Annotated in this window: 42 protein-coding genes, 1 tRNA gene, 1 pseudogene and 2 riboswitches; of the genes and pseudogenes, 22 read left to right on the forward strand and 22 right to left on the reverse strand. The window is 67.6% G+C overall.

The window, feature by feature from the left end; translation table 11 throughout:
• Nucleotides 1-104: 104 nt before the first annotated feature.
• A complete protein-coding gene (locus tag NR101_RS11080; RefSeq protein WP_256775956.1) occupies nucleotides 105-722 on the reverse strand; it encodes a trimeric intracellular cation channel family protein in 618 nt (205 codons plus the stop codon).
• 90 nt (nucleotides 723-812) lie between these two features.
• A riboswitch (glycine riboswitch) is annotated at nucleotides 813-904 on the reverse strand.
• An 8-nt stretch (nucleotides 905-912) separates the two neighbouring features.
• Nucleotides 913-1,006: riboswitch (glycine riboswitch) on the reverse strand.
• 44 nt (nucleotides 1,007-1,050) lie between these two features.
• Here NR101_RS11080 and NR101_RS11085 point away from each other — a divergent pair.
• The 3 genes from NR101_RS11085 to NR101_RS11095 all read left to right on the forward strand — a co-directional run bounded on the left by NR101_RS11085 (nucleotide 1,051) and on the right by NR101_RS11095 (nucleotide 2,271).
• Entirely contained in the window at nucleotides 1,051-1,320 is a 270-nt protein-coding gene (locus tag NR101_RS11085; protein ID WP_256775955.1) for a GIY-YIG nuclease family protein, read from the forward strand.
• Between the two features lie 100 nt (nucleotides 1,321-1,420).
• Nucleotides 1,421-1,765 (forward strand): ribonuclease E inhibitor RraB, encoded by a 345-nt coding sequence (locus NR101_RS11090; protein ID WP_256775954.1) that lies wholly within the window; start codon nucleotides 1,421-1,423, stop codon nucleotides 1,763-1,765.
• Nucleotides 1,766-1,833: 68 nt separating this feature from the next.
• Nucleotides 1,834-2,271, forward strand: coding sequence for a nuclear transport factor 2 family protein (locus NR101_RS11095; protein WP_256775953.1), 438 nt, complete (start codon nucleotides 1,834-1,836; stop codon nucleotides 2,269-2,271).
• 56 nt (nucleotides 2,272-2,327) lie between these two features.
• Here the strand turns inward: NR101_RS11095 and NR101_RS11100 are convergent, their stop codons facing one another.
• Nucleotides 2,328-3,647, reverse strand: coding sequence for an NAD(P)/FAD-dependent oxidoreductase (locus NR101_RS11100; RefSeq protein ID WP_256775952.1), 1,320 nt, complete (start codon nucleotides 3,645-3,647; stop codon nucleotides 2,328-2,330).
• A gap of 160 nt (nucleotides 3,648-3,807) precedes the next feature.
• On the opposite strand from NR101_RS11100, the pseudogene NR101_RS11105 reads away from it, so the two are divergent.
• A pseudogene (locus NR101_RS11105) lies at nucleotides 3,808-4,570 on the forward strand (NYN domain-containing protein).
• 72 nt (nucleotides 4,571-4,642) lie between these two features.
• Here NR101_RS11105 and NR101_RS11110 read toward each other — a convergent pair.
• Nucleotides 4,643-4,831, reverse strand: a complete 189-nt coding sequence (locus NR101_RS11110) for a hypothetical protein (protein WP_256775951.1) — start codon at nucleotides 4,829-4,831, stop codon at nucleotides 4,643-4,645.
• Between the two features lie 99 nt (nucleotides 4,832-4,930).
• On the opposite strand from NR101_RS11110, the gene NR101_RS11115 reads away from it, so the two are divergent.
• On the forward strand, nucleotides 4,931-5,551 hold the full coding sequence (locus NR101_RS11115) for a glutathione S-transferase (protein ID WP_256775950.1): 621 nt from the start codon (nucleotides 4,931-4,933) through the stop codon (nucleotides 5,549-5,551).
• Between the two features lie 45 nt (nucleotides 5,552-5,596).
• Here the strand turns inward: NR101_RS11115 and NR101_RS11120 are convergent, their stop codons facing one another.
• A complete protein-coding gene (locus NR101_RS11120) occupies nucleotides 5,597-7,771 on the reverse strand; it encodes a primosomal protein N' (RefSeq protein WP_256775996.1) in 2,175 nt (724 codons plus the stop codon).
• Nucleotides 7,772-8,266: 495 nt separating this feature from the next.
• On the opposite strand from NR101_RS11120, the gene NR101_RS11125 reads away from it, so the two are divergent.
• The 4 genes from NR101_RS11125 to sppA all read left to right on the forward strand — a co-directional run bounded on the left by NR101_RS11125 (nucleotide 8,267) and on the right by sppA (nucleotide 13,366).
• Nucleotides 8,267-9,265 (forward strand): hypothetical protein, encoded by a 999-nt coding sequence (locus tag NR101_RS11125; RefSeq protein WP_256775949.1) that lies wholly within the window; start codon nucleotides 8,267-8,269, stop codon nucleotides 9,263-9,265.
• Entirely contained in the window at nucleotides 9,258-9,833 is a 576-nt protein-coding gene (locus NR101_RS11130) for a DUF3106 domain-containing protein (RefSeq protein WP_256775948.1), read from the forward strand. Before NR101_RS11125 ends, NR101_RS11130 begins: the two co-directional genes overlap by 8 nt.
• A gap of 158 nt (nucleotides 9,834-9,991) precedes the next feature.
• Complete coding sequence (locus NR101_RS11135; RefSeq protein ID WP_256775947.1) at nucleotides 9,992-11,362, forward strand: MATE family efflux transporter; 1,371 nt, start codon at nucleotides 9,992-9,994, stop codon at nucleotides 11,360-11,362.
• A 99-nt stretch (nucleotides 11,363-11,461) separates the two neighbouring features.
• Nucleotides 11,462-13,366 carry a signal peptide peptidase SppA gene (gene sppA / locus NR101_RS11140; RefSeq protein WP_256775946.1) on the forward strand — a complete coding sequence of 635 codons (1,905 nt, stop codon included), beginning with the start codon at nucleotides 11,462-11,464 and terminating at the stop codon, nucleotides 13,364-13,366.
• 170 nt (nucleotides 13,367-13,536) lie between these two features.
• Here the strand turns inward: sppA and NR101_RS11145 are convergent, their stop codons facing one another.
• Nucleotides 13,537-13,767, reverse strand: a complete 231-nt coding sequence (locus NR101_RS11145; protein ID WP_256775945.1) for a hypothetical protein — start codon at nucleotides 13,765-13,767, stop codon at nucleotides 13,537-13,539.
• 171 nt (nucleotides 13,768-13,938) lie between these two features.
• Here NR101_RS11145 and NR101_RS11150 point away from each other — a divergent pair, with 171 nt between their 5' ends.
• Nucleotides 13,939-14,715, forward strand: a complete 777-nt coding sequence (locus NR101_RS11150; protein WP_256775944.1) for an SDR family oxidoreductase — start codon at nucleotides 13,939-13,941, stop codon at nucleotides 14,713-14,715.
• Between the two features lie 18 nt (nucleotides 14,716-14,733).
• Here NR101_RS11150 and NR101_RS11155 read toward each other — a convergent pair whose 3' ends face one another.
• From NR101_RS11155 to NR101_RS11195, 9 genes are all read right to left on the reverse strand, one after another.
• A complete protein-coding gene (locus NR101_RS11155; RefSeq protein ID WP_256775943.1) occupies nucleotides 14,734-15,522 on the reverse strand; it encodes a hypothetical protein in 789 nt (262 codons plus the stop codon).
• 60 nt (nucleotides 15,523-15,582) lie between these two features.
• Nucleotides 15,583-16,386, reverse strand: coding sequence for a DUF4124 domain-containing protein (locus tag NR101_RS11160; protein ID WP_256775942.1), 804 nt, complete (start codon nucleotides 16,384-16,386; stop codon nucleotides 15,583-15,585).
• A gap of 44 nt (nucleotides 16,387-16,430) precedes the next feature.
• A complete protein-coding gene (locus tag NR101_RS11165) occupies nucleotides 16,431-16,991 on the reverse strand; it encodes a Sua5/YciO/YrdC/YwlC family protein (protein WP_256775941.1) in 561 nt (186 codons plus the stop codon).
• A gap of 59 nt (nucleotides 16,992-17,050) precedes the next feature.
• Nucleotides 17,051-19,555, reverse strand: a complete 2,505-nt coding sequence (locus tag NR101_RS11170) for a DNA topoisomerase I (protein WP_256775940.1) — start codon at nucleotides 19,553-19,555, stop codon at nucleotides 17,051-17,053.
• A 190-nt stretch (nucleotides 19,556-19,745) separates the two neighbouring features.
• Entirely contained in the window at nucleotides 19,746-20,654 is a 909-nt protein-coding gene (locus tag NR101_RS11175) for an RDD family protein (protein WP_256775939.1), read from the reverse strand.
• Between the two features lie 43 nt (nucleotides 20,655-20,697).
• The gene (locus tag NR101_RS11180; RefSeq protein ID WP_256775938.1) at nucleotides 20,698-21,492 is read right to left on the reverse strand and encodes a GYF domain-containing protein; all 795 of its coding nucleotides are present in this window, start codon (nucleotides 21,490-21,492) and stop codon (nucleotides 20,698-20,700) included.
• Nucleotides 21,493-21,529: 37 nt separating this feature from the next.
• Nucleotides 21,530-22,003 carry a DUF494 family protein gene (locus NR101_RS11185; RefSeq protein WP_256775937.1) on the reverse strand — a complete coding sequence of 158 codons (474 nt, stop codon included), beginning with the start codon at nucleotides 22,001-22,003 and terminating at the stop codon, nucleotides 21,530-21,532.
• A 42-nt stretch (nucleotides 22,004-22,045) separates the two neighbouring features.
• Complete coding sequence (gene dprA, locus NR101_RS11190; protein ID WP_256775936.1) at nucleotides 22,046-23,185, reverse strand: DNA-processing protein DprA; 1,140 nt, start codon at nucleotides 23,183-23,185, stop codon at nucleotides 22,046-22,048.
• Nucleotides 23,186-23,258: 73 nt separating this feature from the next.
• Nucleotides 23,259-24,389, reverse strand: a complete 1,131-nt coding sequence (locus NR101_RS11195; RefSeq protein WP_256775935.1) for a LysM peptidoglycan-binding domain-containing protein — start codon at nucleotides 24,387-24,389, stop codon at nucleotides 23,259-23,261.
• Nucleotides 24,390-24,515: 126 nt separating this feature from the next.
• On the opposite strand from NR101_RS11195, the gene def reads away from it, so the two are divergent.
• The 5 genes from def (at nucleotide 24,516) to NR101_RS11220 (ending at nucleotide 30,553) form a co-directional block, all read left to right on the forward strand.
• Nucleotides 24,516-25,028 carry a peptide deformylase gene (gene def, locus NR101_RS11200; RefSeq protein WP_256775934.1) on the forward strand — a complete coding sequence of 171 codons (513 nt, stop codon included), beginning with the start codon at nucleotides 24,516-24,518 and terminating at the stop codon, nucleotides 25,026-25,028.
• A gap of 99 nt (nucleotides 25,029-25,127) precedes the next feature.
• Nucleotides 25,128-26,051 (forward strand): methionyl-tRNA formyltransferase, encoded by a 924-nt coding sequence (gene fmt, locus NR101_RS11205; RefSeq protein WP_256775933.1) that lies wholly within the window; start codon nucleotides 25,128-25,130, stop codon nucleotides 26,049-26,051.
• A 1-nt stretch (nucleotide 26,052) separates the two neighbouring features.
• Nucleotides 26,053-27,390: a 16S rRNA (cytosine(967)-C(5))-methyltransferase RsmB gene (gene rsmB, locus NR101_RS11210; RefSeq protein WP_256775932.1), complete on the forward strand. Its 1,338-nt coding sequence runs from the start codon at nucleotides 26,053-26,055 to the stop codon at nucleotides 27,388-27,390.
• Nucleotides 27,391-27,415: 25 nt separating this feature from the next.
• On the forward strand, nucleotides 27,416-29,140 hold the full coding sequence (locus NR101_RS11215) for a glycosyltransferase family 39 protein (protein WP_256775931.1): 1,725 nt from the start codon (nucleotides 27,416-27,418) through the stop codon (nucleotides 29,138-29,140).
• A gap of 186 nt (nucleotides 29,141-29,326) precedes the next feature.
• Nucleotides 29,327-30,553 (forward strand): O-antigen ligase, encoded by a 1,227-nt coding sequence (locus NR101_RS11220; protein WP_256775995.1) that lies wholly within the window; start codon nucleotides 29,327-29,329, stop codon nucleotides 30,551-30,553.
• Here NR101_RS11220 and NR101_RS11225 read toward each other — a convergent pair.
• Nucleotides 30,538-31,356 (reverse strand): glycosyltransferase family 2 protein, encoded by an 819-nt coding sequence (locus NR101_RS11225; protein ID WP_256775930.1) that lies wholly within the window; start codon nucleotides 31,354-31,356, stop codon nucleotides 30,538-30,540. The genes NR101_RS11220 and NR101_RS11225 overlap by 16 nt on opposite strands.
• Between NR101_RS11225 and NR101_RS11230 the strand changes: the two genes are divergently transcribed.
• On the forward strand, nucleotides 31,355-32,413 hold the full coding sequence (locus tag NR101_RS11230; protein WP_256775994.1) for a CDP-glycerol glycerophosphotransferase family protein: 1,059 nt from the start codon (nucleotides 31,355-31,357) through the stop codon (nucleotides 32,411-32,413). The genes NR101_RS11225 and NR101_RS11230 overlap by 2 nt on opposite strands.
• Before the next feature lie 192 nt (nucleotides 32,414-32,605).
• On the opposite strand, the gene NR101_RS11235 is transcribed toward NR101_RS11230, so the two are convergent.
• The 4 genes from NR101_RS11235 to NR101_RS11250 form a co-directional block, all read right to left on the reverse strand.
• Nucleotides 32,606-34,147 carry a PH domain-containing protein gene (locus NR101_RS11235; RefSeq protein ID WP_256775929.1) on the reverse strand — a complete coding sequence of 514 codons (1,542 nt, stop codon included), beginning with the start codon at nucleotides 34,145-34,147 and terminating at the stop codon, nucleotides 32,606-32,608.
• The gene (locus NR101_RS11240) at nucleotides 34,144-34,632 is read right to left on the reverse strand and encodes a PH domain-containing protein (protein WP_256775993.1); all 489 of its coding nucleotides are present in this window, start codon (nucleotides 34,630-34,632) and stop codon (nucleotides 34,144-34,146) included. Before NR101_RS11240 ends, NR101_RS11235 begins: the two co-directional genes overlap by 4 nt.
• A 140-nt stretch (nucleotides 34,633-34,772) precedes the next feature.
• On the reverse strand, nucleotides 34,773-35,909 hold the full coding sequence (gene ribA / locus NR101_RS11245) for a GTP cyclohydrolase II RibA (protein WP_256775928.1): 1,137 nt from the start codon (nucleotides 35,907-35,909) through the stop codon (nucleotides 34,773-34,775).
• 69 nt (nucleotides 35,910-35,978) lie between these two features.
• Nucleotides 35,979-36,896: a lauroyl acyltransferase gene (locus tag NR101_RS11250; RefSeq protein WP_256775927.1), complete on the reverse strand. Its 918-nt coding sequence runs from the start codon at nucleotides 36,894-36,896 to the stop codon at nucleotides 35,979-35,981.
• 85 nt (nucleotides 36,897-36,981) lie between these two features.
• Between NR101_RS11250 and dtd the strand changes: the two genes are divergently transcribed.
• From dtd to NR101_RS11270, 4 genes are all read left to right on the forward strand, one after another.
• On the forward strand, nucleotides 36,982-37,422 hold the full coding sequence (dtd, locus tag NR101_RS11255; RefSeq protein ID WP_256775926.1) for a D-aminoacyl-tRNA deacylase: 441 nt from the start codon (nucleotides 36,982-36,984) through the stop codon (nucleotides 37,420-37,422).
• An 89-nt stretch (nucleotides 37,423-37,511) separates the two neighbouring features.
• Nucleotides 37,512-39,359, forward strand: a complete 1,848-nt coding sequence (gene rpoD / locus NR101_RS11260) for an RNA polymerase sigma factor RpoD (protein ID WP_256775925.1) — start codon at nucleotides 37,512-37,514, stop codon at nucleotides 39,357-39,359.
• Nucleotides 39,360-39,592: 233 nt separating this feature from the next.
• On the forward strand, nucleotides 39,593-40,993 hold the full coding sequence (gene yjjJ / locus NR101_RS11265) for a type II toxin-antitoxin system HipA family toxin YjjJ (RefSeq protein ID WP_256775924.1): 1,401 nt from the start codon (nucleotides 39,593-39,595) through the stop codon (nucleotides 40,991-40,993).
• 58 nt (nucleotides 40,994-41,051) lie between these two features.
• Nucleotides 41,052-41,127 (forward strand) — tRNA-Ile (locus NR101_RS11270).
• 64 nt (nucleotides 41,128-41,191) lie between these two features.
• Here NR101_RS11270 and NR101_RS11275 read toward each other — a convergent pair.
• The gene (locus tag NR101_RS11275; protein ID WP_256775923.1) at nucleotides 41,192-41,485 is read right to left on the reverse strand and encodes an SOS response-associated peptidase family protein; all 294 of its coding nucleotides are present in this window, start codon (nucleotides 41,483-41,485) and stop codon (nucleotides 41,192-41,194) included.
• A 110-nt stretch (nucleotides 41,486-41,595) separates the two neighbouring features.
• Here NR101_RS11275 and NR101_RS11280 point away from each other — a divergent pair, with 110 nt between their 5' ends.
• A complete protein-coding gene (locus NR101_RS11280) occupies nucleotides 41,596-42,057 on the forward strand; it encodes a VOC family protein (RefSeq protein ID WP_134832125.1) in 462 nt (153 codons plus the stop codon).
• A gap of 65 nt (nucleotides 42,058-42,122) precedes the next feature.
• Here NR101_RS11280 and NR101_RS11285 read toward each other — a convergent pair whose 3' ends face one another.
• Complete coding sequence (locus NR101_RS11285; RefSeq protein WP_256775922.1) at nucleotides 42,123-42,254, reverse strand: hypothetical protein; 132 nt, start codon at nucleotides 42,252-42,254, stop codon at nucleotides 42,123-42,125.
• Between the two features lie 395 nt (nucleotides 42,255-42,649).
• Between NR101_RS11285 and NR101_RS11290 the strand changes: the two genes are divergently transcribed.
• Entirely contained in the window at nucleotides 42,650-43,414 is a 765-nt protein-coding gene (locus NR101_RS11290; RefSeq protein WP_256775921.1) for a hypothetical protein, read from the forward strand.
• A gap of 479 nt (nucleotides 43,415-43,893) precedes the next feature.
• Here the strand turns inward: NR101_RS11290 and NR101_RS11295 are convergent.
• On the reverse strand, nucleotides 43,894-44,240 hold a 347-nt coding region (locus NR101_RS11295), incomplete at its 5' end, for an autotransporter outer membrane beta-barrel domain-containing protein (protein ID WP_256775920.1).

Genomic DNA, 44,240 nt, shown 5'->3' on the forward strand with positions numbered 1-44,240 from the left:
CGGCCGGCCGCTACAGGTGCATTGAACGTTGCCGTACCGACAGTTGGTCGGTACAAGGTCGCCCGGCCAACGGCCGGGCGCTACAGATGCATTGAACGTTCCGTTCAATGCATCTCGTCGCGGTAGACGAACTTGGGCATTTCCCAGTTGAAGTGGATCGCCAGCAGGCGCAGCAGGAAGCCACCGCCCAGGCACCACAGCGTGGCCGCATTGAGCGACACGCCCAGTTCCAGCAGGCCCAGGTAGGCCGCGCCGGTGAACAGCGTGATCACCGCATACAGTTCCTTCTGGAAGATCAGCGGCACCTCGTTGCACAGCACATCGCGCAGCACGCCGCCAAAGGCGCCGGTCAGCATCCCGGAGATCAGCACGATCGGTGCGGCGTGGCCGGCCTCGCGCGCCACCGCGCAGCCGATCAGGGTGAAACAGATCAGCCCGAGTCCGTCCAGCACCAGGAAGGTGCGGCGGAAGTGGTGCATCCAGCGCGCCACCCAGGTGGCGATCAAGGCCGCGCAGATGGTGAAGCCCAGGTACTCCGGGTGTTTCACCCAGCCCAGTGGGTAGTGGCCCAGCACGATGTCGCGCAGCGAGCCGCCGCCGAGCGCGGTGACGCAGGCGATGATCACCACGCCGAACAGATCCATGCGCCGCCGCCCGGCCGACAGTGCGCCGGTCATGGCTTCGGCGGAAATGGCGATGAGGTAGATCAGCGAGAGCAGCATGGCGGGAACTCCGGGCAACGGCAGGCGGGGACGGAACCACGCACGCCACGCGCCAGCGCAGGGCACTGTCGTGGGATGGGATTCCGTTGCCGCTCCCGCTGTCCTTTTGCCTGAGAGTTCAGTGGCCAAGGCCACGTGCCCCTTCGGCGGGTCATTGAAGACCTCTCTCCAGATCGGCGTGTCGGATGCATGGTTGGTGGCTGTGCAGCCACCGGCCTGAGCGATTATGGGAGCCTGCGCCTTCGGCGGGCGCCAGCGCGGCGCCTCTCTCCTGCATCCGGGCCGGATTCTAGCAGCCAGCGACCCCGCGCCGGTGGATAATCCCGGTATGCCCGCTGAACCCGCCCCCTGGTACGTCTACCTGCTGGAATGCCGCAACGGCAGCTACTACGCCGGCATCAGCAACGACGTGGCGGCCCGCTTCCAGGCCCATGTGGACGGCAAGGGGGCCAAATACACCCGCGCCAATCCGCCGGTGAAGCTGCTGGCGATGCGCGCCTACCCGGACCGCGCCACCGCCTCCAAGGCCGAATGGCAGCTCAAGCGCCAGCCGCGGGCGCGCAAGCTGGCGTGGCTGCACGCGGTGGAATCGGCGTAGCGCCGGATGCTGCGGGCCGCGCGTCGCTTGTTCGCGTGTTCGCCGCCGACATACCATCGTGCATCTGCCGGTGATCGGCCTGCTGAACCCCTGGAGTGCCATGTCCCGCGACCTGATCCTGTACCCGGAAGACGAAAACGGCGATGTGCTGTGGAACATGCTGCAGGACGGTGATGACCTGTCGATTCCCCGCGAGGTGGATTTCGCGCTGATCTTCCCCACCGAAGACGTGGCCATTGCCTTTGCCGTGCACCTGCTCAAGAACGAACAGAAGGTGTCCTTCGCCCGCTACGAAGGCAACGACGAGTTCCCCTGGCAGATCCTGGTGCACCCGCTGATGGTGCCGACCCACCACAACATCGCCGGCTTCGAAGGCCTGCTGGGTACCGAAGCCATTCCCTACAGCGGACGGCTGGATGGGTGGGGGTGCGTTTCGCAGGGCTGACGCCCTTCAGCACATCACGTACTGCACGCGACCCCGCCCTTCATTCGCACCCCTGCCGGAGAGCACCGATGTCCGCCCTGTTCCTGATCCTTGCCGCCGCCGCAACCGCCCCGCCTGCCGCAATCGTTCCGGATCCGGCCACGCTGGCGGCCATCGAGGCGACGTGTTTCGATTACGTGGACGGCCAGCTCGAAGCCGATCCACAGCGCGTCGCACGTTCGCTGCACCCGGACCTAGCCAAGCGCGCCATCCTGGGGGATACCCCGGACGAGCGGCTCGGGCTGCGGCGGATGTCCAAGGAAGAGCTGGTCGGGCTGACCCGGCAGGGCGCTCTGAAAACGCCGAAGGAGCAGTGGAACCGCAGCTGCCGGGTGCTGGACGTGACCGGCAACGCCGCCTCGGTGCGGCTGGAAACGCCATGGTTCGTGGACTATTTCCACATGGGCCGTTTCGGCGCGCGTTGGGTCATCGTCAATGCGCTGTGGTACAGCAAGCCGAAGCAATGAGCCCGTCCAGTGTCACCGAACAACCTCGCACATTCCGGGCAAGCGTTACATCCTGATCATCGCGATGACGTCTCATCCGGATCGGGCGCAGACGGGATGGCCTTCCTCCGCCGATCCTCACGGTCATCCCCGAAAATGATCCGCGCGCTGCGCTGGTAGCTCCAGTACGCCACCGCCCAGTTAAGCAGCACCACGATGCGGTTGCGGAAGCCGATCAGGAAGAACACGTGCGCGGCCAGCCAGAACCACCAGGCCAGCACGCCGGACAACTGCAGCCTGCCCAGGTGCACGATCGCGGCCATGCGCCCGATCGTGGCCAGGTTGCCGAAGTCCTGGTACTTGAACGGCCCGGGCGCGGGCTTGTTCTCCAACCGTGCGCGGATGATCGCCGCCACATGCTTGCCCATCTGCTTGGCCGCAGGCGCCACGCCGGGCACCGGCCGGCCGTCGGCCTGGCTGAGCGCGGCCAGGTCGCCGGCGACGAAGATCTCCGGATGGCCGTCCAGGGTGAGGTCGGGCTGGACCGGCACGCGGCCGGCGCGGTCCAGCGGGACGTCCAACGTGCGCGCCAGCGGCGAGGCGGCTACGCCGGCGGCCCACACCACGGTGCGCGCGGGGACGAACTGATCGCCGAGCTGGAAGCCATCGCTGTTGATGTCGCTGACCGGCGTACCGGTGAGTACTTCCACGCCCAGTTTTTCCAGCTGGCGGCGGGCCTTGAGCGAGAGCACCTCGGGGAAGGTCGACAGCACGCGCGGACCGGCTTCCACCAGCCGCACCTTGGCGCTGGCCGGATCGATGTGGCGGAATTCATTGCGCAGCGTGTGCCGGGCGATCTCGGCCAGGGTGCCGGCCAGCTCGACGCCGGTCGGGCCACCGCCCACTACCGCGAAGCTGAGCCAAGCCGCCTTGCGCGCCGGATCGGGCTCGGCCTCGGCGCGCTCGAAGGCGAGCAGCAGCTTGCGGCGCAGTGCAATCGCATCGTCCAGGGTCTTCAGGCCGGGCGCATCGGCGGCCCATTCGTCGTGGCCGAAGTAGGCGTGCGTGGCACCAGTGCACAGCATGAGAGTGTCGTAGCCGAGGTGGCTGCCGTCGGCCAGGATGATCTGGCGGGAGTCCTTGTCGATCGCGGTGACTTCGCCCAGGCGCACTTCCACATTGCGCTGGTCGCCGAGGATGTGGCGCAGCGGCGCGGCGATGTCCGGCGCGGACAGCCCGGCGGTGGCAACCTGGTACAGCAGCGGCTGGAACAGATGGTGGTTGCGGCGGTCCACCAGGGTGATGCGGATGCGCGCGCCGGCCAAGGCGCGCGTGGCCCAGAGGCCGGCGAAACCACCACCGATGATGACAAGGTGGGGCAGGGGATCGCGGGTCATGCAGGGACTCCTTGGGGGCCGGCCGTCCGGCCCATGGGGGACATGGTCGACGCGTTCTATCGTCGCACGTGAAGCGGAACATTCACGTGGATGACAGATACTGGGTTCAGGGGCCGTCGCGCTTGCCGGCGGCCATGTCCTGAGTGCCGTGGAGGCTGAGATGACCGAGCCGGAAAAGCGCATCGCGTTGCTGATCGATGCCGACAACGCGCCCTCGTCGAAGATCGACGTGGTGCTGGCCGAAGTGGCGCGGCTACGGCGTGGCCAACGTGCGCCGCGCCTACGGCAACTGGAAGAGTCCGTCGCTGAAAGGCTGGGAATCGGTGCTGCATGCCTACGCGATCCGGCCGATCCAGCAGTTCGCCTACAGCCGCGGCAAGAACGCCTCGGACATGGCCATGGTGATCGATGCGATGGACATGCTGTACGCCCGCAACCTGGATGGGTTTGCGATCGTATCCAGCGATGCGGACTTCACCCCGTTGGTGATGCGCCTGCTCACCGACGGGGTCAAGGTGTACGGCTTCGGGGAAAAGAAAACCTCCGAACCGTTCGTCAATGCCTGCTCCAAGTTCACTTACTTGGAAGCGCTCGGGCAAGACCTGGCTGCCGACGTGGAGGTGGAGCATGGCAACGAGGAAGCGCGCCCGCGCAAGAGTGGCCCGGAGCTGCGCAGCGACACGCGCCTGGTGCAGATGCTGCGCAGTGCGGTGGCCTCGGCCGAGGCCGACGATGGCTGGTCGCACCTGGGACCGGTCGGCAGCCAGATCGGCAACCAGGCCTCGTTCGATTCGCGCAATTACGGCTATGGCAAGCTGAGCGAGCTGCTGGCCGCCACCGGGCTGTTCGAGATGAAGAAGGACGGCAAATCCACCTACGTGCGCGCGCTGCCGAAGAAGAGTGCGGCCAAGCCGGCCAAGTAACGCCTGCATCGGGTTGCGTGCACGGCAGGCATCCGGTTGGACGGGTGAGGCAACACCGGGGGCAGAATCGAACTACAGCGTCTTCGCGTCGGATCTCTGGTAGCCGTCGATGACCCCACGGCTGAAGTCCTGCAGCGTCCCGAAGGACATCAGCACCAGGGCCGCGACCAGCATCAGGTCGCGATGGTTGCGGCGGTAGCCCACCACCAGCAGCAGCACACCGACGCACAACAGGCCGACTTCGAGGATCTGGGTGAACATTCCATTTCATCCTTGAGGTGACGGCCACGCCGCCGATCGGCGTATCGTAGCGGCACCGCGCGGCCCGGTGCCACGCCTCTTGCGACTGGGACATCCAACATGCTGAAGATCTGGGGCCGCCACAATTCAAGCAACGTGCGCAAGGTGCTGTGGTGCGCGGAGGAAATCGGGGCGCCGTACGAGTCGATCCAGGTCGGCGGCGCGTTCGGCGGCACCCAGTCGCCCGAATACCGCGCGATGAATCCCAACGGGCTGGTGCCGGTGATCGAAGACCATGGCCTGCCGCTGTGGGAATCCAACACCATCGTGCGCTACCTGTCGGCGCGGTACGCGCTGGGCACGCTGTACCCCGAAGACGTGGTCGCCCGCGCGCAGTCGGAAAAGTGGATGGACTGGACCACGTCCACCTTCGCCGGGGTGTTCCGCGATCTGTTCTGGGGCACGCTGCGCACCGCCCCGGCCGACCGCGATGAAGCACGCATCGCCGCCGCGCTGGTGCGCTCGGGCGAACTGCTGGCGATGGCCGATGACGCGCTGTCGCGACAGCCATGGCTCTCCGGCGACGACTTCGCGATGGGGGATATCCCGCTCGGCGCCTTCATCTACGCCTGGTTCGAAATGCCGATCCAGCGCCCACACCTGCCGCACCTGGCCGCGTGGTACGAACGCCTCAAACAGCGGCCGGCGTATCAGCGCGGCGTAATGACTGCGTTGACCTGAAGCACTGGATGGCGCGCGCGATGGGTCTGTACCGAGGCGACCGCCTCAATACAGATCCGTCGGATCCACATCCAGCGACCAGCGCACCTTCCGCGCCTGCGGCAACCCATGGATCTGCGGCGTGATCAGATCCAGCACCCCATGCAACGGGCGCCGGGCCGGCGCCGACAGCAGCAGCTGCGTACGCTGGTATCCGGCCCGGCGCGGCATTGGCGCGGGCATCGGACCGTAGCGCTCCACTGCCGCGTCTTCGGGAATCAATCCGCGCACCGCACTCAACATCGCGTTGGCATGCTCCACCTGCTGGGCCTCGGCACGCAGCAGCGCCAGGTGCGCAAATGGCGGGAAACCCGCCGCTTCGCGCTGCTGCAGCTCGGCCTCGGCGAAGGCGTGGTAGCCGCCATTGACCAGCGTCTCCAGTAGTGGATGGCCAGGGTGATGGGTCTGCAGCCAGACCTCGCCGGGGTCGGTGGCGCGACCGGCGCGGCCGGCCACCTGGATCAACTGCTGGGCGAGTTTTTCGCTGGCGCGGAAATCGGCCGAGAACAGCCCCTCATCGATCCCCACCACCACCACCAGGGTCAGCTTGGGCAGGTCGTGGCCCTTGGCCAGGATCTGCGTGCCCACCAGGATGCCGGCGCGGTCGCCGAGCGTGGCCAGCTGGGTTTCCAGCGCATCGCGACGCGAGGTCGTGCCGCGGTCGATACGGATCACCGGGTAGTCGGCGAAGGCCTGCACCAGGTGTTCTTCCAGCCGCTCGGTGCCGATGCCCTGCGGCTGCAGCGCCAGGCTGCCGCAGTCCGGGCAGGCCAGCGGCGCGGACTGGCGCGCACCGCAATGGTGGCACTGCAGGCGGCGCCCGCCGGCGTGCACCGTCATCGGTGCATCGCAGCGCTGGCACGGCGCGGTCCAGCCACAGTCGTGGCACAGCAGCACCGGCGCATAGCCGCGCCGGTTCTTGAACACCAGCACCTGGTGGCCGGCCTGCAGGTGGTCGGCGATGCCCTGCAGCACCTCCGGCGACAGGCCATCGCGCAACGGTCGCTTGCGTACATCCAGCACGCGCACGCGCGGCGGTCGCGCCTCGCCGGCGCGCTGTTTCAGGCGCAGGTGCGTGTAGCGTCCGGCCTGCGCGTTGTGCAGCGATTCCAGCGAGGGCGTCGCGCTGCCCAGCACCACCGGCACGTCCAGCGCCTTGGCCCGTACCAGCGCGAAATCACGCGCGTGGTAGCGGATGCCATCCTGCTGCTTGTAGCTGCCATCGTGTTCTTCGTCGACCACGATCAGGCCGGCGTTGGGCAACGGGGTGAACACCGCCGAGCGCGTGCCGACGATCACCTGCGCCTCGCCGCGTGCCGCCGCCGCCCACACCCGTGCGCGCTCGTTGTCGTTCAGGCCCGAATGCAGCACGTGCACCGGGATGCCCAGACGTTTGCGGAAGCGCGACAGGGTCTGCGGGGTCAGGCCGATTTCCGGCACCAGCACCAGCGCCTGGCGACCCCGTGCCAGGCAGTCCACGATCGCCTGCAGGTACACCTCGGTCTTGCCGCTGCCGGTCACCCCGTCCAGCAGGTAGGCCCCGAAGCCGGTGGCGGCGGTGATCGCGGCGATCGCCTCGGCCTGCTCGGGATTCGGCGGCGGTCCGGCACTGGCCTGCGCCACCGCGCGTTGATGGTCCAGCGCGATCCGCTCCACCAGGTTGCGCTTGGCCAGGGCGCGGGCAGCGCTGCGCCAATCGTCCATGCGCGCGTCCAGCACGTCCTCGTCGACCACCCCGTCGGCCAGCAAGGCGCCCAACCGCTGCGGCCGGGTGCCGGCGCGCAGGCGGTCCCGCTGCGCGTGGCCCGCTTCGGTCAGCTGCCAACCCCAGCGATGGGTGTCGGGCAGCGCATCGCCGCGCCGCAACGGCGCCGGCAACGCGGTGCTGACCACTTCGCCCAACGGCGCATGGGTGTAGCGGGCCAGCCACTGCAGCGAGCTCCACAGCTCCTCGCGCAACAGCGGTGCGTCATCGATCCATTCCAGCGCGGCGCGCAGGCTGCCGCCATCGGCGACCGTGCCGATCGCCGCGACCACCCCAACCAGTTCGCGAGACCCGAACGGCACCCGTATCCGGCGGCCGATCATCCCCGCATGCGGCGGCTCGCCCGGCGGCGGGGCGTAGTCGAACCACTGCGGCAGGGGCAGCGGCACCGCAACCTGGAGGGTCGGCGCATTCAGCAGGGGGGTAGGGCCGCCAGTAAGCGACAGGGGCAGGGCCGGATCGGAGCTGGGCATCGCAGCAGTGTAGCGGTCCATCTCATGCCCGGCAGCGACCTGCGACACGCTCCTCCCGCTGACTCGCCCAACCTAAATAGTGGCTAAATATCTGTCCTGTCGAGAGATTCAGGCTTATCCACATCTTCTGTGGATAAGTCTGTGCGCCACTGGCGAACTGCGGGCCCGGGGTCAGGGAGTTCCGACGTCTTCCTCAACTTGGTCAAAAAATAGCCACACAACAATAGTCAATTAAAACAATAAGATATCTGTGAAACAAAGCTGAAACATGCCCACACCCCCCTTCACGCCCTATCGGGCGGCGGATTTCATTGATGCTGTGCACAACCTGCGCCCGTACCTGCGTCGATCCGGCCTCTGCGTCTTCACACGTGGCCTACATTGGCACGCCCGATCGGCGACGCAATCGCTATCATTTCCGCACTTGATGGAGTTGCTATGACGGCTGCGACGGCCCCCGTTTCCTCTACCGCAGCCGGCGCGCTGTCGGCGTTCCTGCGTGGCGTTGAACGCCGCGCGCTGGTGGTGGCCGAGCTGCAATGCGGCGACCCGACCGTGGCCGAACAGGCGCTGGTGGCGGTGATGCGGGCCTTCGCCGGTATCGCCAGCGACGTGCCGATGGCGCAGTGGCCGGACCGTTTCTGGATCCTGCTGGCCCATCGCACCCCGATCCGGGTGCCCGCCGCCGGCGGCCAGTGGCCGCCGGAACTGGCCCACCTGCCTGCGCTGGCCCCGGCGGCGCGGCTGGCGCTGCTGCTGCGCATCGGCGGCAGCCTGGACGAGGCCGCCGCTGCGCAGATCCTCGATCTGCCCGTGGCCGACTATCAGCAGGCCCTGGCCGAGGCGTGCCCGCGCGATGCCCAGGGCCATCCCGATGCGTCTGCCTGGCGCGCGCTGGCCGAGCAGGTGCAGCTGCGCCTGCGCGACCTGCCGCTGTCGCGGCTGCAGCGGCTGCAGCAACCCGTCGCCGCGCCTGCGCCGAGCCAGGACACCGCCTCCTGGCGCACCCCGAACAAGGCCGACGCCCGGCCGACGCGTGCGCCGAAGCGCCGGGGGGCACGCCGACTGCCATGGAAGGGGTTGTTGATCGTGGCGGTCACCGCCGGGGTCCTGCTTGGCGGCGCAGCCTGGTGGAAGCACGCGCGCCACGGCGCCGATCCGGTCGCCAGCACGCCGGAAGGCGCCGTGGGCGACACCGGCCCGGTGACGGTGGAGGAACTGCCCGCCGAGGATCTGCCGGTGACCGCCCCGGTCGACCCGGCACACACCGCCAGCGACGCGGCGATGCTGGCCGATCCGGCGCTGGCGGTAGCGCGGGACGCCGACCTGTATGCCTGGTTTGCCGCAGGCGGGCCGGTGCCGGTCGACGAATCGCAACCGCAACCCAGCCGCCCGGAACCGGCGACGGCCGGCCTGGAGACCAGCACCGATGAGTAAGACGCTCCTGAGCCTGGTCGTGGGCCTGTCGCTGGCAGGCAGCGCAGCGGCGGCGCCGGAATCGGTGGCTTTGCCGCTGCCGGTGCCCTCCAGCGCCACCCCGGTACCGACGACCCGCCCGGCGATTCCGGCCACGCCGGCCGCGCTGGATCCGGCGCAGCTGCGCGACCTGCGCAGCCGCTACGCGGCATGGCAGGCCTTGCCCGAACCCGAGCGCGCGCGCGTGCGCGAGGCCGCGCGCCGCATCGCCGCGTTGCCACCGGCCCAGCAACAGGCCCTGCGCGAGCGTTTCGCCCAGCAGGACCAGCGCTTCCGCGATGGCTGGCTGCTCGGCCCGCAGCTGGGCCAGCTGTTCCCCAAGCTGCAGGGTCTGTTCGGCTACCTGCCGGCCGAGCAGCGTGAGCCGGCGCTGGCGATCCTGCGCCAGCTCAGTACCGACCAGCTTGCCCAGCTCACCCTGGTGGCCCAGCGCACCCCACCGCAGGAACGCGAACAGGTGCGGGCCCAGTTCCTGGCGCTGGCCCCGGGCGCGCGCGATGCGTGGTTGAAGCAGAACGTTGGGCATTGATCGGGCACGGGGCGTCACGCAGTGCGTGGCGCCCTCTGTCGCAAACCGCACGTTTACCGGCCATCGTGGGTTTTGATCGCCTGCGGGCGTAAGATGCCCGGCTGCAACCCGGTGCCTGTGCCCTCCGCGCGCGACCGTAGTTGTCGTCTGTGATTCCCATGTCCATCGCAACTCCCACGCCGCGCCTCTCCCACGAAGTGCGCGCCACCGGCCTGCTCGCGCTGCCGCTGGTCCTGGGCCACGTTTCCACCGGCCTGATTTCCTTCGTCGACAACGTCATCGCCGGCCACCACGGCACACAGACGCTGGCTGCGGTCACCATCGGCACCGCGCTGCTGTGGCTGCCGATGCTGATCCCGATCGGTACGCTGATCTCGCTCACCGCCTCGGTGTCGCAGTTGCACGGCGCCGGGCGCGAGCGCGAGATCGGCCCGTTGTTCCGCCAGGCGCTGTGGTTGGCGCTGGGCCTGGGCCTGATCATGTTCACCTTCCTCACCGTGGTGCCACCGCTGCTGCCGGCGTTCGGCATCGCGCCGGACATCGTGCCCGGGGCGACGGCGTTCCTGCATGCGGTGCGCTGGGGCGGACCGGCGCTCACCCTGTACTTCTGCATGCGCTACCTCAGCGAAGGCATGCACTGGACGCTGCCGACCATGATCCTGGGCTTCGGCGGCCTGCTGGTGCTGGCGCCGCTGGGCTATGTGCTGTGTTACGGCAAGCTGGGCTTCCCGGAGATGGGCGCTGAAGGCCTGGGCGTCGCCTCGGCCACGATGATGTGGATCCAGGCGCTGTGTTTTGCCGGTTACCTGTTCAAGACCAAGCGCTTTGCGCACCTGCAGCTGTTCTCGCATTTCGAGGCGCCGCGCTGGGCCGCGATCTGGGACCTGCTGCGCACCGGCCTGCCGATCGGCATCACCGTGCTGATGGAAGGCGGGCTGTTCATCGTCACCGCGCTGCTGATCGGTCGCCTGGGCGCCACCGAAGCGGCCTCGCACCAGATCGCGATCAACGTCGCCCAGCTGTGCTTCATGATCCCGATGGGCGTGGCCGAGGCCACCACCGTGCGCGTCGGCCACGCGGTTGGCAGCGGCAACGGGCTGGGCGTGCGCCGCGCGGCCATCGCCGGGCTGGTGATCATCCTGGGCACGCAGACGCTGTCGGCGCTGGTGCTGTTGTTCGGGCACGACGCCATTGTCGGGGTCTACACCGCCGACATGGGCGTGGCCGCGCTGGCCTCCACACTGCTGCTGTATGCGGCTGCGTTTCAGTTCCCCGACGGCATCCAGGTGCTCTCGGCCGGCGCGCTGCGCGGTCTCAAGGACACCCGCGTGCCGATGTTCATCGCCATGTTCTCGTACTGGGGCCTGGGCATGCCGCTGGGCGCCGGGCTCGGCCTGGGGCTGGGCATGGGGCCGCAGGGCATGTGGCTGGGCCTGATCCTGGGCCTGACCGCCGCGGCCATCCTGATGGCATGGCGGCTGCACGTCAGCAGCCGGCGTGTCGGCAGCCCCATCACCACGGCGGCGTGACGTGCGCCGCCTGACGACCCCCTTACTTGTGTCCGATGCCGGGCTGCCCGGCAACGGCTATGCTGGCACTACGGCAAGAAGCCAACTGGAGTTTTCCCCATGAACCAACCCGCGCGTCGCAATCCCGTCGCCAGCTTCTTCATCGGGCTGTGGGATGTGATGAACTTTACCCGCAGGCTGATCCTCAACCTGGTCTTCTTCGGCCTGCTGTTGCTGGTGCTGATCCTGTTCGTCGTTGCGATGGGCAAGAGCGCCACCGCGGGCAAGTCGCTGCAGGACCGCACCACCCTGGTGATCGCGCCGGAAGGCAAGCTGGTCGAGCAGTACAGTGCCGATCCGGTCAGCCGCGCGCTGGCCAAGGCCGTGGGCGACAACGGCGCCGACGAGGTGCAGCTGCGCGACCTCATCCGCGCGATCGAAGCCGCCCGCGACGACAAGAAGATCGAACGCGTGGTGTTGCAGCTGGACAAGCTGCAGCCCAGCGGTTTCGCCTCGATGCGCGAAGTGGTCGCCGCGCTGCAGGACCTGCGTGCCTCGGGCAAGCAGGTGGTGGCCTTCAGCGAGAACATGAGCCAGTCGCAGTACCTGCTGGCCGCGCAGGCCAACGAGGTCTATCTGGACCCGATGGGCGGCGTGGTGCTGGAAGGCCTCGGCCGTTACCGCCAGTACTTCCGCACCGGCCTGCAGGACAAGCTGGGCGTGGACGTGCATCTGTTCAAGGTGGGCGAGTACAAGTCCGCCGCCGAGCCGTACGTGCTCGATGCGGCCTCGGCGCAGGCCAAGGAAGCGGATCTGTTCTGGATGACCGATGTGTGGCAGCGCTACCTGGGCGACATCGCCAAGGCACGCAAGCTCGACGCCGCGCAGCTGGCCGCCGGCATCGACACCATGCCCGAGGGCATCGCCGCCGCCGGTGGCGACCTGGCCAAGTTCGCCCTGCAGCAGAAGCTGGTCGATGGCCTGAAGACCCGTGAGGAAGTCGAAGACCTGCTGGCCGATCGTGGCGTGGCCGATGAAGACGCCGATGGCGGCTTCCGCAGCGTCAACCTGGACAGCTACCTGTCGGTGCTCGATACCCGTCGTTCGCCGGTGGACTCACGTCCGCAGGTGGCGGTGATCGTGGCGGCCGGTGAAATCGCCGGTGGCGACCTGCCGGCCGGTCGCGTCGGTGGCGTGTCGACCTCGGCGCTGCTGCGCGAAGCGCGCGACGACAAGGACGTGAAGGCCGTGGTGCTGCGCGTGGATTCGCCGGGCGGTGAAGTGTTCGCCTCCGAGCAGATCCGTCGCGAAGTGGTCGCGCTGAAGGCCGCCGGCAAGCCGGTGGTGGTGTCGATGGGGGATCTGGCAGCGTCCGGTGGTTACTGGATCAGCATGAACGCCGACCGCATCTACGCCGATCCGTCGACCATCACCGGGTCGATCGGCATCTTCGGCATGATCCCGAACGTGGCCCGTTCGCTGGACAAGATCGGCGTGCACACCGATGGCGTGGGCACCACCCGCTTCGCCGGTGCGTTCGACATGACCCGTCCGATGGATCCGGCCGTGGGCCAGGTGATCCAGTCGGTGATCAACAAGGGCTACGCCGATTTCACCGGCAAGGTCGCCGACGCCCGCAACAAGCCTGTCGAGGCGGTCGATGAAGTCGCCCGCGGTCGCGTGTGGAGCGGTGCGCAGGCCAAGGAACGTGGCCTGGTCGACGAATTCGGCGGGCTCAAGGCGGCGGTTGCCGACGCCGCCAAGCGCGCCAAGCTGGGCGGCGTGGACAAGGTCCGCGTGCGCTACATCGAGAAGGGCGCCACGCCGTTCGCGCAGTTCATGAGCGGCTTCGCCGGCAGCCATGCCGGTGCGTGGATGCTGGGCGAGTCGGGCATGGCGCGGCTGATGCTGGCCCGTTCGATGCCGGAGCTGGATACCCAGCTGCGCTTCGTCGAAGACGCCGCCCGCGATCCGCGCGGCAGCGCCCCGGTGAAGGCGTTGGCGTATTGCTTCTGCGGGTTCTGACCGGTTGCAACGCGAGATGAAAAAGCCCGGCGAATGCCGGGCTTTTTCTTGGCTCCGACCGCGGTAGAGCCACCCCATGGGGGGCTGCTCTACGATCCGGCGCTGCGCAGCCACCCATGGGGTGGCTCTACCGCGTGCCGCCACCCCATGGGGTGGCGTTGCCGCATTGGTCAGGGTGTTTTGGCTGCGTCGTTTCCTGCGTCATCGGCGGCACGGGTGTCCGGCGCCTTTTCCAGCATGTCGCGCGCGGCCTTGGCCTTGTCGAGTGGCTGCTGCATCGCATCGCGCAGCGCGGTGGCCTGCGGCGCCGGTGGTGTGTCCGGGGCCGGCGCCGGCACGGGTCGGTTGCAGCCGGCTGCGGCCAGCAGCGCAATCAACGGCAGGAGAGTACGGATGTTCATGGCATGCGCCTCGCGATGGGCCGGGGAGGGCAGTGTCGCACCGTCGCGCAGGGCAGGTGTGATGGCGGGTGCGCCGACGCTGCGCGAGTGCTGCGCTATCCTTGCGCAGGACGCGTTGCACGGTGCAACGCGCCAGCAGCAGGGGGCAGTGCCCCGACGCAGGAGACGCATGTGAGCGCGCAACGTTGGCGACTGGACGGACAGACCGCATTGATCACCGGCGCCAGTGCCGGCATCGGCCTGGCCATTGCGCGGGAACTGCTGGGCTTCGGTGCCGACGTGTTGATCGTCGGCCGCGATGCGGACGCGCTCGAAATGGCACGCGATGAACTGGTCGATACCTTTCCCGATCGCGAGATCCATGGCCTGGCCGCCGACGTCTCCGATGACGAAGACCGCCGCGAGATCCTGGACTGGGTCGAAGACCACAGCGATGGCCTGCACCTGCTGATCAACAACGCCGGCGGCAACATCACCAAGCCGGCCACCGAATACACCGAAGACGAATGGCGCGGGATCTTCGAGACCAACCTGTTCTCGGCGTTCGAACTGTCGCGGTACGCACACCCGTTGCTGGCCCGGCATGCGGCCTCGGCGATCGTCAATGTCGGCAGCGTGTCCGGGCTCACCCACGTGCGCAGCGGCGCGGTGTACGGCATGACCAAGGCGGCGATGCACCAGATGACCCGCAACCTGGCGGTGGAATGGGCCGAAGATGGCATCCGGGTCAACGCGGTGGCGCCGTGGTACATCCGCACCCGGCGCACCTCCGGTCCGCTGTCGGACCCGGATTACTACGAAGAAGTAATCGACCGCACCCCGATGCGCCGCATCGGCGAGCCCGAGGAAGTGGCTGCGGCGGTCGGGTTCCTGTGCCTGCCGGCGTCGAGCTATGTCACCGGTGAGTGCATCGCGGTGGACGGCGGTTTCCTGCGTTACGGGTTCTGAGGCCGAGCAACGGTTGGGCTACGGCACGGCGCAATCGCTGTCGGCCAGGATCGCCTGCAACCGCTCGCGCTCGGCGATGGCCCTGGCCTTGTTCTCCGGGGCGGCGAAACGCTCGCTGCCACGTGCATCGCGGAAGCGCTGCTGCCAGCTGCTGCACCGCTGCGCGTCGGCGACGGCTTCGCACTGATCGCGGATCACTTCGCACCCGGCCGCATTGACGGGCGTGTTGCCGCCCAGGCCGGTGACGGTCATCAGCACGCAGTGCGGCGGTGCCGGCTCGCGCTCGTGCAGGTAACGGTTGCCGTCGCTGCCCTGGCACTGGTAGATCTCCGGCAGCGGCGCCTTGGCCACCGCTGCGGCGTCCTTCGCGGCCGCCGCCTCCTGCTGCGCCTGGCGGCGGACCACGTCACTGTCCAGGATGGCGTTGCCTTCGGCTTCCACCGAGGTCTGCACATCGCCCTGCAGGATCGGCAGCGGGGCGTGCTGGAGCATGTCGGCCGTGGCGGTTGCATCGACCACAGGCGCGATGGCCGCTGGCGCGGCAGTGCCGGCAGTCTCGGCGGTCCCCGGCGGTTGGCGCGACGCGGGCGCCACGAAGCGCTCGATGCGCTGCGAGCTGCCCGCCGGGCAGGGCTTGTTCTGCACGGTCAGCGCGCCGTCGGCGTCGGTGCAGCGGAACAGCACCACGTCATCGGCGAGCGCGGCGGCAGACGCAGACAGCAGGGCGGCCAGCAGCAGCGCGCGGGTTGGCAGCGCGGGGCGAGTCGAGCGCGACGCGCACAGGGTGGGAGCGGAAGCTACATGCATCGGCGTGGGTTCGTGCGTGTCGTCGACAGCGCCAAATGCGCCTGCACATTGAAACACGCGTTAGCGGCAGTCGCGGTCCAACCGCGCATCAACGCTGCGTTGCTCGCGACTGAGCGCATCGCGCTCACCCTGCAACGCGCTGTTGTACTGGCGCACCAGCTCCCAGCGGCGGTCCTTGAGGCGCGAACAGACGTCCTGCTGCGGCAATGGCGTGCACTGATCGCGCACCAGCACGTTGCCGGTCGGGATCACCGTGTCGGTGTAGGTGCCCGGGTAGCCCTGGCGTTCCCCTTCCCACTGCGTACTGCCGCCGCCAATGCGGATGCTGCCCCCGCCGTGGCGGCCGCCGCCGGAGACGGTCAGCGCACCGCCGCTGGACTGCACCGACCCCGCGCCCATCGGCGCGATCGGCGGCAATGGCTGCGGTCGCGGCGGTGGTCGGCCGCCGCCGGGAGGGCGGTAACCGGGTCCATAAGGGGCGTACACGCTGGTCCACACCGGCACCCAGCGCGGATTGCCCTCGCCGCTGTCGCTGGTGTAACGGCTGCCGTCATCGCGCACGCATTCGTACAGGGGCTGCGGCGGTTGCACGTGCACATAGCGCACTTCGCGCTGGGGGGCCGCGGGCGTGGGCGCTTGGTCCGGATCGCGGTCGCTGCGCACCACGCGCGGGGCGGGATCACGCGGGCGCTGCATGTCGCGCACTTCCTGGCGGCCATCGCGGCAGGGCGCATCCTGCAGCGCCACCGCGCCGTTGCTACCCACGCAGCGGTACACGCGAACGTTGGCGGCATCCTGCGCCGCCAGCGGCAGGCTGCCGGCGCATAGCAGCAGGGACAGGCTCAGGGCGGTCAGTCGGTGCATGGCCACAGTGTGCGGCTTTGCCGGCACGCACGCAAAACCCGGGCTCAGCTGCGCAGGATGTCGCCGCTGAGCGCGTCGCGGATCGGGGTCGGCTGGGCCAGCCCGCCGGTGTCGCCGTCGATCAGTCCATCCAGCAGGGGCAGCAACGCCGGGTCCAGCTCGGCGCGGGTGCGTGCCGGTGGGCGACCGGCCAGGTTGGCGCTGGTGGACACCAGCGGGCCGCCCCAGGCGCGGCACAGCGCGGCTACCCGCGGATGGGCGCTGATCCGCACCGCAATCCCGCTGTGCTCCCCGGTGATCCAGCGCGGCGCGCGCGGGCCCGCCGGCAGGATCCAGGTGTGCGCGCCGGGCCAACTGGCCAGCACGGCGGCCTGGCGCGATGCGGGCAGCGCCTGCAGACGCACCCAGCCCTCAAGCTGGGCCAGCTCGGCCGCCACCAGGATCATGCCTTTCTCGACGGGACGCTGTTTGATCCGCAGCAGCTTCATCACCGCCGGCTCGTTGCCGGGGTCGCAGCCCAGGCCCCAGACTGCTTCGGTGGGATAGGCGATCACCCCACCGGCGCGCAGCGCAGGCAGGGCGGTATCCAGGGTGAGTACGTTCATGCCGGGATTATCCCCCCGCTACGGCGCAGGGGGATAGACGCAGCGCGGCGAAAGCCGGCTCAGGAAGCGGCTTTCTTGACTGCTTTTTTCACCGCTTTCTTGGCGACCTTCTTTGCCGGGGCCTCCTTGGCTGCCTTCTTTACCGCGGTTTTCTTGGTGGCCGTCTTCTTGACCGCCGCCTTCTTCACCGTCTCGCCCGCCGCCTTCTTGGCCGGGGCCTTCTTGGCGGCGACCTTCTTGGTCGCCTTCTTGCCGAAGCCCTTGCGCACCGGCTTGCCGGTTTCTTCCATCAGCTGCTGCACGTCGGCCAGGGTCAGCGACGCCGGCTCGCGATCCTTGGGGATCTTGCCGTTCATCTTGCCGTCGCTGATGTACGGACCGAACCGACCGTTCAGCACCTGGATCTCGCTGCCCTCGAATTCCTTGATGATCCGGTTGCGCGCGATCTCTTCCTTTTCTTCGATCAGGAAGACCGCCCGGGCCAGGTCGATGGTGTAGGGGTCATCTTCCTTCTTCAGCGAGGCGTAGGTGCTGCCACGCTTGGCGAACGGGCCGAAGCGGCCGATGCCGACGCTGACATCCTCATCCTTGTCCTGGCCCAGCGCGCGCGGCATCAGGAACAGCTCCAGCGCGTCTTCCAGGGCAATGGTGTGCATCGACTGGCCCGGGCGCAACGAGGCGAACTTGGGCTTGTCCTCGGCGTCCTCGGCGGTGCTGCCGATGGCCGCGTACGGCCCGAAGCGGCCCAGCCGGACGCTGACCGGCTTGCCGGTCTTGGGGTCGGTGCCGAGCTCGCGCGCGCCACTGGCCTCGGCACGGTCGACCGATTCGTTCTTTTCCACCACCAGCTTGTTGAACGGGTCCCAGAAGCGGGCCATCAACGGAATCCAGTCTTCCTCGCCACGCGAGACGGCATCGAGTTCGTCTTCGAGCTTGGCGGTGAAGTCGTAGTCCACGTACTGGGTGAAGTGGCTGGACAGGAACTTGGACACCGCTCGGCCGACGTCGGACGGGCGGAAGCTGCGGCCTTCCATTTCCACGTACTTGCGGAACAGCAGCGTCTGGATGATCGAGGCATACGTCGACGGACGGCCGATCCCATATTCTTCCAGCGCCTTGACCAGCGCCGCTTCGGTGAAGCGCGGCGGCGGCTGGGTGAAGTGCTGGTCGGCCACGATGCGATCGAGCGGCACGCGGTCGCCGGGCTTCATCGCCGGCAGCTTGCGGCCTTCGTCGTCGTCCTCGGCGCTCTTGGTGTCCTTGCCTTCTTCGTACACGGCCAGGAAGCCGGGCACCACCACGGTGGTGCCGCTGGCGCGGAACACGTGCTCGCTGCCGGCCGACAGATCCACGCTGACGGTGTTGAGCGTGGCCGGGATCATCTGGCAGGCCACCGCACGCTTCCAGATCAGCTCGTAAAGCTTGCGCTCGTCGTCGGTGAGGAAGCGGGCGACCTGTGCCGGGGTGCGCAACGCCGAGGTCGGACGCACGGCTTCATGCGCTTCCTGGGCGTTCTTGGATTTGGTCTGGTAGGTGTTGGGCTGGTCGGGCAGCGAGGCGATGCCGTAATCGCGGGCGATCACGTCGCGGATCTCGGCCAGCGCGTCCTGGGACAGGTTGACCGAGTCGGTACGCATGTACGAGATCAGGCCGACCGTGCCTTCTTCTTCGCCGATGGCCACGCCTTCGTACAGCTTCTGCGCCACCTGCATGGTCTTGCGGGTAGTGAAGCCGAGCTTGCGCGAGGCTTCCTGCTGCAGCGTGGAAGTGGTGAACGGCGGGGCCGGGCGGCGCTTGCGCTCCTTGCTGGCCACGTCGGTGACGTGCAGGGCGCCCTGCGCCGCCTGCTGGATGCGCAGGCGTGCCGCTTCGGCGGTGTCGCCGTCGGTCACGGTGAACTGTTCGAACTTCTGCCCGTCCAGCTTGATCAGGCGCGCATTGAAGGGCTGCGACGGATGCGCGCAGGCGGCATCGATGCTCCAGTACTCGCGGGCGATGAAGGCTTCGATCTCTTCCTCGCGCTCGACGATCATGCGCAGCGCCGGGCTCTGCACGCGGCCGGCGGACAGGCCGCGCTGCACCTTGCGCCACAGCACCGGGGAGAGATTGAAGCCGACCAGGTAGTCCAGCGCGCGACGCGCCTGCTGGGCATCGACCAGGTCGCCGGCGATCTCGCGCGGATGGCCCATCGCTTCCTTGATGGCACGCGGGGTGATCTCGGTGAAGACCACCCGCTGCATCGGCTTGTCCTTGACCAGCCCGCGTTCCTTCAGGATCTCGGCGATGTGCCAGCTGATCGCTTCACCCTCGCGATCCGGATCGGTTGCCAGGAAGATGTCGTCGGCGGTCTTGGCAGCCTTGACGATGGCATCCACGTGCTTTTCGTTCTTCTCGATGAGGTCGTAGCGCATCGCGAAGTTGTTGTTCGGGTCGACCGCGCCTTCCTTCGGCACGAGGTCGCGCACATGCCCATACGAGGCCAGGACGGTGAAGTCCTTGCCGAGGTATTTGTTGATCGTCTTGGCCTTGGCGGGCGATTCGACGATGAGCAGGTGCTTGGGCATGTCAGTTATTTCTTTGGGCAGCGGCCCGGGGGAGGGCGCTAGGGTGGAGCAAATGGCCGCATTAGTGAAGGGCAGCGGGCGATATCCATAAACTGAACGCCCGGGTATGCGCCGGGCGTTCAGCTTCTTTCTCTTATTAGAGGAATCACGACGGGCTGCTCGTGTCAAGCGGCCCGGTGTGAGGATCCACTCAGGACATCGAGCTGGCGATGACCCCGATCATGGCGATGCCCAGCCCGATAGCGGCCACCGTGGCCAGGCCGGAAATGACCAGGATCACGATCGTGACGGTACCCAGGCCCGGTTCCTGCAGGTGTTCGTTCTCGGTGTAGGCCCATTTGTCGACCACCACCGTGTCGCAGATCATGTCGTGCAGGGCCTGCTTGCGTTCGGTGAAGGCGGCCATGATGAAACCGATCATCAGGGTCAGGCTGCTCAGCAGGAAACCGAAGTAGCGGCCGATACCGCGGCCCAGCGTGAGGCGCTCGCCGTTGCCCCGCACCACCTTGATGCCAACGGCCATTTTGCCCAGCGTCGCGCCGCCCGCCGAAGAATGGAAACCGGCGTAGTAGGCAACGCCCACCACCAGGCTGGCCGCCATCGCCAGCAGGCTCATCACCACGCCCACCGATTCGTTGCCCGACACCGCGCCGATCCCGTTGAAGATCAGGCTGATCGGGACGTTGATCACACCGACCACCAGCGAATCGATGAAGTAGCTGGCAAAGCGCTTCCAGAAGCCGGCATAGACCACGTCACCGCCACTGACCACCGCCGTGCCGGCATAGCTGCTGGCCGCCGGGGCCGTGTACGGCGAATGGGTACCGCCCCCGGTGCCGGGCAACGGCGCGGTGCCGTTGTCGATGGCGGTGTAATCGCCACGCAGGTCGAAGCCGCTGCCGAGGTTCTCGGCCGCGCTGGACAGGTTCTGCAGCTGCAGCTCGTCCACCGCTTCAGACAACGGTTTCCACTGCGGATAGCCTTCGCGCCACACCAGCGTGGCCAGGTTGATCTGCGCGCGCTGGAAACGCAGGCGCAGCTCATCGGCCGTCAACGGGCCCTGGCGTTCCTGGCCATCGGCGAAATACCACTCAGTCATTGCGTCAATCCCCTTTGATTCGTCCATGGACATCGGTCCGGTGTCAGCCGCGGCAATCGAGCGGCAGGTACTTGTCGTCGGCTTCGGAGGTGCAGGTCCAGTGCTGCTGGTCCGGGTCGTAATCCAGCCACAACAGCTTGCCGTCCAGCTTGGTCTGGTCGGGCACCGACAATGCCGCTTCGATGCCGCAATGGCTGTTGTCGAAGCGACCGATATGCACTGCCGCCAGCGCGCCGCTCGCGTAGTCTTCGGCCGCCTGGAAGCCTTCATCGGCATTCACCGGGCAGCGTCCGTTGGTGCTGACGAACTCGACCATCTGCAGCTTGATCGGCGCCAGTTCCGCGACAGCCTGCGTGGTTTTCGCGCGCAGCGTGTATTCCTGATAGGCCGGCAAGGCGATCGCGGCGAGGATGCCGGCAATGCCCACCAGCACCAGCACGCACACGCCGGCCACCAGGCCTGCGATCGCGCAGCCGGACAGGCCCTTGCGCGGCGGCACCGTGCCAGCGGCGAGGGGGGCGGTCGTCGGCGGCGGCGTCGCCACCGGTGGAACCGGCGCGGGGATCTGCGGTGGCACCGGTGCAACCGGCTCCACAGGGACGCTCACGGTGTCGATATCGGCCGGGATGACGGGATCGGATGCGCTGGTCGGGGGCGGCACCAGGACCAGACCGATCTCGTCGGCGACCTCGCGCAGCGGTTGCCACTGCGCCATGCCGTCGCGCCATACCAGCGTATCGGCCGCGATGCGGCTGGACTGGTAAAGCGCGATCAGCTCGTCAGACGCCAGCGGCCCACGCTGCTGGCGATTTCCTTCTGCATAGAACCACTGGCCCACGGCACGCTCCTGAATGCGCAAGGCGCCCAGTGTACGGTCAGTGGAGCGGTTCCGGTTCGTCAATGAACATCTGGGTTTCCATCCAGGCGTACGCCGCCTCGGAACCGGGCTGGTTGAACAGCACCATCAGCACCACCCACTTGAGGTCGTCCAGGTCCAGTTCGTCCTGGTCCAGCGCCATCGCCCGGTCCAGCACCAGCTCGCGCTGGTTGGCGTCGAGGATGCCGTGCTGCTCCAGGAACATCAGGAAACCACGCCCTTCGACGTCAAGCTTGTCCAGCTCCGGCCCGTGATAGATGCGCACGGGGCCATCGACCCGGGCCAGGGTCACGGCAGGCCGCTGGTCGGCCAGGGCATCGAGCCAGTCGAACGCTTTCTTGATTTCGGTGGGGCTGAAGCCGGCCTGTATCAGGCTGTTCTGGAGGGTGTCGCGGTCACGGACAAGGTCCGGATCCTCGCTGAAATAATGTTCGAACAGGTACAGCAGGACATCCAGAATGCTCTCTTTCATTGCCCCTCGGCCTGCGTCAACGACGCTGTGGAGGTGAAGAAACTAGGGTTTTCGACAGTAGCGCCCGTAATGGGCCACCACCTTTCCATCCAGTTCCATGATCAGCAGCATGGCCGACAGCTGGGCCGTCGTCAATCCGCTGCGCTGGATCAATGAATCCATACCCGTTGGGTTGTCATCCAGTGCCTGCCACAAGCGCTGGTAGTTCGGGTCGGAGAAGGGAGGGGCGCCTCGCGCCGCGGGTCGTGCCTGTTCAGTGGGGGCGCCCAGCCGGCTTCGCAAGGCCTGGCCGAGGCTGCCGGCCAGCACGGTCAGCCCGGCGATCACCTCGTCAGGATGCTCCACCAGCTGGGCACCCTCACGGATCAACCGGTGGCAACCACGGGCGCGCGGATTGCGCACCGAGCCGGGCACGGCGAAGACCTCGCGGCCGGCCTCGGCGGCCAGCCGCGCGGTGATCAGCGCACCGGAGCGATGGGCGGCCTCGATCACCAGCGTGCCCAGCGCCAGCCCGGCAATGAGCCGGTTGCGTGCGGGGAACTGATGCGCCTTCGGCGCGATCCCGGGCGGGTACTCGCTGACCACGGCGGCGCGCGCGGCGATCCGCGCCTGCAAGCCGGCGTGGGCCGGCGGATAGGTCTGGTCCAGCCCGGTGGCGACCACCGCCACGGTCAGTCCGCCCGGTACCTGCAGCGCGGCGTCATGGGCCCGCCCATCGACCCCGGCAGCCAGCCCGCTGACCACCGACAGACCGCTACGCGCCAACGCCCCGGCAAATTCCGCGGCCAGCTCGGCGCCGCTGGGGGACGGGGTGCGGCTGCCGACCACGGCCACCCCGGGATGCCACAACGCGGCCGGGTCGCCCTGCACGAACAGGCCCGGTGGCGCCTCCGGCTGGTGGCGCAGCAACACCGGGTAGTCCTCGCCGGTGATGGACAGCAGGTGGTGGTCCGGTTCGGCCAACCATGCCTGTGCGCGGGCCAACAGGGCGGGATCGGGTGTCGCCAGGCGGCTGCACTGGCCGGGGCTGCAACCGGCCGCGCGCCAGGCAGCCGGGCCGGCGCGCAGGGCGTGGCCGGCATCGCCGTGCTGCTCCAGCAGGCGGCGGCGCGAAGGCACGCTGCCGCCGGCCAGGGCCAGCCGCAGCACGGCGTCGGAATCATCGGTGAGAAGGGGGCTCATCCCCTCAGGCTAGGCCGCATACGCCGACGGCGCCCTGGGGCGCCGTCGGAGTGTTGCGTCAGGAATTGCCGCGTTACTGCGCGTCGGGGTGCTTGGCCGCATAGCCGACCTGGACCGGCTTGACCCCCTGCATCACCAGCGCGTAGCTGACCTTGTCGAAGGTGCGGAACACCATCGCATGGGCGGCGTACTCGTCGGGCAGGGTGATCCGGCCGGCGCCGTCGGTCAGCGAATCGTCCATCCGCGACGAACCGGGGTACTTCATCGTGTTGGCCACGTGGCGGCCCTGGCGCCACAGCGACACTACGGTGCCGTTGTCGATGCCATTGGCGCTGCCGGCGGAGATGGCGATGACATCACGCGGGCCCCCGGACAGGAACATGTCCGTCACCGCCAGCACGCGGATGTCCAGGCCTGCGCTCTGGGCTGCCGGGACATGCGGGAAGAACTGCAGGTCGTAAGGATTGGCTTCGACCGGCACCAGACGATCGCCGTTGCGTACTTCACGCGCGCCGATCTGGGTCTGCAGGGCGATGGTGGTCACATCGACATTGCCGGAGGCAACCTTGGTGACCGTGCCTATGTTGACCTGGGCCAGCTCGTAGCCCAGCGTCTGGTTGCGCTTGCTGGGCACGAAATAGTTCTTCCAGACGTTGCCGCTGCCTGGCGTGACCTCACCGCGGGCGGTCAGCTCTTCGGTCGGCTTGGGCAGGGCGTAGCGGACGGTCGGACGGACCACCGCGTAGCGCTGGCCCACTTCCGCCCCGTCCAGGCCGCGCACGTAGGCAACCTGGCCGTTGGTGGCGCGCAGGCGGTTGTCTTCCAGGCCGGCCACGAACGGCAGCGACTTGATCTCATCGACCACGCTGAGCTGCTTCAGGAACGGTTCGACCTGATCCAGCGGGATCGCATTGATCGGCGCTTCCTGGCGCGGGCCGGGCTGGGCCACGACGCGGTCCAGGTAGGCCAGGCTGAGTACGTCGCCCGGGTAGATGAGATGCGGGTTCTTGACCTGCGGATTGGCCTGCCAGATCTCCGGCCACAACCACGGCTTTTTCAGGAAGCGCGCGGAAATGTCCCACAAGGTATCGCCCTTGCGGACGACGTAGGTATCCGGGTGCCCGCCATTCACTTCAACGGCGGTAGCATAGGTGGCGACGGTCAACATCGCCACGGCGACGACCGTACGAGTACGTTCAAACATAGGTGTGGTGCCTGATTCCCCAACAGGTGCCCGCACTATAGTCCAGAAACCGGGGCGCAGGGCAAGCGTTGGCGATAGAATTGCGACGTACGCCGCTTTGACCGGCGCCCCCTACCGGTATTTGCCATGGCTATCCTGCCTATCCTCGAGTTCCCCGACCCGCGCCTGCGCACCAAGGCTGCGCTGCTCGAACCCGCCGAAGTGACCGCCCCGGCGTTCCAGGAACTGATCGACAACATGTTCCACACCATGTACGACGCCCCGGGCATCGGCCTGGCCGCCAGCCAGGTGGATGTGCACAAGCGCTTCATGGTCATCGACGTCAGCGAAGAGAAGGACACCCCGCAGGTGTTCATCAACCCGGAGATCGTGGCCAGCGAAGGCGGCCAGGTTTACCAGGAAGGCTGCCTGTCGGTGCCGGGCATCTTTGCCGATGTGACCCGCGCCAACGACATCACCGTGCGCTACCTCGACCGCCAGGGCCAGCCCCAGGAGCTGACCACCGATGGCGTGCTGGCCGTGTGCATCCAGCACGAGATGGACCACCTGGACGGCAAGCTGTTCATCGACTACCTCTCGCCGCTCAAGCGCGAGATGGTGCGCAAGAAGCTGGCCAAGCAGCGCAAGCACGTTGCCTGAGATGGCCACGGGCACGGCCGCGCGGGCTGACCGCGCGCCGCACCCGGTTGTTCGGCGCCGGTCACCGGCGCCGTTTTACTTTCTGCAAGTGGGGTTGCCATGAAGATTGTCTTTGCCGGTACGCCGGAGTTCGCCGTGTCCTCGCTGCGCGTGGCGGCGCGCCACCATGAAGTGGTGGCCGTGTACACCCAGCCGGACCGCCCGGCCGGACGCGGGCGCGGGCTGATGCCCTCGCCGGTGAAGCTGGAGGCGATCGCGCGTGGCATCCCGGTGTTCCAGCCGGAAACCCTCAAGACCCCCGAAGCCCAGCAGCAGCTGCGCGACCTGCAGCCGGACCTGATGGTGGTGGTGGCCTACGGGTTGATCCTGCCCAAGGCCGTGCTGTCCATCCCCACCCACGGCTGCTGGAACGTGCATGCCTCGCTGCTGCCGCGCTGGCGTGGCGCCGCGCCGATCCAGCGCGCGATCCAGGCCGGCGACACCGAAAGCGGCGTGTGCCTGATGCAGATGGAAGTGGGCCTGGACACCGGCCCGGTCCTGCTCAGGCAGCACGTCGCGATCGGCGCCAGCGACACCGGCGGCCACCTGCACGACCGCCTGGCCGAACTGGGCGCGCAGGTGCTGTCCGATGGCCTGGGCCTGCTGCGCGCGGGGATCAAGCCGATTGCCCAGCCGCAGCCGGAGGCCGGGGTGACCTACGCGCACAAGCTGGACAAGGCCGAAGCGCGGCTGGACTGGGCACAGGATGCCCAGGCGCTGGAGCGCACCGTGCGCGCCTTCAATCCGTGGCCGATCGCCGAGGCCACGCTGGCCGGCGAACGCGTGCGCATTCACGGCGCGGTGGCCCTGCCGGACAACCAGGGCCAGGCCCCGGGCACCCTGCTGGCCGCCTCGCGCGACGGCATCGACATCGCCTGCGGGCAAGGCGCGCTGCGCCTGCGCGTGCTGCAGCGCGAGGGGGGCAAGGCGATCACCGCCGCCGACTACCTCAATGCGCGCCGTGACCTGGTCGTGGGCGCCTGAGATGACCCAGACCCGTGACAACAAGGCGGCCCCGCGCGCGGCCATGGCACCGGGCGTGCCTACCCGGGTGCTCGCCGCCAAGGTCCTGGCCCAGGTGATCGGCCGTGGCCGCTCGCTCAAGGCCGAGCTGACCCAGGCCTTGCCGCAGCTGGATGACAGCCGCGACCGTGCGCTGCTGGAGGCGCTGTGCTTTGCCGTGCTGCGCCGTCGTGGTGCATACGATGCAGCTCTGGCGCAGTGGATGCAGCGGCCGTTGAGCGTGCGCGAGGACGAGCTGCGTGCCCTGTTGCTGGTCGGTTTCGCCCAGCTCGATGCCCTGGATCTTCCGGCCCACGCGGCGTTGTCGGCGACGGTGGAAGCGGCGCGGGCGATGGGCCGCGACCGCCAGGCCGGCATGGTCAACGCCCTGCTGCGCCGCGCACAGCGCGATGGCATCCCGCGGGCGCCGGCGCGCGATGCGTTCCCGGACTGGCTGGCGGCAAAGGTCGAGCAGGACTGGCCGGAACAGGCCGACGCCGTGTTCAGTGCCAGCCTGGTGGCCGCGCCCCTGTGGCTGCGGGTCAACCGCCAGCACGGCACCCGCGAAAGCATGCTCGAGCAACTGGCGGCCGCCGGCATTGCCGCCGAGACCTCGGCGCTGGGCAGCGATGCGATCTGCCTGCCGGTGCCGGTGGCGGTATCGGCGCTGCCCGGGTTCGCCGAGGGCGCGTTGTCGGTGCAGGACCTGTCGGCCCAGCAGGTCGCCGACGCCCTGGCGCCGCGTACCGGCGCGCGGGTGCTCGATGCCTGCGCCGCCCCCGGTGGCAAGTCCGCGCACCTGCTCGAGCGCGATCCGACCCTGCAGCTGCTGGCACTGGACATCGATCCGCGCCGGCTCAAACGCATCAGCGAGACCTTCGTGCGCACCGGCGTCGGTGCGCAGGCACAGGTGCTGGCCGCCGACGCCACCGATCCGGACAGCTGGTGGGACGGCCAACCCTTCGACTGCATCCTGCTGGACGCACCGTGCTCGGCCACCGGCATCATCCGCCGCCAGCCCGACGTGCTGCTGCACCGCCGCGCGACCGATATCGAGGCGCTGGTCGCGCTGCAGGCGCGCCTGTTGGATGCGTGCTTCCGGATGCTCGCCCCCGGCGGCACCCTGCTGTATGCGACATGCTCGATCCTGCGCGAAGAAAACCAGTTCCAGGTCGAAGACTTCCTCCAGCGCACCCCCCGCGCAGGCTTCCTGCCATTGGATGAACGCTTCGGCCACGACTCGTGGGCCGGGCGCCAGCGCCTGCCCGGTGAAGAAGGTGCAGACGGCTTCTTCTACGCGCGTCTGCTAAAAAAGGGCTGATCCAATACCGCCAGACATGCGCCCCATGCTCAATACCCGTGCGTCCCGAGAGTTCTGGTTGCTTGCGTTGATGGCCTTGCTGGTTCTCGGAACCGGCCTGGGCATGCGTGATCCCTGGCCCTCGGACGAGCCGCGCTTTGCGCTGGTCGCCAAGCAGATGGTGCTCAGCGGCGACTGGCTGTTCCCCCATCGCGGCACCGAGCTGTATTCAGACAAGCCTCCCATGCTGATGTGGGCCCAGGCGCTGTTCTACAGCGTTTTCGGCAACTGGCGGGTGGCCTTCCTGCTGCCGTCGCTGCTGGCCGCGCTGGGCACCCTGGCCTGCGTGTACGACCTGGGCCGCCGGCTGTGGACCCGTCGGGTCGGGCTGTATGCGGCCTGGGCGCTGTTGTTCGCGGTGCAGTTCACCTTCCAGGCCAAGAAGGCGCAGATCGATCCGCTGGTGGTGTTCTTCATCACCCTGGCCAACTATGGCCTGCTGCGCCACCTGATCTGCGGGCCGGCGTGGCGGTGGTGGTGGCTGGGCTGGTTCGCCGCCGGGCTGGGGGTGATCACCAAGGGCGTGGGGGTGATCGCGCTGCTGATGATCCTGCCGGCCGGGCTGGCCTCGGTGCTGGGTTGGCCGCGGGTGCGCCTGCACGTGCGCGACTGGCGCTTCTGGCTGGGGCCGCTGGCGTTCGCGCTGGCGGTGCTGCTGTGGCTGCTGCCGATGGTGCTGGCTGCCACCGGCAGTGGTTCGGCCGAGTACCGCAGCTACATGGACGACATCCTGTTCCGGCAGACCGCCAAGCGCTATGCGCAGTCCTGGGACCATCACCAGCCGTGGTGGTACTTCCTGGGCACGATGCCGTCGATGTGGGTGCCGGCGTTCCTGGCCCTGCCGTGGGCGGTGCCGGCCTGGTGGCGGCGCCTGCGTCGGCGCGACCCGCGTTATCTGGTGCTGCTCGGCTGGTGGCTGTTGATCGTGCTGTTCTTCTCGATTCCACACGGCAAGCGCGATGTCTACATCCTGCCGTCACTGCCGATGTTCTGCCTGGCGCTGGCGCCGCTGTTGCCGGGGCTGCTGCGCCGTCGCGGCGTGCAGTGGTTGCTGGGCGGCTTCGTCGCTCTGCTGGCGCTGGGCCTGCTCGGCGCCGGTAGTGCGATGCTGACCGGCCAGCCCGGTTTTGAGAGCAAGCTGATCGTGGAGCGCGGCATCGATACCGCGCTGACGTCCGCACTGGGCTGGGTGGGCGTGGCGCTGGGCTGCTGGGCGGTAATGAGCCTGTGCGTGGCCGGGGCGCGCCGTTTCCATCTGGCCGTGGTGGCCACGTTGGCCATGGCCTGGGTCGCCTTCGGCCTGGTCGGCTATCCGCTGTTCAACGATTCCAGTTCCGCACGCGGGTTGATGCAGCACATCGGCCAGCGCATCGGCAGCGACGGTGAACTGGGGCTGGTGGCATGGAAAGAGCAGAACCTGCTGATGGCCGATCGGCCCGCCACCACCTTCGGCTTCAACCGACGTTGGGACCGGCAGCTGCGCGATGGCGTGGCCTGGCAGGCGGCCGAGCCGGCGCGGCGATGGCTGGTGGTGCAGGAGGATGCGCTGCTGGGCTGCGTGGATCGCGATACGGCCGAGCTGGCCGGGGTCGCCAACCGTCGCCGTTGGTGGCTGGTGAAGGCCAGCGACATCCACGGCCCGTGCGAGGCGACTTCCGCCGAGGCCGAGCGCGAACGCGCGCTGCACAGGATCGATGGCGATGAGGATTGAGACGCATAATGGGGCGCGCGCTGCCCAGCGCGTGCGCCATGCCCGTGGACGCCGGTCGCGTCCGAGGATGCCAGGGGCACGCATGCCTGTGTGTGGTCGAGAGTGGCAATGAAACACAACACCGTGTCCCCGCTGTCCGATGTTTCCCTGCCGCCGCTGCAGGGGCGGGGTCGGATTGCCCATCAGATGGCCAACGTCGGGCTGTTCTGCCTGCCGGCGCTGATCCTGACGGTGCCGCAGAACCTGCTGCCCTACGGCATCGTGCTGCTGCTCAGCACCCTGTTGGCGCCGGAGCTGCTGTGGCGTGCGCGGCACCTGGCCGGACGGCCGGTGATGGCCTTGACCTGGATGATGCTGGCCGCGATCGGTCTTGCGCTGCTGTCGATGTATCTGTTCAACCAGGGCCTGCGCGACATCGACAACCGCTCGCGGTTTGCGGTGATTCCGTGGTTGGCGCTGTGGGTCTGCGCGTTCCGGCCGGAACTGCGCTGGCTATGGGCGGGATCGCTGGTCGGCCTGCTCGGCACCATGGTGCTGGCGATCCTGCAGGTTGCCGGCGGCGCGCCACGGGCCGACCTGAGCACCAATGCCATCGTGCTGGCCGACATCGTGCTGGTGCTGATGGTGCTGCTGGTGTTCTGCCGTCCACACCGGCGCTGGAGCTGGGTGATCGTGGGCATGGTCGCCGGCTGCGTGACCATCGTGCTCAGCGGCAGCCGCGGGGTGTGGCTGGCATTGCTGGCGCTGTTGGCGGTGATGGCGATGAGCCTGCGCTGGCGCACCGGGCCGGCGCGCCTGGGGGTGTTGACGGGCCTGATGGCAATCGCCGCCGCGCTGGCCCTGACCATCCCGAGCCTGCGCGAGCAGGTGCGCCTGACCGAACTCCAGCGCGACGTGGTGCGGATGGAGCGGGGCGACAGTGACTCCTCCGCCGGCGCCCGCGTGGAACGGCTGCAGGTGGCCTACGAGACCTTCATCGACCATCCCCTGACCGGGGTGGGCATCGGCCACTTCGACAGCGCGATGCAGCGCCTGCCGGTGTGCCGCGACGATCCCAGCGAACTGCGCTGCCACCTGGGCCATGCGCATAACGACCTGGCCGAGTGGTCGGCCACGCAGGGAATCCCGGGGCTGCTGCTGTTGCTGGCGGTCTATGGGGTGCCGCTGTGGGTGTTCGCGGGTCTGCACCGCCGCAGCGGCCAGAGCACCTTCCGTGGGCCGGCGGCGGCCGGGATCATGATTGTGGTGGCCTACGTGCTGTGCGGGATCACCCAGTCGATGTTCGCCCACCAGATCACCGCCAGCTTCTACGTCACCATCGTGGCGCTGCTGGCCGGCCTGTCAGTGATGCAGGGCCATGTACACCGGCAGGCGCTGGCCCAGGCGGGCGCCCGGGCTCAGTCGCCGGGCTGATCACGCGGCGGGTCGCTGACCGGCTGCCCGTGCTGGAGCATCCACAGCATGATGGTCTTCTGGCGCACGTAGTTGGCGCGCACGTAGGCATACACCAGGCCGTGCCAGCCATCGCGGAAGCCGCCGCGCAGCAGCAACCCGCGCCAGAACCGCCAGGCCGGCGCCAGTACCAGCTTGGCTAGGGTGGCGCGCTTGCCGCGCGCGAATTCGTGCTCGGCCATCATCCGCGCGTAGCGCTGGGTCTTGCTCAACTGCTGCTCCAGCGAGCGGTACGGATAGTGGATGAGGTCGCCGCGCAGCACGCCGACGCTGCCATCGACGCTGGCCGCTTCGTGGATCTCGCGCTTGCCGCGCCAGCCGCCGTGGCGACGGTCGAACAGGCGTAGCACGCGATCGGGATAGGCGTTGCCGTGGCGCAGGAATTTGCCGAAGTAGTCGGACAACCGCGCGAAGCGGTAGCCGTGGTGGCCGGCGAAGCCGCCGGCCTGGGCGGCGAGGATCGCCGCGCGCAGGTCGTCGCTGATGCGCTCGTCCGCGTCCAGGCACAGCACCCAGTCATGGCTGGCCTGGGCCACGCAGAAGGCCTTCTGGCTGCGGAAGCCGTCGAAGGGCCGCTGCAGCACCTTGGCCCCGGCCGCGGTCGCAATCGCCACGGTGGCATCGGTGGAGTACGAGTCCACCACGATGATCTCGTCGCAGAAGGCCAGCGAGGCCAGGCAGTCGCCGATGCGGTCGGCTTCATTGAACGCGATAATGCAGGCCGAGATGCGAGGCCGTTCAGTGGGAGCGGTCGTGGAGGACATGATGGCCGAGTACCTGCTGTTTGCGACGGAGCGTTATGCGCTGCCCATTCTCGCCCCACTGGCCCAGGCGTTGCACGCGTCCGGTCAATCGGTGTCGGCCTGGTTCGCCGACGGGGCTGCCGGATCGCAGCTGCCGGGCGTGCCCAACGTGGATCTCCGGCAGGCGCTGGCGCTGCGCCCACGGGCGGTGTTCAGCGCCGCCAACTGGGTGCCGCCGTTCATCGCCGGGGCCAAGGTGCAGGTCTTCCATGGATTCAATGTGCAGAAGCGCGACAGCGCGCGCGGCCATTTCCGCGTGCGCGGCTTGTTCGACCTGTACTGCACGCAGGGGCCGGCCACCACCGACCCGTTCCGCGCGCTGGCGGCGCGCGAGGGTCACTTCGCGGTGGCGCAGACCGGCTGGCCGAAGCTGGACCCGCTGTTCCGCGACGATGGCGGGGCCAGTGCCGCATTGCGGGCACCGGCTGCCGGCCGCCCGGTGATCCTGTTCGGCTCGACCTTCACCGAGCGCCTGAGCGCGGCGCCGCACCTGTACGCGCCTATTGCCGCCGACATCGCGCGCGGCGAGCGCTACTGGCTGCTCACCCTGCATCCCAAGTGCAGCGCGGACCTGTTCGCGCGTTATCGCGCGCTGGCCGGCGACAACGCCGCCTTCATCGAACCGGAGCAGGTGATGGCCGCGCAGCGCGCCGCCGACGTGCTGGTATCGGACACCTCCTCGATCGTGTCCGAGTTCGTGGTGCAGCACAAACCGGTGGTGACCTTCCGCAACCGCGTGCCGCAGCCGCACATGATCGACTTCGACGATGCGAGCGCCTTGCCGGCGATGCTGGACCGCGCCCTGGCGCCGGAACCGGCGTTGATGGCCGAGATCCGGCGTTATGCCGACACCATCCATCCGTACCGCGACGGGTATTCGAGCGAGCGGGTGATCGCGGCCACCGAGGATTTCCTGTCCGGCGAACTGGGCACGCTCAAGCGCAAGCCGTTCGGCGCGTGGACGCGGGGGCTGCAGATCCGCCGGGAGCTGGGGTATTGGGGGCCGGCAAAGCGTTGAGGGGGGGCACGCGCGGCGTGGCGGTTCCGGGGCGGTGGGGTGGAGGGCTGCCACGCATGGCGTGGCACTACCCGGACGAGCTGCCACGCAGGGCGTTGCCAAGCCCCTCGATGGTGGGTTGCCGCGCGCGGCGTGGCATTACCCGCGCGCTGGAGTCGCTTTGGTAGAGCCACGCCATGCGTGGCTGCGCTCCTACCAGTGCAGGCGACGCCGGGCCAATGCCTTGCCCAGCTGCGCGTGCACCGCGCGCGCGTCGGCTTCGGGCAGGTAGCGCAGGCACAGCGCGATGCTGCCGCTGGCGCCGGCGGTGTCCAGCCACACGCTGGCGGTGCCCAGCAGACGGTCTAGGGGGGAACGCGACAGGCGCAGGCTCTGCAGCTTGTCCAACTCGGCGAACCGCCACCAGCGCTGCCACCAGCCGCCGCGCACCGCCACGTACTGGTCGTCCAGGTGATAGCCGATGCGCGCCATCTGGCGGTGCGCGCGGAACGCCGACCACGGCAGCCACAAGAGGATCAACGCACCGCCCGGGTAACCGTTCCAGACCGCAGCGGCAGCGACCACCGGCAGCCACACAAACGCGCCCAGGCTCAGCCGCCACCAGCCGCGCTGCTGCACCGGCTGCCAGCGCGCAGGCGGCCACTCCAGCTGCGGCAGCAGGTGCTGCACCAGTGCGTCGCAGGCCTGCGGGGTGGCCAGCGGGGCCAGCTCGCGCAGGTCGCGGCGCTCGTTGTCCACGGCGGCGCCGGCGGCGATATCGATGCGCAGGTGGCGTCGCCCTGCCCAACGCTGCAGCGTGCTTTCGCGCAGGGTCCAGGCCTGGATGCGCCGCCGCGCGACGCTGCTGCGCAGGCGCGTGAGCAGGCCGCTGACCACGGTCAGGCGGCGCTCGTGTTCGCTGAGCTGGAAGCCGTAGTAGCGCAGCAGCGCCAGCGCCACCGACAACACCCGCAGCATCAGCCAGAAGCCGATCACCATCACGACCGCGACGACCGCCCACACCCAGGTGGCCGGATGCAGGTGGCTGGCATAACCGAAGGCCTGGCGGCCACCCTGCTCGATCGCGTCGGACACCGTGCCGCGCGGGAAGAACTGGTAGCTGGCACCGAAGGCGGCCAGTACCACCACCCAGCCACGGTTGGAGAGCAGGCCGAGACGCACCACGTCCCAAAGGCTCAGCCGCAGCAGTACGTCGTCGATGGGCGCTGCAGGTGCGTTCTCGTTGCCGGTGGGCGTTGCGACGGCGTCCGCTTCCTGTCCGCGATGGCGCACCAGCTGTTCCAGCGCCAGCGCCTGGGACAGCTTCAACACCCGCATTTCTGCTTCCGGGCGATGACCGCCGGCCGATTCCAGCCGCAGTTCGGCCACGCCGAACAGGCGGTGCAGCGGGTTCTGGTGGACCACGACATTGTGGATGCGCGCGAACGGGATCTCGCGCCGGTTGCGCGAGATCACCCCGCTGCGCACGCTGATGCCGTCGCGGCCGATCCGGTAGCGGTAGGTCAGGTATTGCAGGATCGAAATCCCCACCAGCACTGCGATGACGATCAGCGCCGCCAGGTAGGACCACATCTCGTCGCGGTCGCCCCGGTTGCCGAACACCACCAGCGCCACCAGCGGCAGCAGGAACTGGCGCAGCTGCATCAGCAGCACGAACAACCACGACCACGGATGCAGACGCTGCTCCTGCGGGGCAGCGACCGACGCCTCAGCGAGCGGTGGCGGCGTACTCACAGCGCGTCGTCGTCGCGGTCGAGTTGATGGGCGAGGGTGTCGCGCAGGTGTTCGGCATCGTCGGCGTCGAGCCCGCTCAGGGTCACCGCGCTGAAGCGGCTGCCGGCGGTGTGCACCACCAGCGTGGCCAGTCGCGCGCTGCGTTCGATCGGCCCGCGGCGCAGGTCAAGGTGCTGCACGCGTGAGATCGGAACGCGGGTTTCCAGCTGCCACATCAGGTCGCGTCGCACGCCCAGGCCCTGGTCGTCCAGCCGCCAGTAAGTGCGCCGCTGGCGGCGGAAGCCGAAGCCCGCGCCGATCAGTGCACCGAGCACCAGCATGCCGGCAGCGCCGAGCCAGCGCATCGGCAGGTCCAGCACCACCCAACCTGCGGCCAATACGCCGCCGATAAGCAGCGCACCGGAGATCGCACCGGCGGCGGCGGCGATGCTGGCCGCGCGCAGTGGCAGCGGCTGCCAGTCGGCGCTGGCGGGCAACGGTGGCAATGCCGGAAGCGGTGGCGGGGTGGCGAACGCAGGGGTAACGATGGTGTCGGGCAAGGCAGGGTGCTCGGCAGGGGGAACATGCCGGGCGTCGTCCCTTTGCTGGTGCGCCCGTCGCGCTGACGGTAGCAGGTTGCCGCGCGCTATTGCGCGGCCTGGATCAGCGCGTCCACGTCGAGCAGATGCCCGGCACGCTCGGCCTTGGTACGCAGGTACTGCTCGTTCTCGACCGTGATGTCGCCGGTCACCGGCACGCAGTCGACCACGTCGATGCCGGCGTTGCGCAGGCGCTGGGCCTTGGTCGGGTTGTTGCTGAGCAGCTGCACGCGGTGCACGCCCAGCCCCTGCAGCATCGCCACTGCGCTGCCGTAGCGACGCTCGTCGGCGCCGAAGCCCAGCTGCGCATCGGCGTCGATGGTGTCCAGCCCATCGTGCTGGTAACCGTAAGCGCGCATCTTGGCGGCGATGCCGGTGCCGCGCCCTTCCTGGTCCAGGTACAGCAGCACGCCACCGCCCAGTTCCTTGAGCTTGCGCAGGCCGCGCCGCAGCTGGTCGCCGCAGTCGCACTTGAGCGAGCCGAACAGGTCGCCGGTCAGGCACGAGGAATGCACCCGGACCGGCACCACGCCGGACAAGTCCGGGGTGCCGACAATCACCGCCACCTGGTCGCGCTGGGCGACGCCGCCGCGGAACACCGCGAACTCGGTCATGCCCACCTCGCGCAGCGGCACCGGCGAGCGTGCCACCAGCTCATAGGCATGCGCGGCTTGCTCGGCGCCCTGGCTGAGGTCGCACAGCGACACCTGCGCGCAGCCGTCGAAGCGGCTGTCATCGGCGTCCAGCAGCACCCCGACCATGGCCGGCAGCAACAGGCCCAGCCGCGCCACTTCCACCGCGCCGTCGTCGAGTGCCTGGCCGGCACTCCAGCCGGGCGGCATTGCCTCGGGTTCGCGCAGGTAGCTCAGCGAGGGCAGGGCATCGAAATCGATCCCGGCCAGCGGCACGCGCGCGCCGTGTTCGGCAGTGACCCCCAGCACCCGGGCGCGGGTGGCGGTGAGGAACAGGTAGTGGCGGTCAGCGGCGGCCTGGGCGAAAGCGCCGAAGCTGCTGCGGGTGCTGCTGTCCAGGGCGATGAAAGCCAGCCGCTGGCCGTGGCCGTCGTCGATCACCACCGGGCGGCCGGCGCGCAGCTCGGCAACCGCACGTTCGCAGCGGATCGCGGCCGGGTCGCCGAACAGGGAAGAGGCAGCATCGGACATGGCAGGGGCCGTGGGGGACATCATGGCTTTCACAGTGGGGACGGGTGGCACCGATTCCAATCGCGACAGGGACGCGACAGAGCGTCGCGCTCAGTGCGGGTGTTCTTCGGTGGCATACGGATCGACCTCGCCGCTTTCCGGCGGGCGCAGGGTGTAGCGTTTGTAGGTCCACAGGTACTGGGTCGGATCGCGGCGGGCGATCCGCTCGATGCCGGCGTTGAGCGCGGTCGCGGCGGTGCGCGGGTCCGGGTCGGCGACCTCGGGCGGGGCTGGCTCGATATGCAGGGCGAACTGCATGTCCGGGCCGATCCGTTCGCACCAACCGTACAGCACGGTGGCCCCGGTGCGTTCGGCCAGCCGGTTGACCAGGGTCATGGTCAGCGCCTCGACGCCGAAGAACGGCGCGAACACCCCGTCGCCGGCCTTGGGCTGCTGGTCGGGCAGGATCCCGGTGGCGCCGCCCTCCTTGAGCACCTTGAACAGCTGGCGCACCGCCGGCCCTTCGGCACGCACCTGGCGCACGTTGTCGCCGCCGCGGACCAGTTGCAGGAACGCATCGCCCACCGCCTCGTCAGGCGCCTTGTAGACGATGGCGATCGGACCGCGCGAGGCCAGCCACTGGTTCAACAACTCCCAGTTGCCGTGGTGCGGGGCGGCCACGATCACGCCCTTGCCGGCCGCCAGCGCGGCGTCGTACAGCGCCTCGCCATGGCGTTCGACCAGACAGGCCAGGTTCGCTTCGCGCGGACGGGTCCACAGACGCAGGGTCTCCACCGCCTGCATCGCCGTGGAGCGCAGCACCTGCCGGTGCATCACCGTGCGCTGGGCATCGGTCAGTTCGGGGAAGGCCAGTTCCAGGTTGCGCCGGGTGACCCGGCTCTCACGGGCGTTGAGACGTATCCACAGGCTGGCCAGTGCGGCGCCGAAGCCTCGCAGCCAGGACCAGGGCAGGCGGGTGAACAGGGCAGCGGCGCGATAGGCCAGGCGGGCAGTGGTGTGCGGTTTCATCACTGCAAAGTCTAGCCGCTGGCGGCGAGCGTGTCGGCGCGCGGTCGCGTTAAGGTGGGCCGCCTTCAGTTGCGGAGCCTTGACCATGCTTGTCCTGATCCAGCGCGTGAGCCACGCCAGTGTCCGCGTCGAGGACGCCATCGTCGGCCAGATCGGCCCCGGCCTGCTGGCGCTGGTGGGCATGGAGCCGGGCGATACCGAGGCCCAGATCACCCGGATGGCCGATCGCCTGCTCGGTTACCGTGTTTTTGGCGATGCGGCCGGAAAAATGAACCGATCACTCCGCGATACCGGCGGCGGGCTGCTGCTGGTCAGCCAGTTCACCCTGGCGGCGGACACCTCCAGCGGGATGCGGCCGGGCTTCAGTACCGCCGCGCCGCCGCCGGAGGCTGAACGCGGATTCAATCGGCTGGTCGATATCTGCAGACAAAAACACGCCCCGGGGGTGGAAACCGGCCAGTTTGGTGCCCATATGGTTGTCAGCCTGGTCAACGATGGTCCAGTGACCTTCCTGCTCAGATCCTAGCCCCGGGACCACCGCCCGGGAACGCGGGGCGCCGGGCTGGTATAATGCTAGGTTCTATTCCCTCTCCCAGCCGGTGGCGCGAGCACTACATGGCCAACGAACGTCCTGCCCAGCAAAACGACATCAAGCTTCTGATCAGCAAGGGCCTGGAACAGGGCTACCTGACCTACGCCGAAGTCAATGACCACCTGCCCGACGACATCGTCGACCCGGAGCAGATCGAAGATATCATCGGCATGATCAACGGCATGGGCATTGATGTCCATGAGGTTGCGCCCGATGCAGAAACCCTGTTGCTCAACGATGGCAACACCGGCAACCGCGAAGTCGATGACACCGCGGCTGAAGAAGCTGCCGCCGCGCTGAGCGCGCTCGACACCGAAGGTGGCCGCACCACCGACCCGGTGCGCATGTACATGCGCGAAATGGGTACCGTCGAGCTGCTGACCCGCGAAGGCGAAATCGCCATCGCCAAGCGCATCGAAGAAGGTCTGGGCCAGGTCCAGGCCGCACTCGGTACCTTCCCGGTATCGGTGGAATCGCTGCTGGCCGACTACGACGCGCACAAGGAAGGCAAGAAGCGCCTGGCCGAAGTGATCGTCGGCTTCAACGACCTGGTCGAGGAAGTCCCGGCCCCGGCCGTGGCCGAAGACACCAGCGACGATGCCGAGGACGACGCCGACGACGAAGAAGACGGCGACGACGTTGAAGAAGAAGCCGGCCCGACCGGTCCGGACCCGGAAGAAGTCGCACGCCGCATGCAGGCCCTGAGCGATGCGTATGCCGCGTTCAAGAAGGCTGCCGCCAAGGGCGACCGCAAGCCGCTCGCCAAGCTGCGCGATGACATGGCCGCCGTGTTCGTGACCCTGAAGCTGCCGTTGCCGCTGACCGACGTACTGGTCAAGCAGCTGCGCGACGTCATGGCCGACATCAAGTCCCACGAGCGCCGCGTGCTGAACCTGGCCACCGTGACCGCGCGCATGCCGCGCAAGGACTTCATCCGTTCCTGGGAAGGCAACCAGACCAACCTGGAGTGGGTGGAAGACGCACTGAAGCGCAAGCAGAAGTGGTCCTCGGCCCTGCGTGACGTCAAGGATCAGATCATCGCCGAACAGCAGGCGACGATCGACATCGAAAAGACCACCTGGCTGGAACTGGACGAGCTGAAGGAAATCAGCCGCGCCATGGCCTACGGTGAGGCGCGCGCGCGCAAAGCCAAGAAGGAAATGGTCGAGGCCAACCTGCGCCTGGTGATCTCCATCGCCAAGAAGTACACCAACCGCGGCCTGCAGTTCCTCGACCTCATCCAGGAAGGCAACATCGGCCTGATGAAGGCCGTGGACAAGTTCGAATACCGTCGTGGTTACAAGTTCTCCACGTATGCGACTTGGTGGATCCGCCAGGCCATCACCCGTTCGATCGCCGATCAGGCGCGCACCATCCGTATCCCGGTGCACATGATCGAAACGATCAACAAGTTGAACCGCATTTCCCGCCAGATGCTCCAGCAGTACGGCCGCGAGGCCACGCCGGAGGAGCTGGCCAAGGAAATGGACATGCCGGAAGACAAGATCCGCAAGGTGATGAAGATCGCCAAGGAGCCGATCTCGATGGAAACCCCGATCGGCGACGACGAGGATTCCCATCTGGGCGACTTCATCGAGGACACCAACGTGGAGTCCCCGATCGAGAACACCACCAACATCAACTTGTCTGAAACCGTGCGCGACGTGCTGGCCGGCCTCACCCCGAGGGAAGCCAAGGTGCTGCGCATGCGCTTCGGCATCGACATGAACACCGACCACACCCTCGAGGAAGTCGGCAAGCAGTTCGACGTCACCCGCGAGCGCATCCGCCAGATCGAAGCCAAGGCGCTGCGCAAGCTGCGTCACCCGAGCCGGTCCGAGCAGCTGCGCAGCTTCCTGGATATCGATTGATTCCAGGACGGGTGCGTTGATGGAAAGACCCCGCTTCGGCGGGGTTTTTTTATGGGTGACGACCAAGGGTCGGCCGATTATTTCGTTCTAATTTACGTAACTTAATTATTGCGTCTTTTAGAGGGTGGTGAAGATAAGTTTATTAAAATCAATGGCATATCGGAAATCAAATTTGCCATTTCTGCTGAAGTGGCGTATAGATTCGTAACTTAATTCGTCCCGAAACCACGGCCATGCCTCGTCCCCGTACCGTCCAGCTCCAGGATCTGATCGACAGCCTACCCGCCGGCGAAGCGGTCTCCGCAGCCGCTCTCGTCGATCGCCTGGGCATCACCCGGACCACCCTCAGCCGCCTGGTGGCTGAAGCCGGAGAGCGGATCGTGCGCCTGGGACGCACCCGCGCCACGGCGTATGCCGTGCGCAAGCAGACCCCGGCAGGGAGCGAATGGCCCCTGTTCCGGCTACGGGCCGATGCCACCCTCGAAGAACTCGGCACGGTCGTGGCACTCACGGGCGAGAGCGTCCATGTCCAGACCAACGCGGCACGACCCAATCTCACCCGGTCGCCGGATGACACCGTGGACGGCTACTTCCCCGGTCTGCCCTGGTATCTGGATGACCTGCGGCCACAAGGCTTCCTGGGTCGCACCTTCGCGCACCGTCGGGGCCGGGACCTTGGCGTGCCCGAAGACCTTAGCCGTTGGCAGCTGGGTGACACCCTGCAGGCACTGGTCCGCGCAGGCGGCACCGAGATCGGCGACCTGCTGCTCGGTGGCGATGTGGTGCAGAGCGCGTTGCGTGCGCTGGATGCCCCGCCCGATCACGTCCTCGCTGCCCACCGCGCGCATCGCTACCCGGAGCGTGCGGCGGCGGCGCTGGAAGGCGAGGATGTCGGCTCGTCGCCCGGCGGCGAGCAACCCAAGTTCACCGCCACGGTCGAGGGCGAACGTGGCCGCTACGCCGCCCTGGTGAAGTTCGCCCAGCCCACTGCCGGCGCGGCGGCCGAGCGCTGGGCGGATCTTCTGGTCTGCGAGCACTTGGCCCTGCAGTGCCTGCGCGACGCGGGCGTGCCCGCGGCCGTCTCCGAACTCTTACAGACCGAAACGCATACCTTCCTGGAGGTGCAGCGCTTCGACCGCAGCGTGGACGTGCTCGGGCGGCGCGGCGTCGTTTCGCTGCTCGCGCTGTCATCGGCCTTCACCGGCGAGGCAACTGCGGACTGGGGCACTGCAGCGGGGTTGCTGCATGCGCAGGGCTGGGTGGATCGCGACACGCTCATCCGGGTGGGGCGGCTGCATGCGTTCGGGCGGCTGATCGGCAACAGCGACATGCACCAGGGCAACATCGGTTTCCACCTGACCGACCGCGGCCCGCTGCCGCTTGCGCCGGCCTACGACATGCTGCCGATGTCATTGGCTCCGTCGCGGACTGGCGTGCTTCGCGCAGCGAGCCCGTTGGCTACCGTCGGACCCGATCGAAGCGGGCAGCTCACGCACCTGCAATGGGCCGCACCGCTGGCAGTGGACTACTGGCAGCGTGTGGCGGGCTCATCGCTGCTGCGTTCGGGGGCACTGCGGGAACTGGCTGCGGAAAACGTACGGCGGGTACAGACGATGGGGCAGCGTTTCGGCTGATGCCGGCTTTTTCCAGTGGAAAGCGGCTGGGGGGCTCCACTACACTGTGCAGCCGCAGGGGCCTATAGCTCAACGGTTAGAGCAGAGGACTCATAATCCTTTGGTTCCAGGTTCGAGTCCTGGTGGGCCCACCACATTGATGTCTACAGGCGTCCAGCGAAGTCCAGAAACCTTGCCGAACGCCTAATAATAGGCGGATCAACCGTCCATCGGCGTCCAAGGGCATCCCCTTGCATCCACAGAAGCTGCGAAGGCTGCTCGTCGTTGTTGTGAGGGGCTGTTCACCGCCCGGCTGACTCGGCATGCCTCCATGGAGTGGGGGTGGGGCTCGCTGGCCAGCAGCATCGCCATGGCGTCGTCGGGCTCGGCGGCCATCCAGTCGTCGACCTGGCCAGGCTGCAGCCACAGCGGCATCTGGTCGTGGATATCGGCTGACACGCCGCTGTTGTCGCCGGTGATGATGGTGAAGGTGCCGAGGCCGCCATTGTGCATTCACTTGACCGAACAAGCCGCGCCACCTAGATTTCCTGATGAAACCCACTATCACGCCGTAACCCCAAAGACGGCCTACTTGCCGAGTCGGCCCCTATGATCATGCAGCCATGACTAAGACGACGCACCTCGTTGGCGTTGATCACGCCGGCTTTACGGTTTCCTCCTTGGACGAATCCATCCACTTTTGGACCCAGGCGCTGGGTTTCGAGCTGCAACGCCAATCGGAGATGGGAGGCGATTTCCTGTATCAGGTTACAGGCGTTGATGATCCGAACGTGCGCACGGCAATCGTCTTGGCGCCGAATGGGTTCATGGTTGAGCTGCTGCAGTACTCTGGAGGTCGCCAGCATGGAGCCGCGCCGGAGAGTGCCGGTGCGATCGGAGCTGCACACCTGGCTTTGACCGTGGAGGATATTCACTCCGCCATCGCCCGTGTAGAGGCTGCGGGATGGAAGGCGAAGGGCAGTCCACAACCAATTCCAGGCGGTCCACGCAAGGGGACACTAGCGGCCTACGTCTCCGGCCCCGATCACATCACAATCGAGTTCATGCAGCCACCAAGCAGGTGATGGGCGTGCAGAGGAAAGTGAACCGGCATCACTGCCAGGTTGAACTGCCGTAGAAGTTCTTTCCGTCAACGAGCCCGAACATGTGGGCCTCGGCGTTTCACCTGACGAACCACGCCGACCACGGCGAACACCTCCACTTCGGTGGCCTGCTCGAGCACGATGGGCGGGAAGCCTGGGTTGGCCGAATGCAGCTCCATGTGGCTCTCCAAGAGCTGCAGCACCTCGCAGGTGGGCTGGTTCCCGTCCTCCGCGGCCGATGAGCTGGCCAGAGCCGCTGGCAATCTTGCACGCTGCAGCTCCTAGATGGATTCCGGGCAGCCCTGCATGGCCGAGGCGGATGACTCCATGCGAGCCAGCATCCGATACAAGGTTGCAGCCGGAACTGCTGGCCCACACTGCAGAGGACGTGCGGCGGGGTATTGAGATGGCTGCAAGGACGTGAGATCTGCTTGCTTGCGTCATCGGTCCGAAACGATCCGTATCCGTACAGACACTTCCTTCAAGTATTTACCGCGATTGTGTGGGATCTGCTGGGATCTGGAGAGAGAACAACTGGCGCCGCCTACTGCAATCTCACTGAATGGTGATCAAGATGAAATTGAATTTTACTGCGGTGGGATTTGTTCTTCTCTTCACTTCATTCGCCGTGCTGGCTAGTCCCACTTCGGGCCCGGCTCAAGCTCAACAGCGTGCGATCTTGGATCGGGTCAAGACTGAAGCCGAACGGCTCGCATCAGAAGGACGGAGCGCAACTGCCAGGTACGATTCGCCAGATGCAAGCTTCCTCAAGATTTACTCACTCAAAGATTTTCCTGCCTCCGAAGCTGTTAAGAGCATTGTTGCAGCAGGTGCTGCTCGTGGCGGCGGCGTTCAAACTGTGGCTGCAGGCAAGATTCCATCTACTGCGGCTGTCATTGCGGAGCTGAGCCCTGTCAGGCGGAGCAATTCAGAGCTTGAGCGAAACCTGTCATATGCGCCGGCCGATTTATCCAAGACGCCCTTGGCTGCGGCGGAGCTACTCAGCACTGAGCCCACTGGAACCATCGGGGGCGCCGATTCCACTGGCGTAGCTCGTTTCTTCCGAGTTCCGAACTGGGGGGTTGTTCAGTTTTCCGAAGATGACTACCTGGCGTCGAAAACCCGCATTAAATTGATTCGGGAAACGCTCAACGTCGATGTCAATGGCACACCGGCGCGCTCATATTCTGTCAGGTCAGAAGGTGGAAAAGGACTGACCGAGTTGAGGTGGGTAACACCGACCAGGTCATATGGGCTCACATTGATCAGTGACGACGGATCGCGCATTGAGGCTGCTGAAATGATGTTGATGCAGATTGCCAAAGGAATTGCGCAGTAGTTTGTGAACGATGGGGGCAGGGCTCTGGCCCCATCGCATCATTGTCAGCACCCATCAGGCAGTAAGAAAGCGGGGCCTGATGCTGCTGTCGGTGTCTCACATGATCTCGGCGTCGGGATCGTGTAATCAGCGCCTTGTGCCATTCCCGCATGTCTCGGCACGCAAGGCTTCGCCGACTGACAAGTGCGGCCGCCACGCGCATCGGGAATCCGCCGGCGACGAATGCGGCCACCGCTCGCATCTGGCGTGGATGCGCCTATGAGCCGCCGCTGGTCCGCATCTGCGAAATGGGCTGCAGTATCGACTGATTCGACGGCTCGGGCACGACGCTGGTGGTTGCCCAGCAGAGAGGCTGCGCATGGACGGGGGCGAGATGACTAAACACCACTTTCATGTGGTGGCGTCCCGGCTACCCGCACGTAATCGACCGGTGCCCTCAATGCAAAGAGCCGCCCAATGGGCGGCTCTTTGCTTAGGCGTTACCAGCTATAGCTCATGCCCAACTGAGCGCTGGTTAGGTGGTAGCCACTGGCCTGCTGCCGGGCCAACCCGGCCCAGGCCCCGAGCCCGTTGGCAAACTTCAGCGAGGCACCCGCGCTGACTTCCGCACGGCTGCGCGGAATACGCGCATCCACGCGCTCGTCGTCCATCCACACCTGCGACTCGGCGCGGGTGTGCAGCCAGTTGGCGGCGATGTACGGCTGCACATCGGTGGCGCCGTCGCCCCAACGCGTGACCCCGGACAAACGCAGACCCACGCGGCCATACAAGCCATCGGCATCCTGCGTGGTCACCACCGTGCCGTTGGCCTCGGTGTGGCGCAGGT

Source organism: Stenotrophomonas sp. Ste86, assembly GCF_024519465.1.
Lineage (GTDB): Bacteria > Pseudomonadota > Gammaproteobacteria > Xanthomonadales > Xanthomonadaceae > Stenotrophomonas.

What these genes read in the sequence shown, in the direction of transcription:
- NR101_RS11080 (WP_256775956.1), bottom strand. Translation starts at nt 722, where the DNA reads ATGCTGCTCTCGCTGATCTACCTCATCGCCATTTCCGCCGAAGCCATG.
- NR101_RS11085 (WP_256775955.1), top strand. Translation starts at nt 1,051, where the DNA reads ATGCCCGCTGAACCCGCCCCCTGGTACGTCTACCTGCTGGAATGCCGC.
- NR101_RS11090 (WP_256775954.1), top strand. Translation starts at nt 1,421, where the DNA reads ATGTCCCGCGACCTGATCCTGTACCCGGAAGACGAAAACGGCGATGTG.
- NR101_RS11095 (WP_256775953.1), top strand. Translation starts at nt 1,834, where the DNA reads ATGTCCGCCCTGTTCCTGATCCTTGCCGCCGCCGCAACCGCCCCGCCT.
- NR101_RS11100 (WP_256775952.1), bottom strand. Translation starts at nt 3,647, where the DNA reads ATGACCCGCGATCCCCTGCCCCACCTTGTCATCATCGGTGGTGGTTTC.
- NR101_RS11110 (WP_256775951.1), bottom strand. Translation starts at nt 4,831, where the DNA reads ATGTTCACCCAGATCCTCGAAGTCGGCCTGTTGTGCGTCGGTGTGCTG.
- NR101_RS11115 (WP_256775950.1), top strand. Translation starts at nt 4,931, where the DNA reads ATGCTGAAGATCTGGGGCCGCCACAATTCAAGCAACGTGCGCAAGGTG.
- NR101_RS11125 (WP_256775949.1), top strand. Translation starts at nt 8,267, where the DNA reads ATGACGGCTGCGACGGCCCCCGTTTCCTCTACCGCAGCCGGCGCGCTG.
- NR101_RS11130 (WP_256775948.1), top strand. Translation starts at nt 9,258, where the DNA reads ATGAGTAAGACGCTCCTGAGCCTGGTCGTGGGCCTGTCGCTGGCAGGC.
- NR101_RS11135 (WP_256775947.1), top strand. Translation starts at nt 9,992, where the DNA reads ATGTCCATCGCAACTCCCACGCCGCGCCTCTCCCACGAAGTGCGCGCC.
- sppA (WP_256775946.1), top strand. Translation starts at nt 11,462, where the DNA reads ATGAACCAACCCGCGCGTCGCAATCCCGTCGCCAGCTTCTTCATCGGG.
- NR101_RS11145 (WP_256775945.1), bottom strand. Translation starts at nt 13,767, where the DNA reads ATGAACATCCGTACTCTCCTGCCGTTGATTGCGCTGCTGGCCGCAGCC.
- NR101_RS11155 (WP_256775943.1), bottom strand. Translation starts at nt 15,522, where the DNA reads ATGCATGTAGCTTCCGCTCCCACCCTGTGCGCGTCGCGCTCGACTCGC.
- NR101_RS11160 (WP_256775942.1), bottom strand. Translation starts at nt 16,386, where the DNA reads ATGCACCGACTGACCGCCCTGAGCCTGTCCCTGCTGCTATGCGCCGGC.
- NR101_RS11165 (WP_256775941.1), bottom strand. Translation starts at nt 16,991, where the DNA reads ATGAACGTACTCACCCTGGATACCGCCCTGCCTGCGCTGCGCGCCGGT.
- NR101_RS11170 (WP_256775940.1), bottom strand. Translation starts at nt 19,555, where the DNA reads ATGCCCAAGCACCTGCTCATCGTCGAATCGCCCGCCAAGGCCAAGACG.
- NR101_RS11175 (WP_256775939.1), bottom strand. Translation starts at nt 20,654, where the DNA reads ATGACTGAGTGGTATTTCGCCGATGGCCAGGAACGCCAGGGCCCGTTG.
- NR101_RS11185 (WP_256775937.1), bottom strand. Translation starts at nt 22,003, where the DNA reads ATGAAAGAGAGCATTCTGGATGTCCTGCTGTACCTGTTCGAACATTAT.
- dprA (WP_256775936.1), bottom strand. Translation starts at nt 23,185, where the DNA reads ATGAGCCCCCTTCTCACCGATGATTCCGACGCCGTGCTGCGGCTGGCC.
- NR101_RS11195 (WP_256775935.1), bottom strand. Translation starts at nt 24,389, where the DNA reads ATGTTTGAACGTACTCGTACGGTCGTCGCCGTGGCGATGTTGACCGTC.
- def (WP_256775934.1), top strand. Translation starts at nt 24,516, where the DNA reads ATGGCTATCCTGCCTATCCTCGAGTTCCCCGACCCGCGCCTGCGCACC.
- fmt (WP_256775933.1), top strand. Translation starts at nt 25,128, where the DNA reads ATGAAGATTGTCTTTGCCGGTACGCCGGAGTTCGCCGTGTCCTCGCTG.
- rsmB (WP_256775932.1), top strand. Translation starts at nt 26,053, where the DNA reads ATGACCCAGACCCGTGACAACAAGGCGGCCCCGCGCGCGGCCATGGCA.
- NR101_RS11215 (WP_256775931.1), top strand. Translation starts at nt 27,416, where the DNA reads ATGCTCAATACCCGTGCGTCCCGAGAGTTCTGGTTGCTTGCGTTGATG.
- NR101_RS11220 (WP_256775995.1), top strand. Translation starts at nt 29,327, where the DNA reads ATGGCCAACGTCGGGCTGTTCTGCCTGCCGGCGCTGATCCTGACGGTG.
- NR101_RS11230 (WP_256775994.1), top strand. Translation starts at nt 31,355, where the DNA reads ATGATGGCCGAGTACCTGCTGTTTGCGACGGAGCGTTATGCGCTGCCC.
- NR101_RS11225 (WP_256775930.1), bottom strand. Translation starts at nt 31,356, where the DNA reads ATGTCCTCCACGACCGCTCCCACTGAACGGCCTCGCATCTCGGCCTGC.
- ribA (WP_256775928.1), bottom strand. Translation starts at nt 35,909, where the DNA reads ATGTCCCCCACGGCCCCTGCCATGTCCGATGCTGCCTCTTCCCTGTTC.
- NR101_RS11250 (WP_256775927.1), bottom strand. Translation starts at nt 36,896, where the DNA reads ATGAAACCGCACACCACTGCCCGCCTGGCCTATCGCGCCGCTGCCCTG.
- dtd (WP_256775926.1), top strand. Translation starts at nt 36,982, where the DNA reads ATGCTTGTCCTGATCCAGCGCGTGAGCCACGCCAGTGTCCGCGTCGAG.
- rpoD (WP_256775925.1), top strand. Translation starts at nt 37,512, where the DNA reads ATGGCCAACGAACGTCCTGCCCAGCAAAACGACATCAAGCTTCTGATC.
- yjjJ (WP_256775924.1), top strand. Translation starts at nt 39,593, where the DNA reads ATGCCTCGTCCCCGTACCGTCCAGCTCCAGGATCTGATCGACAGCCTA.
- NR101_RS11275 (WP_256775923.1), bottom strand. Translation starts at nt 41,485, where the DNA reads ATGCACAATGGCGGCCTCGGCACCTTCACCATCATCACCGGCGACAAC.
- NR101_RS11280 (WP_134832125.1), top strand. Translation starts at nt 41,596, where the DNA reads ATGACTAAGACGACGCACCTCGTTGGCGTTGATCACGCCGGCTTTACG.
- NR101_RS11285 (WP_256775922.1), bottom strand. Translation starts at nt 42,254, where the DNA reads ATGGAGCTGCATTCGGCCAACCCAGGCTTCCCGCCCATCGTGCTCGAG.
- NR101_RS11290 (WP_256775921.1), top strand. Translation starts at nt 42,650, where the DNA reads ATGAAATTGAATTTTACTGCGGTGGGATTTGTTCTTCTCTTCACTTCA.